Genomic DNA, 56,025 nt, shown 5'->3' on the forward strand with positions numbered 1-56,025 from the left:
AGACTCAGGCTGGCCTTCATGGCCGCCAGCGGTGCCATGCCGCGCAGCACCAGCAGGTACTCGCTGAATGCCAGGGTCACCATCAGGTAGATGCCCGGCAGGAAGTACAGCGACAGGCCCAACAGAATCATCACCGTGTTGAGCGCGGTCAGCAGGGCGAAGCGCGGCCACAGGCTCGCGGCCATCGCCAGCATTTCGCGGTTGCGCGGCGACTCACCGCGGCTACGGGCGTCGAGAAACAGGATCAGCGCGGCGGTGTACAGCGGGTACACCAGCAGGCCGACGATCACACTGATGCCGGGGAAGCTGTCCGGCTCGGTGGAATGGTCGACCACTTGTTGCAGCAGCGCCTCGAGGATCACCAGCGGCAGGCACAGCTGCACGATCTGGCCTAGATTGCGCTTGAAGAAATACAGGGAGTCACGCAGTACATCTAACGGATTCATTGGTCGGTATCGCAGGTCATAAGCAGTGACACACTGTAACCGATGATGTGCCGGCCTGAGCAAACGTAAACGTTCGGTAAAGGCCATTGAAACATCTTGTTTCAGCCTCCATTAAGGTCGGGCACCTTATCCTCACGGGAGATGGGCAACGATTTTCCCCGGCAATCTACGAGGTCGCCATGAACAGCGAAGAACAAACCCTGATCGATGGACTGTTTTCCCGGCTGCAACAGGCCGAAACGAACGCAGCCCCGCGTGATGCCCTGGCCGAGGCGCGGATCAAGGAGCACCTGACGCGCCAACCTGCGGCCGGTTATTTCATGACCCAGGCGATTCTGGTGCAAGAGGCGGCGATCAAGAGCCTCGACGAACAGAACAAGCAACTGACCCAGCAGATCCAGCAACTCCAGGTCGAGCTGCAACAGGCACGGTCGCAAGCGGCTGCCCCGGCGCCGAGCAGCGGTGGGTTTCTGTCCAGCATCTTCGGCGGCAGCGCCCGTGAGCCTCAACCGGCACCGACCCAGAGTGCACCGCCCTCCAGCGGCGGCTGGCGCGAACCGGGCCGTTCGTCGTTCGGTGCACCACCGCCGCAGAATTATCCACAGCAGAACTTCGGCGCTGCACCGCCCAACTATCCACAGCAAGGTTATGCACAACCGGCCCCGGCAGCTGCCGGCAGCAGCTTCCTCGGCGGCGCACTGAAAACCGCGGCGGGCGTCGCGGGTGGCGTGATGCTGGCACAAGGCATCAGCAGTCTGTTCCATCACAATCAGCAGCCGGAAGAAATCGTCGAAGTGATCAAGGAGCAGCCGGCTCAGGTCAACGATCAGGGCAACAACAACTGGGGCGATGACCAGCGCATGGCCGGCAACGATTCCTACGGCAACGATCAGGGCGGCTTCAGCAACGCCGACTACAATGATGACGATTCATCGTTCTTTGGCGGCGACGACGACTCCTTCGTCTGACCCACCATTCGTCCGGAGCGCAGCTGCGCTCCGGGTCGATTATTCGCGGAACAATCCTTGAGGCTGGCATACTGGGCAACTTTTCAGGCCCGGTGCCTGATCCCGCGTGCGCGCCAAGAGGATTCCCGGTGAAAAAAATCGCCGTGTTCGCCGACGTCCAAAACCTCTATTACACCGTGCGTCAGGCCTATGGTTGCCACTTCAACTATGCCGCGCTGTGGGCTGACATCAGCAAACAGGGCGAGATTGTCGAAGCCTATGCCTACGCCATCGATCGCGGAGACAGCAAGCAGCAGCAGTTCCAGCAGATCCTGCGCAACCTCGGCTTCACCGTGAAGCTCAAGCCCTACATCCAGCGCAGCGACGGCTCGGCCAAGGGCGACTGGGACGTGGGCATCACCCTCGATATCATGGACGCCGCCGACCATGTCGATGAAGTCGTCCTGGCTTCCGGCGACGGTGATTTCGACATGCTGCTCGAACGCATCATCAGCAAGCACGGCGTGCAGGCGGTGGCTTACGGCGTACCGGGCCTGACCGCCAATTCGCTGATCCGCGCCGCCAGTCGTTATGTGCCGATCGAAGGCGCGTTGCTGCTCAAGAATTGATCTTTACGGAGTTGAAACAGGTTTGGAACGCATCGCAGTCATCGACTTTGAAACCACCGGGATCTCCCCGAGCAGCAGTTGCCGGGCCACGGAAATTGCCGTAGTGATCCTTGAGCAGGGGCGCATCGTCGAGCGTTACCAGAGCCTGATGAACGCCGGGGTTCGTGTGCCGGCCTTCATCGAACAATTGACTGGCATCAGCAATGCCATGCTGCGCACTGCGCCCTCGGCCGAGCAGGTGATGAACGAGGTCAACGAGTTTGTCGGCACCACACCCTTGCTGGCGCACAACGCCGCGTTCGACCAGAAGTTCTGGGACTTTGAACTGGGGCGCATCAAACGCACGCGCCTTCAGAATTTTGCCTGTTCGCTGCTGCTGGCCCGGCGCCTGATGCCGGCGGCGCCGAACCATAAACTCGGTACGCTGACCACCTTCGCCAACCTGCCGAACACCGGCAAGGCTCACCGGGCCATGGCCGACGCCGAGATGGCGGCCAACCTGACCTCGCACCTGGCCGAAGAGTTGCGCCAGAAGCACGGCTTGCGCGAGCTATCCCATGACTTGCTGTGCAAGCTGCAGAAAGTCCCGGCGGCGAAAGTCGGTGAACACCTCAAGCGCTATCGCGGCTTCTGAAATTCCGCAAATCCCCCCTGTAGGAGCGAGCTCGCTCGCGATGGACCCAGGAGCGACGCTGGGTATCAGGTCTCCCGCGTTATCGTTGGCGACCATCGTCGGAACGCCGCCCGGAACATGCTCGCTCCTACAGGTTGGGGGGGGCGCATCTCACCCGACAACTGAAAAGTGTACCGGCGCTATAAACGGATTTTGTAACTTATTTTCCGCCCCGGGCCTTTCTAGAATGCCCATTCAATTGTCTTGCCTGCGAGCCTCACCATGCCTGGCCTTCGTCGTTTTCCCTTACCGTTGATCGCTGCCTTTTTCGCGCTGTACGTGATCTGGGGCTCGACCTACCTGGTGATTCGCATCGGCGTCGAATACTGGCCGCCGTTGCTGCTCGCAGGCATCCGTTTCGTCATTGCCGGGTCGTTGATGTACGGCTTCTTGCGTTGGCGTGGGGCGCCGGCGCCGACCTGGGCGCAATGGAAGGCCGCCGGGATCATCGGCATCCTCTTGCTGGCCTGCGGCAATGGCGCGGTCAGCGTGGCAGAACACACCGGTGTGGCTTCGGGGGTTGCGGCCCTGGCCGTGGCGACTGTGCCGCTGTTTACCTTGCTTTGCGGCTATTTCTGGGGTGCGCGCAATACCCGTCTCGAATGGGCTGGTGTGGCGCTGGGCATGATCGGCATCGTTATGCTCAACCTCGGTTCCAACCTGCAGTCGAGCCCGTTGGGTGCGGCCCTGCTGATCTTTGCAGCAGCCACCTGGGCCTTCGGTTCGGTGTGGAGCAAGCATCTGCCGTTGCCCCAGGGCGCCATGGCCAGTGCCGTGGAAATGTTGGTGGGGGGGGTGGTGTTGTTGATCGGCAGCGCAGTCAGCGGCGAACACCTGGACAAGGTTCCGCCGATGGAAGGTTGGGTGGCCCTGGCCTACCTGACCGTGTTCGGTTCGATCATCGCCTTCAACGCCTACATGTACCTGCTCAAGCACGTGCGCCCGGCCGCTGCGACAAGCTATGCCTACGTCAACCCGGCGGTGGCGGTGTTGCTCGGTATCGTGTTTGTCGGCGAGAGCATTGGTATCGAAGAAGCGCTGGCGATGCTGGTGATCATCAGCGCCGTGGTGTTGATCGGCCTGCCGCAATGGCGGCGCAAGCCGCAACTGCCACTGGCGAGCGTCGTGCCGAAGGTCGCGCCGACAGAATCCCGTGTGAATTAGGGTAAACTGCGCGGCATTGCACGCTAGATTTGCACAACCCGCGCTGAATTTTCCTACGGTATTCCCATGACTTTCGCCACCCTTGGCCTGATCGAACCCTTGCTACGCTCCCTTGAGACGCTCGGCTACCAGACCCCGACGCCGGTTCAGGCCCAGGCCATTCCCGCCGTTCTGGCCGGCCGTGACCTGATGGCCGCGGCGCAGACCGGCACCGGCAAGACCGCCGGTTTTGCCTTGCCGCTGCTGCAACTGCTGGCCATGGAAGGGCCGAAAGTGGCTGCCAACTCGGTACGCGCGTTGATCCTGGTACCGACCCGCGAACTGGCCGAGCAGGTCCACGAAGCCGTGCGCCAGTACGCGGAAAACCTGCCATTGCGCACTTACGCGGTGTACGGCGGCGTCAGCATCAACCCGCAAATGATGAAGCTGCGCAGCGGTGTCGACCTGCTGGTAGCGACCCCGGGCCGCTTGCTCGACCTGTTCCGCCAGAATGCGCTGAAGTTCAACCAGCTGCAGACGCTGGTGCTGGACGAAGCTGATCGCATGCTCGACCTGGGTTTTTCCGAGGAGCTGGCGAACATTTATCGCGCACTGCCGAAGAAGCGTCAGACGCTGCTGTTCTCGGCGACCTTCTCCGATGACATCCGCCTGCTGGCCGGGCAGATGCTCAACGATCCGCTGAGCATTGAAGTCAGCCCGCGCAACGTCGCGGCCAACACCGTCAAGCAGTGGATCGTGACGGTCGACAAGAAGCGCAAGCCGGAACTGTTCGTGCACCTGATGCGCAAGGGCAAGTGGAAGCAGGTGCTGGTATTCGCCAAGACCCGCAACGGTGTGGATGCGCTGGTGGAAAAACTGCAGGGCCTGGGCATCAACGCCGACGGCATCCACGGCGACAAGCCGCAAGCGACGCGTCAGCGGGCGCTGGACCGTTTCAAGGCCAGTGAAGTACAGATCCTGGTCGCGACCGACGTGGCTGCCCGTGGCCTGGACATCGAAGACTTGCCGCTGGTGGTCAACTTCGACCTGCCGATCGTCGCCGAAGACTACATCCACCGTATCGGTCGTACCGGCCGCGCGGGCTCGACCGGTGAGGCGATCTCGCTGGTGTGTGCCGATGAAGTGAACCTGTTGTCGGCCATCGAGATGCTCACCCGTCAGACCCTCAAGCGCCAGAACGAACCGGACTTCGAACCCGAGCACCGCGTGCCGGACACCGATGCCAGTGGCCAGGTGATCAAGAAGCCGAAGAAACCGAAGAAGCCCAAGGCTTCCGGTGGCGGAGGCAAGCGTAACCTGGGCAAGTGGGTCGACAGCGGTGAAGTCGCTCCGGCTGAACCATCGATCAAGCCGGTGCGTAAAGTACCGGTGTTCAATACCGGGCCGCGCAAGCGCAAGCCTTGATGTGCTGAGGCGTTTGTTAAGCCTTCTTCGCGAGCAAGCTCGCTCCCACAATGATCACATTCGTTCTGTGGGAGCGAGCTTGCTCGCGAAGGGCGCGCCTCGGTCGTCAGTCTTTACTCCGCAACCACTCCAGCGCGCCAAAACCTGCCGCCCGCCCACTGGCGAAACACGCCGTCAGCAAATAGCCGCCCGTCGGTGCCTCCCAATCAAGCATTTCCCCCGCACAGAACACCCCCGGCATCGCCTTGAGCATGAGTTGCTCATCCATCGCTTCAAACTTCACACCACCGGCACTACTGATCGCCTCATCCAGCGGACGGGTCTTTACCAAGGTCAGGGGCAGTGCCTTGATGGCTCGGGCCAACAGTGCTGGATCAGCAAAGGTTGCCGCGTCAGTCAATTCACGCAACAGCGCCGCTTTCACCCCATCGATCCCGACCTGGCTGTGCAGATGTTTGGCCATGGAGCGTGAACCGCGTGGTTTGCTCAGTGCGGCCTGCAATTTATCCACAGGTCGGCCGGGCAACAGATCGATATGCACCGTGGCTGCGCCGTGTGCGTTGATCGCCTCACGGATCGGCGCCGACAGCGCGTAAATCAGACTGCCCTCAATCCCGGTCGCGGTGATCACGCATTCACCCAGTCGCGGCACATCATCATTGAGTCCGATAGCGATGTTTTTCAGCGGCGCCCCGGCGAATTTGCTGACCATCAATTCGCTCCAGGCCTGCACCTCGAAGCCGCAATTACTCGGTTGCAACGGCGCAAGTTCTACACCGCGCTGCTCCAGCGCCAGCATCCATGCGCCATCCGAGCCGAGGCGCGCCCAACTGCCGCCGCCGAGGGCGAGCAGGGTGGCGTCCGGTTGAAGGGTCTTTTCGCCTTCCGGGCTGTCGATGCGCAAGGCGCCGTGCTCATCCCAACCGAGCCAGCGATGGCGAGTGTGGATAACTACGCCACTGTCGCGCAGGCGCTTGAGCCAGGCGCGCAGTAGCGGGGCGGCTTTCATGTCGGTGGGGAACACCCGGCCGGAACTGCCGACAAAAGTGTCGATGCCCAGGCCATGAATCCATTCGCACAGCGCCTCGGCACCGAAGCTGCGCAGCAGCGGGGCGATCTGCGGCGCGCGCTCGGCATAGCGCGATAGAAACGCCGGGTAGGCTTCGGAATGGGTGATGTTCATGCCGCCGACCCCGGCCAGCAGGAATTTTCGCCCCACCGACGGCATGCCGTCATACAGGTCGACCTTGATCGCGGCCTGGCTCAACACTTCGGCTGCCATCAGTCCGGCGGGGCCGCCGCCGATGATGGCGACGCGGGAAGGGGAGGAGGTCGAAGGCTGGGTCATGGGATGCGCTGGGGTCTGGCGGGATAAGCCGCCCATTCTAGCAGCACCATTCCCCGTGGGAGCGAACTTGGTCCGGGCGGCGTTCCGACGATGATGGCGGCACATTCAGTGCTTGCAGATCTGATACACCGCCATCGCGAGCAGGCTCGCTCCTACAGGTGACTTTTTGCCACGACAGATGGCTGGTCAAAAAATGATCGCCGCTCTACAGGCTATACACAGTAAGACCTGTAGCCCCTTTCACTCAGGTTATCCACAGGCAGTTCCACAGGCATTGTGGGTAAAGCATCCACAGCTCAGTGACAGCCTGATGACGTCCAGACGCGCTGCGCGCTGTGATGGAGGATGCCGTGGCGGCGGGCGAGGGCCTTGCGGTCCTTGCTGTAGCCGCCGCCGATCACGCCGACCACCGGGATGTCGCGGCCCAGGCAGTGGCGCATGACGCTTTCGTCGCGTGCGGCGACGCCCTGGTCGGTGAGTTTCAGGTAACCGAGGGCGTCGTCCTTGTGCACATCGACGCCGGCGTCGTACAGCACCAGGTCTGGCTGGTAGAGCGGCAGCAGGTAATTGAGCGCATCGTCGACCACTTTCAGGTAATCGGTGTCGCCCATGCCGTTGGGCAGCGGAATGTCCCAGTCACTTTCGGCCTTGCGCGCGGGAAAGTTCTTTTCGCAGTGCAGGGAGACGGTCACCGCTTCAGGGGTGTTGTGCAGAATTCGTGCAGTGCCGTCGCCCTGGTGCACGTCGCAATCGAAGATCAACACACGATTGACCCGACCGCTTTCCAGCAGGAAATGGCTGATCACCGCCAGGTCATTGAAGATGCAGAACCCGGCCGGGTAATCGTAATGCGCGTGGTGAGTGCCGCCGGCCAGGTGGCAGGCCAGGCCGTGTTCGAGCGCCTGCTCGGCCGCCAGCAACGAACCGCCAACCGCTCGCACCGTGCGGCGGGCCAGGGCCTCGCTCCAGGGCAGGCCCAGGCGGCGCTGGTCTTCCCGGGACAGATCGCCACTCATATAACGTTCGATATACGAAGGGTCATGGGCGAGGGCGAGAATATCGTTTGGGCACAGCTGCGGGCGCAGCAGGTCGGCGTCGCGGGTCAGGCCGCTGTCCACCAGGTGATCGCGTAACAGGCGAAACTTGTCCATCGGGAAGCGGTGATCCGCCGGAAACTCGGGGCTGTAGTCTTCGTGATAAATCAGCGGCAGCGGCATGGTCATTTCGTGCAGGAATGAGAGACGAATCCTACCAGCGTTGTAGACTGGCCACATTGAAATGGAGGGGCGGAGCACGATGGAGCCAATACTGGAACTCGAAAGCGCGCGACTGCTGTTGCGGCAGTGGCGCGATGAAGATTTGCCGGAATTTGCGGCGATGTGTGCCGATCCCCAGGTGATGCGTTATTTTCCGGCCACCTTGAGTCGTCTGGAAAGTGCGTCATCAATCGGGCGAATCCGTGGACATTTCGCCGAGCATGGTTTCGGCTTGTGGGCGCTGCAACGCAAGGACACCGGCCAGTTCATCGGTTTTACCGGGCTCAATGTGGTCGGTTTCGACGCGCCGTTCACCCCGGCGACGGAAATCGGCTGGCGCCTGGCCCGCGAGCATTGGGGGCAGGGTTATGCCAGCGAGGCGGCCTGGACCGCTCTGCGCTGCGGCTTTGACCGTTTGTCCCTGGACGAAGTCGTTGCCTTCACCACGCTGGCCAATCTGCCTTCAGAGAAAGTCATGCAGGCCATCGGCATGCACCACGATCCGGCGGACGACTTTGATCACCCGCGCCTCGATGCCGATCACCCTTTGCGTCGGCACCTGCTGTACCGCATCAGCCGCGAGCAATGGCTGCAAACCTTGCATGGATAAGCGGGCACGGACGTTTACAATGGCGTCATGGTGGCCTTGGCCACCAACCGAATCGACCGTTGCAGCCCAGACTGTGCGGCAATGTTTTGCGTGAGGAGAGTCTGAATGAGCCAAGTGTTGGAAGATCTGGTCGATTTGCTGACCCTGGAGCCGATCGAAGAGAACCTGTTCCGTGGCCGCAGCCAGGACCTGGGTTTTCGTCAGCTGTTCGGCGGTCAGGTGCTCGGCCAGTCGTTGTCGGCGGCCAGTCAGACCGTAGAAGAAGCGCGTCACGTGCATTCCATGCACGGTTATTTCCTGCGTCCGGGTGATGCCGGTCTGCCAGTGGTCTATCAGGTTGACCGAGTGCGCGATGGTGGCAGTTTCAGCACGCGCCGGGTCACGGCGATCCAGAAGGGTCACCCGATCTTCACTTGCAGTGCGTCGTTCCAGTACGACGAAAAGGGTTTCGAGCACCAGACCGAAATGCCCCAGGTGGTCGGCCCGGAAAACCTGCCATCGGAGCTGGAAATCACCCAGCAGCGTGCGCACCTGATTCCCGAAAAAATGCGCGAAAAACTGCTGTGCCCCAAGCCGATCGAATTTCGCCCGGTAACCGAGAAAGATCCCTACAACCCGCTGCCCTCCGATCCGGTCAAGTACGTCTGGTTCCGTGCCGATGGCGCGCTGGCAGATTCGCCGGCACTGCACAAATACCTGCTGGCCTATGCCTCGGATTTCGGTCTGCTGGTCACCTCGATGCAGCCCCACGGCAAGTCGGTCTGGCACAAGGACATGCAGGTCGCCAGCCTCGACCACGCGTTGTGGTTCCACCAGGATCTGCGTGCCGATGATTGGTTGCTGTATGCCATGGACAGTCCTTGGGCCGGCAATTCCCGCGGGTTCTCCCGTGGCAGCGTATTCAACCGCGCCGGGCAACTGGTGGCCTCGGTCACCCAGGAAGGTTTGATCCGCCATCGCAAGGATTGGGCATGAGCCTGGCCGATGTGCGTCACTGGGTGTTCGACATGGACGGCACCCTGACCGTGGCCGTGCACGATTTCGCGGCGATCCGTGTGGCGCTGGCGATTCCCCCCGAAGACGACATCCTCACGCACCTCGCTGCGCTGCCGGCCGATGAGGCCGCAGCCAAGCATGCGTGGTTGCTCGAGCATGAACGGGACCTGGCGCTGGGTTCGCAACCGGCCGTGGGTGCGGTGGAGCTGGTGCGTGATCTGGCCGGGCGCGGCTATCGCCTGGGCATTCTGACGCGCAATGCCCGGGAGCTGGCGCATGTAACGCTGGAGGCCATCGGTCTTGCCGACTGTTTTGCGCTGGAAGATGTACTGGGTCGCGATGATGCACCGCCCAAACCGCATCCGGGCGGATTGCTGAAACTGGCCGAGGCCTGGAAGGTGCCGGCGAGCGAGATGGTGATGGTCGGTGATTACCGTTTTGATCTGGACTGCGGCCGGGCGGCCGGTGCGCGAACGGTGCTGGTGAATCTGCCGGATAATCCATGGCCGGAACTGACCGATTGGCACGCCGCTGATTGCGTAGCGCTGCGCCGAATGTTGTCGGCTTGATGCCCTGATCGCTTGCAAGCCAGCTCCCACAGGGATCACGGTAGGTCGCAACATCTGTGAGCGCCACTGAACCTGTGGGAGTGAGCTTGGTCCGGGCGGCGTTCCGACGAAGAGGCCCGACCAGGCAAACCCTAAGGCCCGAACAACGCCTTCTGCCCCTCCGGCGACGTCAGCATCCCATCGCCGTTATGGCCCACTCCGGGCACCTCGACCAATTGCTGACTCAACCCGGCCGGAGCCAGCCGCTTGAGGTAATCAAAGTAGTTGTGCCCTCGCGCCAGGCGATAGGGCCCTTGTGCCTCTGCCTCACAGCTCTTGTCCAGCGCCGGATGATTCGGATCGATGTCCTGCTGGCCCAACAAATAAACGATGTCACGCTTAAGGTAATTTTCCTGCAATTGCGCAGGCGTTTGTCCTTCAGCGTAGGCGGGTAAATCCGTCAGCCCATACTTCCAGCGATTGAAGTTCGGGCAGGTGGCGTGGCTGAACGCCACCGGGCGACGTTCATCAAAGTAGGCATAGGAAGACGGGTTGGCGATCACGTAGCGCACCGGCACGCCAGCAGCCTGAAGGGCCGGCTGATCATGGCCGAGCATCGCGTAACGCTGCACCACCTGCGCACCGCCGGAGTGCCCGGCAATGACGATCTGCTTCACATCGGGAAATTGCTGACGGTCGCCCAGGCGCGCGATGATTTCGTCCAGCGCCTGGTAGGCACTCAAATGAAAGGGTGCTGTGGATTCACCGCCGGCCATCCAGTCATTGCCCTGCCAGCGCAACACCGTATCGGCCACAGGATGGATCGCGACGTCGTCTTCATTGAGAAACTGCGGCGCGATCACCAGGGTCGTTTGGGATTGCCCGGCCAGTTCGGCCGCTTGTTCAGCGCTGCGCAGATAGGTCTGGGCATTGCGCAGCCGGCCATGAATGATGATCAGCACGCGCTCGATTTTTGCCGGGGCCGGGCTGATGCCCACGGCCATTTCGCCTTCTTTCAACAACAGGCGCCCGGGGCTGAGTTCCTTGACTCCGTGTTCCGCCGCCTGGGCACTTGCACTGACGATCAATACTGCCAACAACCACTTCTTCATCTACAGGTTTTTCGCCGCAAAGGTATCGCACTGGCTTACCTGGCCTTGGGCGAAACCGGTTTTGAACCAGCGCACCCGTTGCGCCGACGTACCGTGGGTAAAGGAGTCCGGCACCACACGGCCCTGACCCTGTTGCTGCAAACGATCATCGCCAATGGCGTTCGCCGCGTTCAATGCTTCTTCGATATCACCCGGTTCCAGCCAGTTCAAACGCTTCTGCGCGTTGTTGGCCCAGACACCGGCCAGGCAATCGGCTTGCAGCTCCTGACGAACCAGCAAGCCGCCATCGCCCTCCATTTGCCGCCCTTGTTGGCGCGCCGCCTGAATTTTCGCCGAGACGCCGAGCAAGGTCTGCACATGGTGTCCGACTTCATGAGCGATCACGTAGGCCTGGGCGAAGTCGCCCGCGGCGGAGAAACGTTGTGACATCTCCTGAAAGAACGCCATGTCCAGGTAGACCTTCTGGTCTGCCGGGCAATAGAACGGGCCAGTTGCCGAGGTGGCCATGCCACAGGCCGAATTGACGCGGTTGCTGAACAGCACCAGGGTCGGATCTTTGTATTGGCGTCCGGCCTGTTGGAAGATCTGGCCCCAGGTGTCTTCGGTGTCGCCGAGGATCGAGCGGACGAACTCCGCACCTTCATCGTTGGCTGGCGGTGCCTTACGCGTCTGGTTGGAAGCGGGGGCCGAGGTCTGGCCCATCTGCCCGCTCAGTTGCCCGAGGATTTGCATGGGGTCCTGACCAGTGATCCAGCCGATGCCGACAATCAGCAGGATCGCCGTCAGGCTCAGGCCCTTACCGCCGCCGAAACGCATGCCACCGCCACCGCCGCCGACATCATCGCCACGGGCATCGACCACGTTGTCGCTGCGTCGGCCTTTTTTCCATAGCATGTGGGAATCCTCTGCTGTTCCGGGTGAAGAACCTTGCGATGAGTGTTGCTGCCAAGTAGGAGCGGCGCCAGTCCGGTCGTCAGACTGCGTGCTGTGCGGCGGGTTCCGGATTCTGTAACAATGGGTTTCACTTTTCGCATCACGCAAGCTTCATTTGGAATCTGCCATGGCCGGCCATCAGCTTGAACGCGACTTCCCTCTCCCGGGCGTATTGTCTTGACGGCGCCAGTCAGCACGCCGCTTTCCGGGGTCAATCAGCCCTTCAAAGGGATCTTGCTGATCATCGTCGCGACGTTCCTGTTTTCCAGTCACGACGCTTTGTCGAAATACCTGTCCGGGTTCTACCCGATCGTGATGGTGGTCTGGGCGCGCTATGCAGTGCACACGCTGCTGATGGCGGGGATCTTCCTGCCGCAGTCGGGGCTGCGGGTGTTGCGCACCAGGCGGCCAGTGTTGCAGCTGTTCAGAGCCCTGTGCCTGCTGGGTACCAGTCTGTTTTTCACCACTGGGTTGCAATACATTCCGCTGGCCGAAGCCACGGCGGTCAACTTTCTTGCGCCGGTGCTGGTGACGGCGCTGTCGGTGCCCTTGCTCAAAGAGCGGGTCACGCGCGGCCAGTGGATCGCGGTGATCTGTGGTTTCAGCGGTGTGCTGATCATCGTCCATCCCGGCGGTGATCTGTTCACTCCGGCGGTCTTGCTGCCGCTGACGTCGGCGTTGTTCTTCTGCTTCTACCAGTTGCTCACCCGCAAGCTCAGCGAAGTCGACAGCCCGACCACCAGTAACTTCTTTGCCGGGCTGTGCAACACCCTGGTGATGAGCGCGCTGGTGCCGTTCTACTGGCAGCTGCCGAGTTTGACCCATGGCGTGATGATGCTGGCGCTGGGCACCTGCGGCATGACTGCGCACCTGTTTCTGACCCAGGCATTTCGTCATGCGGCACCGGCGCTGCTGGCGCCGTTTGGTTACTGCCAGATCGTGTTTGCCGGTTTGCTCGGCTGGCTGCTGTTTGCCCACACGCCGACCCTGAGCACAGTGGTTGGCATTGTCGTGATCTGTTGCAGCGGGCTGGCTGCGGCGTGGCAGCAGAGCCGTCGCTGAAATAAGCTCAACGTTGAAAGAAACGCAAACCTGGTGTTTATCGAAGTTGTAGGAAAATCGTAATCAGGTGGAGAAAAGCGCGGCCTCGCAGTTTCTTTCAAGGTGTTACGCGCTCCATAATTGCCTGACTGTTCAGGGATTGACCACGATGACAATAACTTCAGAACTTACCGCTGTGCCCGACGAGACCTTTGCCGAGCCGCGCAAGAGTCGCAAGAACAACCCGGAAAAAACCCGCGAAAACATCCTGCAGGAGGCGCTCATCGAGTTCGTCCAACAGGGGCTTTCCGGTGCTCGCGTCGATGCCATTGCCGAGCGTATCCATACCTCCAAGCGCATGATCTATTACTACTTCGGCAGCAAGGAGCAGCTTTACGTCGAGGTGCTGGAAAAACTCTACGGCGACATTCGCAACACCGAAGATCGCCTGCATTTGGCCGAACTGGCGCCGGTGGCTGCCATCCGGCGCCTGGTGGAGTTCACCTTCGATCACCATGATCGCAACGTCGACTTCGTGCGCATCGTCAGCATCGAGAACATCCATAACGCCGAGTACGTAAAACGTTCCGACGCGATCAGGGCGATGAACACCACCATCCTCGACACCCTCGAGATGATTCTGCGCCGTGGCGTTGAAGAGGGGGTGTTCCGTGAGGGTTTGCAAGCGCGGGATGTACACTTGCTGATCAGCTCGTTCTGCTTCTTCCGTGTGTCGAACCGGCACACCTTTGGCGAGATCTTCCAGATCGACCTGCCGGATGAAACTGTCAAGGAACGGCATCGTCAAATGATTTGCGAGTCGGTGCTGCGTTACTTGCAGGCCTGACAGCGCTGCGCACTCAGCGTGGCAGGTGCTCGACCAGAAAGTCGATGAAGGCCCGCAGGCGCAGCGGTACATGGCGGCTTTGCGGGTAAAGCAGGGTGTAGGGCCGCGAGCGCCCGCCGTAGGGCTTGAGTACCTCGACCAGCGAACCATCGGCCAGTTCTTTCTCGACGATGAAGCGATAGGTCTGGAACAGCCCGGCGCCGTGTCTGGCCAGGGTCACGCCACCCAGCACGTCGTCGGAACACACCAGGTTACCCTCGGCGAGAATCTCCCGCTGCTCGCCAGCGTCATTGAACAACCAGGCAATGCGCCGGCCGTTGCTGGGCAACTCGTACTGAATGCACTCGTGGTTTTCCAAATCGTCGAGGGTCTGCGGCACGCCGGCCTTTTCCAGATACACAGGGCTGGCAATCATTACCAGCGCCGCATCTTCCAGATGCCGGGCAATCAGGCCCGAGTCCGGAATGGCCCGCACGCGGATCGCCATGTCGTAACCTTCGTCGACGAAATCGATGTTGCGATTACTGATGTGCGACTCGACCTTCACCGCCGGGTAACGCGCGCGAAACGCCGGCAGCAATGGCAGGACGCGATGGTGCGCGTAGGTGGTCGGAATGCTGATGCGCAGGGTGCCGGAAGGGATCTGCTGCTGGCCCATGACCTCGCGCTGGGCCTCGACCAGTTGGGCCAGGGCCTGGCGGCATTCCTCGTAATAGCGTTGGCCGCTGGCGGTCAGTTTCACACTGCGGGTGGTGCGGGCGAACAGGCGCACCCCCAGACGCTCTTCCATGCGCGAAACCGAACGGCTCACCGCCGCTGGCGTCACGCCCGCCACGAGCGCGGCGGCGGTGAAGCTGCCGGCTTCGGCAGCGAGGCAGAACAGCTCGATGCTGCCCAGCTGTAGGTCGTCGAATTGTCGCTGCATGATCAAGGGCACCGGGAATCGAATGAAGACGCGGCGTCAGTATCGATCAGTTGCCACTGAACGCACACAAAAAAGCCGTCCCGAGGACGGCTCTTTTGCATCTGGTCGGCGTAATCAACGCCGGGTCAGCATCACCCCGGACTCCATGTGATGAGTCCACGGGAACTGGTCGAACATTGCGCATCGCGTGATGCGATGGGTGTCGTGCAGTTGGGCGATGTTGGCCGCCAGGGTCTCCGGGTTGCAGGAGATGTACAGGATGTTGTCGAAGCGTCGAGTCAGCTCGCAGGTGTCCGGGTCCATGCCGGCACGCGGCGGGTCGACGAACACACTGCCGAACTCGTAGCTCTTCAGGTCGATGCCGTGCAGACGACGGAACGGCCGCACTTCGTTGAGGGCTTCGGTCAGTTCCTCGGCGGACAGACGCACCAGGGTGACGTTATCCACGGCGTTTTCACTGAGGTTGCTCAGCGCTGCGTTGACCGAGGTCTTGCTGATTTCCGTGGCCAGCACTTTGCGCACGCGGGTGGCGAGCGGCAGGGTGAAGTTACCGTTGCCGCAGTACAGCTCGAGCAGATCGTCGGTGCGATTGCCCAGAGCGTCGTAGGCCCAGTTGAGCATCTTCTGGTTCACCGTGCCGTTGGGCTGGGTGAACGCGCCTTCCGGCTGGCGATAGCTGAAGGTGCGACCGCCGACGTCCAGCTTCTCGACCACGTAATCGTGGCCAATGACTTCGCGTTTGCCCTTGGAGCGACCGATGATGCTGACATTGAGGTCGGCCGCCAGTTTTGACGCCGCCGCGTGCCAGTGCTCGTCCAGCGGACGGTGATAGCACAGGGTGATCATCGCATCGCCCGCGAGGGTGGTCAGGAATTCCACCTGGAACAACTTGTGGCTCAGGGCCGCACTGGCTTGCCACGCGGCCTTGAGCTGCGGCATCAACTGGTTGATGCGCAGGCTGGCAATCGGAAACTCTTCGATCAGGATCGGCGTGCGTTTGTCTTCCTGGGAAAACATCGCGTAATGACGTTCGCCGGCCTCACGCCACAGGCGGAACTCGGCGCGCAGGCGGAAGTTCTGCAACGGCGAATCGAAAACGCTCGGCTCCGGCGCATCGAACGGGGCCAGCAGGTCACGCAGGCGCGCGACCTTGTCTGAGAGCTGAACGGCGTAGGCCTGGGAATCGAATGTCATGCGTTGAACCAACCCAGCTTGATCACGAACAGAATCGACAGGATCACCAGCGCCGGGTTCAGCTCACGGCCACGACCGGACAGCAGCTTGATCACGGTCCAGGAAATGAAGCCGAAGGCGATGCCGTTGGCGATGGAGTAGGTGAACGGCATCGCCAGGGCGGTGACCACGACCGGTGCGGCCACGGTGATGTCTTCCCAATCTACTTCGGCCAGGCCAGAAGTCATCAGCACGGCGACGAACAGCAGGGCCGGTGCGGTGGCGAAGGCTGGAACGCTGGCCGCCAGTGGCGAGAAGAACAGCGCCAGCAGGAACAGGATCGCGACCACGATGGCTGTCAGGCCAGTACGGCCACCGGCGCTCACGCCGGCTGCGGATTCGATGTAGCTGGTGGTGGTCGAGGTGCCCAGCAGCGAGCCGGCCATGGCTGCGGTACTGTCAGCGATCAGGGCGCGGCCCATTTTCGGCATGTGGCCGTCCTTGCCCATCAACCCGGCGCGCTTGGCGACACCGATCAGGGTGCCGGAGTTGTCGAACAGGTCGACGAACAGGAAGGCGAAGATCACGCTGACCAGACCGATGTCCAGTGCGCCCTTGATGTCCAGTTGCATGAAGGTCGGGGCCAGCGACGGTGGTGCCGACATCACGCCGCCGAACGGGGTGAAACCCAGCACGATGGAGACGATGGTCACCGCCAGGATGCCGATCAGCACCGCGCCGCGCACGGCGAGGGCTTCAAGGCCGACGATCAGGGCAAAACCGATGGTGGCCAGGATCGGCGCCGGCTGTTTCAGGTCACCGAGGCCGACCATGGTCGCCGGGTTGCTGACCACGATACCCGCGTTGTGCAGGGCGATCAGCGCCAGGAACAGGCCGATACCGGCGGCAATCGCCGAGCGCAGCGGCAACGGGATGCTGTTGATGATCCATTCACGGATGCGGAAGATCGACAGCAGGAAGAAGCACACCGCCGAAATGAACACCGCCCCCAGCGCCACTTGCCAGGTGTGGCCCATGTGCAGGACCACGGTGTAGGTGAAGAAGGCGTTCAGGCCCATGCCCGGTGCCAGAGCAATCGGGTAGTTGGCGATCAGGCCCATGATCGTCGAGCCGATGGCGGCTGCCAGACAGGTGGCGACGAACACCGCACCCTTGTCCATGCCGGTCTCGCCGAGGATGCTCGGGTTGACGAACAGAATGTAGGCCATGGCCAGGAAGGTCGTGATGCCCGCAAGAATCTCGGTCCGCACGTTGGTGTTGTGTGCCTTGAGTTGAAACAGCCTTTCCAGCATGTCTGCTCCCCGTGGCGCGCCGGGCGCCGTGAATGTATCGACCTCAACAGCAAAGCACAGACCACAATAAGGTGTCTGGAAATTACTCTGGGTCGGAAAAAGCCGCGCATCATACCAGCAGCGTGGGCTTATGGCTGCTTATGGCGGTGATCGTCGTCGATGTTTTGCAACAAAGCCAAGTAAGCCATACTGCGCGCTGGTTTTTTGGGGTGAATGGGGTTTGCATGAAAAAGTGTCTGGTTGCCGTGCTGGGAGCCCTGGCAGCAGTGTTTCTGGGGGCGCAAACCGCCGTGGCGGCATCGGCGCCACCCTTGACGCAACTGAAAGTGCTCAAGGTTGCGTCGCCGTCCTGTGGTGTTGAAAACATCGAAGACGGGCAGACCCAGACCCGTTGCGATCATAGCGGACCGAACATCACTATTTACGTGCTGGAAGTCGGTTACGGCCGTGAGCCCCACGTCGATCTGGACGGTTTCGAGATCAACGGCACCCGCACGCCAGTCTGCGCCTTCAAGAACGGCAACCTGACCAGCTGCAATCCCGGGGACAAGACTGTTGGCTATTTGTACGCCTTCGACATGGCCGGCAAGCAGGAAGGGACCTTCAGCTTCAGCAACACCTCGATGAATGCGCCGAACAACACCCTGTCGACGCAGCTTTACATCAAGTAACCAGCGGGCTCGAACAAGCGCCAGATAAGCTGACTACGCTTAAGGGATCACTCCGTGGATCCTGACCAATGACCTTTCGAGCCCTGATTGCCCTCGCCGAGGGTATCGACGACCTGCAAACCGTGACCCTGATTGACGTACTGCGCCGTGCCCAGGTGGAAGTGGTGGTGGCGAGCGTGGAGGGGCGGCGCATGCTCACCTGCGCCCGCGGTACGCGCTTGACTTGCGATGCGATGCTGGTGGACGTGCTGGCGCAACCTTTCGACCTGATTGCCCTGGCCGGTGGCGATGTCGGCGCGCAGCACCTGGCGGCGCATCAACCGCTGCAACAACTGATCAAGGATCAATCAGCGGCCGGACGCCTGTTCGCCGGTATCGCCGAGGCGCCTGCCGTGGCGCTGCAAGCCTTTGGTGTATTACGGCAACGGCGCATGACTTGCCTGCCTTCGGCCAGCCACCAGCTGTCGGGTTGTACGTTTGTCGACCAGCCGGTGGTGGTCGATGGCAACTGCATCACCGCCCAGGGGTCTGCCGCCGCGCTGACCTTTGCCCTTACGCTGGTGGAACAGCTTTGCGGCAAGGCCTCGCGGGCGGCGGTGGCGGCGCAACTGTCGGTTTGACGAGGTCAGACCTTCGCCTCTTCCTTCGGTACATGCATCCGGTCGCGATTGGCCAGGGTCGGGAAAAGCTTGATCCAGACACCCGTCACCACCAGCGTGCCAATCCCGCCCATGACCACCGCCGGCACCGTACCGAACCAGTGCGCGGTCAGGCCTGATTCGAATTCGCCCAACTGGTTGGAAGCGCCGATGAACAGGCCGTTCACGGCGCTGACCCGGCCGCGCATTTCGTCCGGGGTTTCCAGTTGTACGAACGAGGCGCGGATCACCATGCTGATCATGTCGGCCGCACCCAGCACGACCAGCACCGCGAGGGAAAACCAGAACGAAGTCGACAGACCGAAGGCGATAGTGGCCACGCCGAAGATACCGACGGCGGTGAACATCACCCGTCCGACGTTGCGTTCCACGGCAAACCGCGCCAGGAACAGCGACATCAGCAGTGCGCCTACCGCCGGTGCCGAACGCAGCAGGCCCAGGCCCCAGGGGCCGGTCAGCAGGATGTCCTTGGCAAATACCGGCAACAGCGCCGTGGCCCCGCCCAGCAAAACGGCGAACAGATCGAGGGAAATGGCCCCGAGGATTTCCGGGCGGCTGCGGATGAAGCGAATCCCCGCCAGCAGCGAATCCAGTGTGGCCTTGCCTTTGTTCAGTGGCGTCTGGCGGGCCGGCAGGTTGAGCATCAGCGAGCAGGCAATCACGTACAGCAGCACGGTCGGGCCGTACACCCAGACACTGCCGAAGGCGTAAAGCAGACCACCGAGGGCCGGCGCGACGATGGTTGCCGACTGCTGCGCCGATTGCGCGGCGGCGACTGCACGAGGAAACAGCGCGGTGGGCACGATGCTGGGCAACAGCGCCTGGGTGGTTGGCATCTCGAAGGAGCGTGCAGCGCCAAGCAGGAAGGCCAGGATGAAGATCATTTCCCGGGTGACATGCCCGGTGGCGCCACCGATGGCCAGCGACAGGGCGATCAGTGCCTGCAGCGACTGGCAGATCGCAGCGACCCAGCGTCGGTCATAGCGATCGGCAACGTGCCCGGTGTGCAGCATGAACAGCACGCGCGGAGCAAACTCGACCAGGCCAACCAGGCCCAGGTCAAGCACGCTGCCGGTCAACTGGTAGAGGTTCCAGCCGATGGCCACCGTGAGCATCTGAAAGCCGCTGGCGGTAAAGATCCGGGCGAACCAGAACGCGAGGAAAGGGCGGTGGTGACGTAACAGCAAGGGCTCTTGGCTGGGCATCTGCGGGTAAATCTGGGAGAGGGGAATGGCGAGATTATCATCAAGCTGTAACAGGAAGTTGCCATGACAGAAAATTTAGATAGCTAGACACTCATCTCGCCAACGCTCGTTTCTCCCCGGCAGGAGCAAGCCTGCTCGCGATGGCGATATACCAGTCATTGAACTCATAGCCTGAAACACCGCCTCGCGAGCAGGCTCGCTCCTGCAGGGATATGTTTCTGCCTGTAACTCCAGCCATGAGGCAACTTGTCACGCGGCAAAAGACCACGCGGTTCATCCCCGAAATTGGGACTACTCTTTCAACGTTGATTGATCCAGATCAAAACCCCGAAAGGCGTTGATCCGGCGGCCATCTGGCCAGACTCCCTGCGTTGCGATGCGTGCAAAAAAAACAACAAACAGGATTCGCCACACTCCATATCCGTGGGGGCCGTGGGTGCAGGCTTCCAGCCAGCAGCCGTATTACCTGACAGAGGAAGACTTATGTTCGGTTTAGAGGCACTTGATCTCGCCCGAATTCAGTTCGCGTTCACCATCTCGTTCCACATCCTGTTTCCGGCCATCACCATCGGCCTGGCGAGCTACCTGGCGGTACTCGAAGGCCTGTGGCTGAAAACCCACAACGATACCTACCGTGACCTCTACCACTTCTGGTCGAAGATCTTTGCCGTCAACTTCGGCATGGGTGTGGTTTCCGGATTGGTCATGGCCTACCAGTTTGGTACCAACTGGAGCCGATTCTCCGACTTCGCCGGTTCCGTGACCGGCCCACTGTTGACCTATGAAGTGCTGACAGCCTTCTTCCTTGAAGCCGGATTCCTCGGCGTCATGCTGTTCGGCTGGAACAAGGTCGGGCGTGGCCTGCACTTTTTCTCCACGGTGATGGTGGCCATCGGCACTTTGATCTCGACGTTCTGGATTCTCGCCTCCAACAGCTGGATGCAGACCCCGCAGGGTTTCGAAATCGTCAACGGTCAGGTGATTCCCACCGACTGGCTGGCGATCATCTTCAACCCTTCATTCCCTTATCGCCTGATGCACATGGCCACGGCGGCCTTTGTCGCCACGGCATTCTTCGTCGGCTCCTCGGCGGCCTGGCACCTGTTGCGCGGCAAGGACAACCCGGCGATTCGCAAAATGCTTTCGATGGCCATGTGGATGGCCCTGATCGTCGCCCCGATCCAGGCGGTAATCGGTGACTTCCACGGTCTCAATACCCTTGAGCATCAACCGGCGAAAATCGCCGCGATCGAAGGTCACTGGGAAAACAAGGGCAACGAGGCAACGCCATTGATCCTGTTCGGCTGGCCGGACATGAAAGAAGAGCGGACCAAGTACGCCGTGGAAATTCCCTACCTGGGCAGCCTGATCCTGACCCACTCGCTGGACAAACAGGTGCCGGCGCTCAAGGAGTTCCCGCCTGAGGACCGGCCGAACTCGACCATCGTGTTCTGGTCGTTCCGGATCATGGTCGGCCTGGGTTTCCTGATGATCTTCACCGGCTTGTGGAGCCTGTGGCTGCGCAAGCGCGACACGCTGTATACCTCGCGGCCGTTCCTGTACCTGACATTGTGGATGGGGCCGTCCGGGCTGATCGCGATTCTGGCGGGCTGGTTCACCACTGAAATCGGCCGTCAGCCGTGGGTGGTCTACGGGCTGATGCGCACGGCGGATGCGTCCTCCAACCACAGCTTCATGCAAATGAGCATTACCCTGATCCTGTTCGTTGTGGTGTATTTCGCCCTGTTCGGTGCAGGTCTCGGCTACATGATGCGCCTGGTGCGCAAAGGGCCGAAAACCAATGAAGGTGCCGAGAGCAATCACGGCGGCCCTGGCCAGAAACGTACGCCGGCCCGTCCGCTGTCCGCCGCCGACGACGATGGCGCCGAGAGCGAAAGCGACCACAGCCTGACCAAGGAGATTTGAATCATGGGTATTGATCTTCCGCTGATCTGGGCCGTGATCATCATCTTCGGCATCATGATGTACGTGGTCATGGACGGTTTTGACCTGGGTATCGGCATTCTCTTCCCGTTCATACCGGGCAAGACCGATCGTGACGTGATGATGAACACGGTCGCCCCGGTCTGGGACGGCAACGAAACCTGGCTGGTGCTGGGGGGCGCGGCGCTGTTCGGCGCCTTCCCGCTGGCTTACTCGGTGGTGCTCTCGGCGTTGTACCTGCCGTTGATCCTGATGCTGGTCGGCTTGATTTTCCGTGGCGTGGCGTTCGAGTTCCGCTTCAAAGCCAAGGATGACAAGCGTCACCTGTGGGACAAGGCTTTTATCGGTGGCTCCATCACCGCGACCTTCTTTCAGGGGGTGGCTCTGGGGGCGTTCATCGATGGCTTGCCGGTGGTCAACCGGCAGTTCGCCGGTGGTTCACTGGATTGGCTGACACCTTTCACGATGTTCTGTGGTGCGGCACTGGTGGTGGCCTATGCGTTGCTCGGTTGCACCTGGCTGATCATGAAGACCGAAGGCAAGTTGCAGGAACAGATGCACGACCTGGCACGGCCCTTGGCCTTTGTGCTGCTGGCGGTGATCGGCATCGTCAGCATCTGGACGCCGATTGCCCATGCAGAAATCGCGGCACGCTGGTTCACAATGCCCAACCTGTTCTGGTTCATGCCGGTGCCGATCCTGGTCCTGGTGACCATGTACGGCCTGATTCGCGCGGTGGCACGTAATGCGCACTACACGCCGTTCCTGTTGACCCTGGTGCTGATTTTCCTCGGTTACAGCGGGTTGGGCATCAGCCTGTGGCCGAACATCATCCCTCCGTCGATCTCGATCTGGGACGCCGCCGCGCCGCCGCAAAGTCAGGGCTTCATGCTGGTGGGGACGCTGTTCATCATTCCGTTCATCCTGGGCTACACCTTCTGGAGCTACTACGTGTTCCGCGGCAAGGTCACCCACGAAGACGGCTACCACTAGGCCCTATTTCCCAAACCTGTGGGAGCGAGCTTGCTCGCGATGGCGTCCTGATAGACGCCATCAACCTGCACTGGAGGATCGAAAATGAACGGCAAACATTCCCTGCACGACATTGAGGAAGCCGAAAAAAAGCCGCTGTGGCAGCGGCTCGGCTGGTTGGCCATGATCTGGGTGGGCAGCGTGGGCGCGCTGTTCATTGTTGCCAGCATCATGCGCATGTTCATGAACGCCGCGGGCCTGACCACGCATTGATCATCCCGTCCCGCGTCGTTGGACGCGGTTTCAAACCCTCCTGACGGAGGGTTTTTTTTGCCCGTTACTTGCGCGCTTTGAGAATGACGAACTTCGGATTGGCGGCCACTTGTTCAACGCCACGGAACAACCGCGCCAGTTTGCTGTGATAACCCAGGTGGCGGTTGCCGACGATGTACAGCGCGCCGCCCACGACCAGCGCTTCCCGGGCCTGCTGGAACATGCGCCAGGCAAGGAAGTCGCCGACCACCTGTTGTTGGTGAAAGGGCGGATTGCACAGCACCACGTCCAGCGATTGTGCTTCCTGCCCGGCCAGGCCATCGCCGGCTCGAACGATCACGTCCCGCTCGCCCATCGCCGCTCGCCAGTTTTCGCTGGCCGATTGCACGGCCATGAAGGATTCATCCACCAGTGTGTAATGGGCTTCGGGGTTCTGCAAGGCGCTGGCGATCGCCAGCACGCCGTTGCCGCAACCGAGGTCGGCGACCCGGGCGGTACCGAGATTTTTCGGCAGATGTGGCAAAAATGCGCGAGTGCCGATGTCCAGGCCCTCGCGGCAAAAGACGTTGGCGTGGTTGAGCAACTCGATGGCCGGATCGTCGAGTGTGTAGCGTGTCGGATAGGGCGATGTTGCCGGGGCTTTGTCTTGTGCCGTGGCGATCAGCAATCGCGCCTTTTTCACCGCCAACGAGGCTTGCACAGGACCGATGTAGCGCTCCAGCAAATCACCGGCGGCCCGTGGCAGATGCTTGATCATGGCGCCGGCAATGACCTGGGCACCCGGCGCCAGTTGGCCTTGCAGGCGGATCAGTTGCTCTTCAAGTAGCGCCAGGGTTTTCGGTACGCGCACCAGCACCCGGTCAAAGGGGCCGACCGGCGGTTCACTGGCCGGCACAAAAGGGACCGCATCAAACGCCAGGCTGTTGCGCACCAGGTTTTTCTCCAGTCCCTGAAAAGCGAGGAAAGAGTCGCCGCTGCTGGTCACCTGAACTTTGCCTTCCAGGCTGGCCGCCAGGCCGCCAAAACTGTCATTGAGCACCAACACCCGGGTATCCGCGGCCAGTGGCTGTTCGGCCAGGTGATTGAGCAGGTACTCATCGGCCGCATCGAAAGCTTGCAGGGGTTCATTCTGTTGCTCGGGCTGGCGGATCAGGTCGAGGCTGGCGAAGGGTGTTTCGAGCAAAGGCATGGGGCGGGGCTCTGGGAGGTCAACGGGTGTCCGCTGCCCGGGGGCGTTGTAGCGGGCTGGGCCATCTGAGTGAACTGCGTCGCGACTGTCTACACGTCATCACTCGGGAGGTGGCGCAAATGTTACGTTTTTTTCGAAGGGATTACCCGCAGGTTTTCCGGGGTTCGAGGGTTTTCAGATGGTTCCGGACCTTGCTGCAGCGATCACTGCGGCAATTTTGTTGGTGACGCCGAGTTTTTCGATGGCCCTGTGCACATGAAAGTTGATGGTGCGCTCGCTCAAACTGAGGATCCTGGCGATTTCGTAGGCGGTTTTTCCGTCAGCTGACAGCTTCAACACTTCGACTTCTCGCCCTGACAATGCCGGGTGTTGCGGCCTTACGGGTTTCTTGGGCTGGTCGTGAGTCGCCAGAGCGTGCAGGTGCCGACAGATGAACACCGTGAAACCCAGGTTCTCGTACAGCTCGTAGGCTGAAATCGGGCAATGGCTTCGGGCCAGACTCAGGATGCTGCACAAACCTCTATCTTCGTCGTTGATGGTTTGTGACCAGCCATGTGACAGACCTTGTTGTTGCATCATTGTCCAGAGCCATGGCGTATCGAAAAAAAGCTCTTCGCTCCAGAGCAGCGGCAGTGCTGAATGATTGCAATGAGCTACTATTGGATCAAGGTGGCCGGTATTGTTTAGTTCATATTGCTTGTTCCACTCATGAGGGAAGTTGTTCAGATTGACAGCGTGATGACCCATATCATTGAGATTGGACGTAACTGAGAATGCGCAGAATTTGTATCCAAGGTTTCTGATGAAGTTAAGTGATATTCGGTAGGCTGTATTGATTTCCTGAGTATTTGCCAGTTGTCTCAATTGTGATTCTTTCCAGATTTCCATATTTATCCCCTGCTGCTTCGTCCGGGTGCAAACTTGGATCCGAGATCCAGCACGTCCCGAGTGTAGGATAATTCCTAGGAATCGGGTGCGACTTTTTTGTTCTTGCTAATAGCGATATTCGAGTTTGGAGTTATTAACTAATGGGTTATTAATAGTATTTTGTATGACATTTAATAACTTGAGTTTTTAAAGTTTTATGTTGATTAACAATCGCTAAGCCTGCAAAGCCACTACAAACCGTCAGTGGTTACCGGGCAGGCTTTGCGGGACACTATGACGGTCTCGTGAATGGAGCACCCCATGTCCGTCAGTGAAGAAAAATTTACCCGTCAGACGCTACTCGACGTTGAACCCTTGACGCCGAACCTGTTTACCCTGCGCGCGACCCGGGATCCGGGCTTTCGCTTTCGGGCGGGGCAATTTGCCCGGCTGGGCGTGGCCAAGGCCGATGGCAGCACGGTGTGGCGGGCTTATTCCATGGTGTCATCGCCTTTTGACGAGTTCCTGGAGTTCTTCTCCATTGTCGTTCCGGGGGGCGAGTTCACCAGCGAACTCAGTCGGCTGGGCGTGGGGGATACCTTGCTGGTCGACCGTCAGGCCTATGGTTATCTGACGCTGGACCGTTTTGTAGACGGCCGTGATCTCTGGTTGTTATCCACAGGCACGGGCATCGCGCCGTTTCTTTCGATACTCCAGGACTTCGAGGTCTGGGAAAAATTCGAGCGAATCATCCTGGTGTACAGCGTGCGCGAGGCTCGGGAGTTGGCTTACCAGGCATTGATTGCCGGGCTTGCAAAGCGTGAATACCTGGCCGAGTACGCACACAAGCTGCAGTTCATTGCCACCGTCACCCGCGAGCAGCATCCCGGTGCGTTGAACGGAAGGATCACCACCTTGATTGAAAACGGTGAGCTGGAGCGCGCAGCGGGTGTGGCGCTGACCCCTGAGCATTCACGCGTCATGCTGTGCGGCAATCCGCAGATGATCGATGACACGCGCAAACTGCTTAAACAACGTGAGATGCACTTGAGTCTGAGCCGCCGTCCGGGTCAGGTGGCTGTGGAAAACTTCTGGTAAAAAAACGGCGCCTCAAGGCGCCGATTTTTATCTGATGGAAACACTCAAGGCCTGTTGTTCTGGGCCTTGAGCAGGTCGCGGATTTCCCCCAGCAGCTCTTCTTCCTTGGTCGGCACTGGCGGTAGCGTCGGCGCTACCGCCTCTTCGCGCTTCAGGCGGTTGATGGCCTTGACGCCCATGAAGATAGCGAAGGCGACGATTACGAAGTCGATCATGCTCTGGATGAACTTGCCGTAGGCCAGCACCACGGCGGGGGCGTTGCCCTCGGCGGCCTTGAGCGTGATGGCCAGGTCACTGAAATCGACGCCGCCGATCAGCAGGCCGATGGGAGGCATCACCACATCGCCCACAAACGAGGTGACGATTTTGCCGAATGCCGCGCCGATGATGATGCCGACCGCCATGTCGACCACGTTGCCTTTGACCGCGAAGGCCTTGAACTCGCTGAGCACGCCCATAGGTGATTTCCTTGTTACAGATGAGGTTGATGATGGCAGTGTAAATCAGCAAACCGCATCCCGCTTGAAACAACGGCCGTCAGCGCTTGCCCTGCAGTCGACCTGGCCGGTGTGGAAAAGTTTACGCAGGAATAGCCAGCGCAGGGCGACGGGGGCGGAATGATCTTCCGTGTGGTGAAGCGCATGCCACCGGTCTTGCATTGGACAAAATGCTCAAATGTTCGAATGGGTTTGGAGAACGGTATAAGGGAATGGTTATGTTTCTCTAACGTTGTGTTCAATTTTTATTGTCTTGGATGATGGCGTATTGCTGTCGTTGTATCGTTTTTGTTTGATGCGATTGGTGATGTTTAATTAAGTGGGGTTGGTGGCTTTAAACAAATTGTTAAAAAGTGTGAAGGTTTAACACTGGTTCAGTTTGTTGTTCACACCTTGTACAGGTTTTTTTGATATTTACCCATGGGTTCGTAAAGAACATTGAAGATGTTGAGTTAAAAACTTGTACAGGTGTTGCCGTTTTTTAATATGCCAATTGGCATATCAAGAATAGGATTTCAATTGGCTCCTCGCGAATACAGATAGTGTTTAAAGCCTGTCGCTGCACTGATTCACTCCAGCTGAGCTATCATCGCGTCTTTTGCCGGGAGTTCCGATGGCCAAGGCCAAGCGCATGTACGGCTGCACCGAGTGCGGCTCAACGTTTCCCAAGTGGGCGGGCCAGTGCGGTGAGTGCGGCGCCTGGAATACCCTCACCGAAACCATGGTGGAAAGCGGCGGGGCGGCGGCGCCTACCGGTCGTACCGGGTGGGCTGGCCAGCAGGCGCAGATCAAGACGTTGGCGGAAGTCAGCGTTGAAGAAATTCCACGTTTTTCCACGGCCTCCAGCGAGCTGGATCGTGTCCTGGGCGGTGGTCTGGTCGATGGCTCTGTCGTGCTGATCGGTGGCGATCCTGGCATCGGCAAGTCGACCATCCTCCTGCAAACCTTGTGCAACCTGGCCAAGAGCATGCCGGCGCTCTATGTCACTGGCGAGGAGTCCCAGCAACAAGTGGCCATGCGCGCCCGACGACTGGGACTGCCCCAGGATCAGCTGCGGGTCATGACCGAAACCTGCATAGAAACCATCATTGCCACGGCGCGCCTGGAAAAGCCCAAGGTGATGGTGATCGACTCGATCCAGACGATATTCACCGAGCAGTTGCAATCGGCGCCGGGCGGCGTGTCCCAGGTGCGTGAAAGCGCGGCATTGCTGGTGCGTTATGCCAAGCAAAGTGGCACGGCGATTTTCCTGGTCGGCCACGTGACCAAGGAAGGCGCCCTGGCAGGTCCTCGCGTGCTGGAACACATGGTCGACACCGTGCTGTATTTCGAAGGCGAGTCCGATGGCCGTCTGCGCCTGCTGCGAGCGGTGAAAAACCGTTTTGGTGCGGTCAATGAGCTGGGTGTGTTCGGTATGACCGACAAGGGCCTGAAAGAGGTCTCCAACCCGTCGGCGATTTTTCTGACACGTGCTCAGGAAGAAGTCCCGGGCAGTGTGGTCATGGCCACGTGGGAAGGCACTCGGCCGATGCTCGTGGAAGTTCAGGCGCTGGTGGATGACAGCCATTTGGCCAATCCGCGTCGGGTCACCCTGGGGCTGGACCAGAACCGTCTGGCCATGTTGCTGGCGGTGCTGCACCGGCATGGTGGCATTCCAACTCACGATCAGGACGTGTTTCTCAACGTGGTTGGTGGTGTGAAGGTGTTGGAAACGGCGTCCGACCTGGCACTGATGGCCGCGGTGATGTCCAGTTTGCGCAACCGGCCGCTGCCTCATGACTTGCTGGTATTCGGCGAAGTCGGCCTTTCCGGTGAGGTGCGCCCGGTTCCGAGCGGCCAGGAGCGCTTGAAGGAGGCGGCCAAGCATGGCTTCAAGCGTGCCATCGTGCCCAAGGGCAACGCACCGAAGGAAGCTCCGGCCGGGTTGCAGATCATTGCGGTGACCCGCCTGGAACAAGCGCTTGATGCGTTGTTCGAGTGATTTGCAGTTGATGTGTGCGGGAGCGGGTGACCTCTAGACCTCGATCAGGGCGCCCAGCTCACGTTCGAGCTCGGCTTCATCGGCGAGGTTGAGTTCGATCAGCCGCCGAAGGCGCTGGATAGACTCCAGGCTGATGTGCAAGCACTCAAAGCCGAGCTGGCCACGATCTTCGTGGGTCAGTCTCGCATCCATGCTGATGTCGACATCCTCGCTCAGGTGAATGTCGATGGAATAATCCTTTTTCGCATCGCCCAGCCAGGGTTCGGGCCGTTCGATCAACAGGCCCTTGAGCGAAAGATCGATCAACTTCACCGGCCAGACGAATTCCCCCTGGCTCAGCTCGGTACGGGCATCGAACGCAATACGTTTGAAACGGCGACGTTCGGCAGGCTGCTCGCTCATGGTGCGATCCTCTGAAAGACAGGCTGACTATAGACCCTGATTGTTGAAGGCTGCCAGCGCGGGCAGGTGTCTAGACCAATGTCGGGGTATGGTCTTTGCCGTCAGGAGCGCTAAACTCGGGGTGGCTGTCTTTCTTGTCCACTCTGGCTGGAATCCTAAAATGAAAAATAATAATAGCCCGCTACGCCATCTGCCTTGGCTGGTGCTGGCAATCGTAGGTGCGTGCGCCCTGGGCGTAGTGGCATTGCGCCGAGGCGAGGCGATCAACGCCTTGTGGATCGTGGTCGCTGCCGTGGCCATTTATCTGGTCGCCTATCGCTACTACAGTCTGTTCATTGCTAACAATGTCATGCAGCTTGATGCGCGACGGGCCACCCCCGCAGTCATCAACAACGATGGTCTGGACTACGTGCCGACCAACAAACACATTCTTTTCGGTCACCACTTCGCAGCCATTGCTGGCGCGGGGCCGTTGGTCGGCCCGGTTTTGGCGGCGCAGATGGGCTACCTGCCCGGCACGCTGTGGCTGATTGCCGGCGTGGTGCTGGCCGGTGCCGTGCAGGACTTCATGGTCCTGTTCATGTCCACCCGCCGCAACGGCCGTTCCCTGGGCGACATGGTCCGCGAAGAAATGGGCCGCATCCCCGGGACCATCGCGCTGTTCGGTTGCTTCCTGATCATGATCATCATCCTCGCGGTGCTGGCACTGATCGTGGTCAAGGCCCTGGCCGAGAGCCCTTGGGGCATTTTCACGGTGATGGCGACCATTCCGATCGCTATGTTCATGGGCATCTATATGCGCTACATCCGCCCGGGCCGCATTGGCGAGATCTCGGTAATCGGCGTGTTGCTGCTGCTCGGTTCGATCTGGCTCGGCGGGCAGATTGCCGCGGATCCGGTGTGGGCCAAGGCCTTCAGCTTCACGGGTGTGCAGATCACCTGGATGCTGATCGGTTACGGTTTTGTCGCGGCGGTGTTGCCGGTGTGGCTGATCCTCGCCCCGCGTGATTACCTCTCTACTTTCCTGAAAATCGGCACCATCATTGCTCTGGCTATCGGCATCCTGGTGACCATGCCGGATCTGAAAATGCCGGCCCTGACCCAGTTCATCGACGGCACGGGCCCGGTGTGGAAGGGCGGCCTGTTCCCGTTCCTGTTCATCACCATTGCCTGTGGTGCAGTGTCCGGGTTCCATGCGCTGATCTCTTCCGGCACCACGCCGAAGTTACTCGATAACGAAACCAACGCCCGCTACATCGGTTACGGCGGCATGCTCATGGAGTCCTTCGTGGCGATCATGGCCATGGTCGCTGCGTCGGTGATCGAGCCGGGCGTGTACTTCGCCATGAACAGCCCGGCTGCCGTGGTCGGTGGTGACATCGTGGCTGTAGCACAAACCGTCAGCAGCTGGGGCTTTGCCATCACCCCGGAAGCGCTGCAAGCGGTGGCCCATGACATCGGTGAAACCACCATCCTCGCCCGTGCCGGTGGTGCGCCGACCCTGGCAGTCGGTATCGCGCAGATTCTGCACAGCGTGTTGCCAGGCGAGAACACCATGGCGTTCTGGTATCACTTTGCGATCCTGTTCGAAGCGCTGTTCATCCTGACCGCAGTCGACGCCGGTACCCGTGCCGGTCGTTTCATGCTGCAGGATCTGCTCGGCTCGTTCGTGCCGGCCCTGCGCCGCACAGAATCCTGGACTGCCAACCTGATCGCCACCGCCGGTTGTGTGGCGATGTGGGGCTGGTTGCTGTACCAGGGTGTAATCGACCCACTGGGTGGTATCAATACCTTGTGGCCACTGTTCGGTATCTCCAACCAGATGCTGGCGGGTATCGCCCTGATGCTCGGCACCGTGGTCCTGATCAAGATGAAGCGCCAGCGCTACATCTGGGTGACCTTGCTGCCCGCGGCCTGGTTGTTGATCTGCACGACGACAGCCGGTTTCATCAAGCTGTTCGACGCCAACCCGGCGATCGGCTTCCTGTCGCTGGCGAAAAAATACAGCGATGCCCTGGCCAACGGCCAGATCATTGCCCCGGCCAAGGACATCACGCAGATGCAGCACGTGATCTTCAACGCCTACACCAACGCGACGTTGACGGCGCTCTTCCTGTTCGTGGTGTTCAGTATCCTGTTCTACGCGCTCAAGGTCGGTATTTCCGCCTGGGGCAGCAAAGAGCGTACGGATAAAGAATCGCCATTCCAGGCCCTGCCGGACGCGTGAATCGAGGACTTGCACCATGTTCAATGACTTGAGTCGCCTCGGTAAATACCTCGGTCAGGCCGCGCGCCTGATGGTCGGCATGCCCGACTACGACAACTACGTCGAGCATATGCAGAGCAAGCACCCGGACAAACCGGTGATGAGCTACGAGATGTTCTTCCGTGAACGTCAGGAAGCCCGCTACGGTGGCAAGGGTGGGCCGAAGTGCTGCTGAGGCAGCACTCCGGTTGATGCAATCCCCTGTGGGAGCGGGCTTGCCCGCGAAAGCGGTCTGTCATTCAGCACTTATGTCGACTGACACGCCACCTTCGCGAGCAAGCCCGCTCCCACTTTTGTTTTGTGTTGTTTATTTATGTTGTGCAAAGAAGGAGATCCAGCGTGTCCTCTCCAATTCCCGTCACGATCCTTAGCGGCTTTCTTGGCGCCGGCAAGACCACCTTGCTGCGCCATCTACTCAAGGCCGAGCACGGCCTGAAAATCGCCGTGATCGAGAACGAATTCAGCGATGCCGGCATCGATACCCAACTGTTGGGCGACGAGCCGGTGCAAGTGATGACGCTGTCCAACGGCTGCGTCTGCTGCACCATTCACACCGACCTGACCAAGGCGCTTTATCTGTTGCTTGAGCGGCTGGACCAAGGCGACATCGCCTTTGACCGGCTGGTGATCGAATGCACCGGTCTCGCCGATCCGGCGCCGGTGGCGCAGACGTTCTTCATCGACGAAGAACTGCGTGAACGTTACATCCTTGACGGCATCATCACCCTGGTCGACGCGGCCCATGCCGACGTGCACCTGACCCAGACCATCGCCCAGGCGCAGGTCGGTTTCGCCGACCGCTTGCTGGTGAGCAAGCGGGACCTGGTGGATGAAGCGACCTTCACCGCGTTGAGCGGGCGCCTGACCCGCATCAATCGCCGTGCGCCGATCCGCGTGGTTGATCACGGCAGGATCGATCTGGCTGAGTTGCTCGATGTCCGCGGGTTCAATCTCAATGCCGATCTCGGTGGTGGCGTCAGCCTGCGGCCGGTGAGCCAGGCACCGTCCATCGACCGTATTTCCAGCCTGGTGCTGCGCACTGACAAACCGCTGGATATCGACCGGCTCAGCGAGTTCATGAACGAACTGCTGGAAGAGCATGGCAAGCAATTGCTGCGCTACAAAGGTGTGTTGAATATTGCGGGTGAGCCACGACGCATGGTGTTTCAGGGGGTGCTGAAGCTTTACGGTTTCGATTGGGACACCGAATGGACCGCTGACGAGGCGCGGGAAAGCGTGATCGTGTTTATTGGCGATGATTTGCCGGAAGAGAGAGTTCGTGAGGGGTTTGCTCGGGTAGGGAGGGATCCATTGTAGGAGCCGTTCCAGGCGTTGAGGCCTTCCCACACGATCAGTGCTTCGGCCAAGCTTGGCTGGCTGATACCCAACTATTCGGCGAGCTTACACCGACCCGACTGCATGTCATCGAGGCTCCATTGTTCCCTGGCCTACATGGTCCTGAGTTTTTCTACCGTTGAGTTGACGACGACTGGTGATCTCATCACCTTTTCCGCTTCGTAAGTCGTGCTTGCCAGGTAGCAGGCACGACAGTCATTCAAGGTTTTTTGCTGTCGCTTGAGCAACCGTTTTTCGCGGCTGGAGGGTATCGCCCCTCTGGCGTGAGTCAAGGAGTGGCGATCTTTCGTTTTCTGGATGCTACGTCTGATATCAATCTCAAGGTTATGCTTCAAAGGGAAACTTCATAAGGTGACTTGCAACGCGTTCAGCTATTGGCATGAGGTACTTTTCTTTCAAGAATGCTCAGAGCAAAAGTTATTTTTGAGCGCTCTTTCGTACGGGCAAGGTAAACATAAGGTGAGCCTTTAGCGGTTTCACCACCTACATATTTATCATCTTCAGTTACCAGCGAAACTGGTGTGTGAGTAGAAATGATTTTGCTTAGGGTTATTGGTTTTCCATGATGATCAAGAAGAGTGAAAGTCGTCGGGTTGTCTTCATCTGAATTCACTGCGCCCAATATGTTCCGCCAGCATTCACTTATAAGCTTGTTGTAATACGCTCCCGAATTTTTTATGGACAATACATAGCCATTGCCGGTGTACCGAAAATGCAGTTTCAGTGGGTGAGCCGAGCCGCCTTGCTGGGCAGGGCGAATGCCGAGCAGGTGAGAGTGATCAAAGGTTTGCGATGCACCAGTAAAAAATCCTCCGCTGAACAAGTGAATGGTCGCCAACGCTGGTTTTTCATGGAGTAGCTCAAGTAAGTTGATGTTGTGGTCGCGCATTCTAAGTGTCGCGATAAAAGAATTCTCAATAAGGTTGTTCATTTTGAAACCTGCTGTTTTGTGTAATGGATTGGATCTATGCAGGGTTCAGATTAAGTCTTGACGAAGGTGTTTTGGTATTGCGTGTATTGCGGGAAGTTAAAAGGTGTCTGCGCGGCGTTTTTTTACTGGTAATAACGGCTGTCGAAGGGTTGGATTTCATCATTTGTTTTTATCGTAAGCAAAAATAAACCGGCCATCTCTGGCCGGTTTATTTTAACTGCGGTCTAACGGGGCGGATTAAGCGCCGTACACCGGCAGCTTCTTGCAGATGGCTTTGACTTTCTCACGAACAGCGTCGATCACTGCTTCGTTGTTCAGGTCAGCCAGGATGTCGCAGATCCAGCCTGCCAGTTCCTTGCACTCTGCTTCCTTGAAGCCGCGAGTGGTCACGGCCGGGGTGCCGAAGCGCAGACCGGAAGTGACGAACGCGGAGCGTGGGTCGTTTGGCACCGAGTTCTTGTTCACGGTGATGAACGCTTTGCCCAGGGCGGCGTCGGCGTCTTTACCGGAGATTTCCTGCTTGATCAAAGACAGCAGGAACAGGTGGTTTTCAGTACCGCCGGAGACCACGTCGAAACCGCGTTCGATGAACACGCCAGCCATGGCTTTGGCGTTCTTCACCACTTGCTGCTGGTAAGTCTTGAACTCAGGCTGCAGGGCTTCCTTGAAGCAGATCGCCTTGGCAGCGATCACGTGCTCCAGCGGACCGCCCTGGGCGCCCGGGAATACGGCGGAGTTCAGCTTCTTCTCGATGTCGGCGTTGGCGCGAGCCAGGATCAGGCCGCCACGTGGACCGCGCAGGGTCTTGTGCGTGGTGGTGGTCACGACGTCAGCGAAAGGCACCGGGTTCGGGTAGACGCCAGCGGCGACCAGACCGGCCACGTGAGCCATGTCGACGAACAGGTAGGCACCGACCTTGTCGGCGATGGCGCGGAAGCGTGGGAAATCCAGAACCTGCGAGTAGGCAGAGAAACCGGCCACGATCATTTTTGGCTTGTGCTCAACCGCCAGGCGCTCGACTTCGTCGTAGTCGATCAGGCCGTTGGCGTCGATGCCGTACTGGATAGCGTTGTACAGCTTGCCGGAGGAGGAAACGCTGGCACCGTGGGTCAGGTGACCGCCGTGGGCCAGGCTCATGCCCAGGATAGTGTCACCGGCCGACAGCAGGGCCAGGTAAACGGCAGCGTTGGCCTGGGAGCCTGCGTGCGGCTGAACGTTGGCGTAATCAGCGCCGAACAGTTCCTTGGCACGATCGATAGCCAGTTGCTCAACGACGTCGACGTACTCGCAACCACCGTAGTAGCGCTTGCCCGGGTAGCCTTCGGCGTATTTGTTGGTTAGAACCGAGCCTTGAGCTTCCATCACCGCAGGGCTGGTGTAGTTTTCCGAAGCGATCAGCTCAATGTGCTCTTCCTGGCGCTGAGCTTCTTGCTCCATGGCGGCAAAGAGATCGGCGTCGTACTTGGCAATAGTCAAATCACGGCTGAACATGGCGGTCCTCAAGGATCGGGGGCGGAAAAGGGGGGCATTCTAACCCAATGGGTTTTAGATGGCATATGAAACGGCATCATGTCGTAGACAAGTGGCGTTCATGCGCCGCTCGGGAGGGTGGCAAGCCGCAGAAATTTCCACCTTCGCCGCTCTCAAGCGGACACTGCTTTTCGCGGCAGCCGAAGGTGGCTTTCTGTTGGCTTGCCTGGCAGCAGGCATTTAATGGGCTTCAATGGATGTCGAACTTTCACTGTCTGGGAGCCCTTGAGTGAAACTCAGATCTCACCCGGGTTGTTCAAGTAAGGAGCATTTCGCTCCAGTATTGTCAGTTCGAACTCCGCACTGCAGTGCTTGCCCGAAGTTGTAGTGAAAGTTGCGTGCTTTGGAAATTTTTTATAGGTTGCAGAATGAGTGTGGGGGATGGGGCTCGGTGCGCAGATGGAATTTTGAACGTAAAGTGTTGAGCCGTTGTTAGTTGTAATGTTAATGGTCTGCGTATTTGTATTCATATCATCCAGTGTAACCGTGCGGCCGTTTTTTTGAATATTAAAGCTGATGGTTGCGCTGCCAGCCACCTCGCCGACATTGATGTCGCCGTTATTTTCCTCTCGGACCAATCTTCCGAAATAGTCTCCTTCGGAGCGTATGTAAAGCACGTAATGTCCATGCTCGAACCTGAAATAGATTTGCGCGGCGGGCAGCGGCAGCCCTGCGACCAGCGCATCGGGAAAACCTTCACTCTCGGTTTGGATGATATTGACGGGGTTGCCATTTAATTTCAGTGTGCCAATAAACGACTTTTGACGATCAGTACTCATGGGTTAACCTTCATGTTTGGCTTTTGATTGCGCAGGTCCACTGGTTGGGCTGCGGTTGTATCGATGAGCCTAACATTTGTTTGAAGGTGATTGAGTTGCGTAGTTGTATCGATGTATATATGTTTGAAGGCTGTTTTTTTATTGGAGGGCGGGTTATTCAGGTGTTTGAATAATGTTGGCTGGAGTTGCTGCTCGAGGCGCTGGGAGCAATTAGTTGGCAGAGTTAATCAAGCACGAACAGCGCATCATTGCTGAACTGTTTCTCGAACAGACCCGCCTGCATCGGCCGGCCGAACAGGTAACCCTGCACCTCATCACAGCCATGTTCCCTGAGGAAATCCAGCTGCTCATGGGTTTCCACGCCTTCGGCGATCACCGCCAGATTCAGGCTGTGGGCCATGGCGATGATCGCCCGGGCGATCTGTGCATCCTGTTCGCCCGATGGCAATCCATCGACGAAAGTCCGGTCGATTTTCAACACATCGATCGGGAACTGCTTGAGGTAGTTGAGCGATGAGTAACCGGTGCCGAAGTCGTCGACCGCAATGCTCAGGCCGAGGTTTTTCAGGCCGTCGAGAATCTGCATCGCTTCGCTGACTTCGCGCATCAGGATACTTTCGGTCAGTTCCAGCTCCAGGCACGCCGGTGGCAGGCCGGTTTCCTTGAGAATGGTGGCAATCCGTGTGCCGAGCTGGCCGTCGGAGAACTGCCGTGCCGAGATGTTCACCGACACCTTGGGCACCCGCGCGCCGGCCTGACGCCAGGACTTGAGCTGACGGCAGGCCTCGCTGATCACCCAGTCACCGACGTCCACTACCAGACCGAGTTCTTCGAGCACCGGAATGAAATCCCCCGGTGGCACCAGTCCACGCCGTGGATGGCGCCAGCGCAACAGCGCTTCGGCACCGGTCAGTCGCTTGCCGTCGCCGCTGAACTGCGGCTGGTAATACAGAACGAATTCATTCTGTTCCAGGGCGTGGCGCAGGTCGCTTTCCAGCTCCAGACGCTCCAGAGCACTGGCGTTCATGTCCGCCTGATAGAACTGGAAGTTGTTCTTGCCGCGCTCCTTGGCGTGGTACATCGCAGTGTCGGCGTTTTTCATCAACTGGCTGAGTTCATTGCCGTCCTGTGGGCTCAGGGCAATGCCGATACTGGCTGTGACGAAGAATTCGCGGCCCTCAAGCACGAAGGGTTTCACCAGGCTGGCGAGAATCTGTTCGGCCACATGAATGGCACGGTTCAAGGCGATTTCCCGGTTGGCCCGCGGTTGCAGGAGCAGGGTGAATTCATCGCCGCCCATGCGTGCGACGGTGTCGTCATCGTCGACGCAGCCGAGCAGGCGCGTGGCCATTTCCTTGAGCATGCGGTCGCCGGCGGCATGACCGAGGGAGTCGTTGATCGGTTTGAAACGGTCAAGGTCGAGGAACATCAGCACCACCCACGACTTCTGCCGTTCGGCCGATTGCAGTGCCGTGTGCAGGCGATCCTGGAACAGCGTGCGGTTGGGCAGGTGCGTCAGGGCATCGTAGTAGGCGAGGCGATGAATGCGCTGCTCGCTGGCCTTGCGCTCGCTGATGTCGCTGAAGAAACACACATAGCTGGCCAGGTCGCCCTCATCGTCCAGTACCGCGGTGATACCGACCCAGGCCGGGTAGTGTTCGCCATTGCGGCGCTTGAGCCAGACTTCACCTTCCCAGGTGCTGTGCTGGCCCAATTGCTTGAGCACATAGCGCAGGTGCGCTTCCTGCTGTTCGTCGACGGTCAGCATGTTTGGCAACTGGTCGAGCACCTGCTCGACGGCATAGCCGCTGACCCGGCTGAACGCTTCGTTGGCCTGTACGATATAACCGGCCGGGTCGGTGATCAGGATCGCCGAGGTCGAGTGTTCGAATACGGTGGCGGCCATGCGCAAGTCTTTTTCTGCGCGACGTTGTTGGCTGATATCACGTCCGACGCCCAGCACACCCTCAAACGCACCGTGCTCGTCCCAGACCAGCACCAGACGCAACTCAATGGGAATCTTGCGGCCGTCGGCGCGCAGGCAATCGAACAGGAACAGCTGGGTCTGCACCTGGCTGCGCAGTTGCGCCAATTGTTCCGGGCGATCCAGCGCCTTGCTGACCCGGTCCATCAAGCTATAGATGCCGGTCAACTGCTGCGGGTTGGCGATGGTCGATTGCCAGCCGTTCTGGAAAATCCATTCGGCGTCGTAGCCCAGCACGGCCTGTACCGAGGGGCTGACGTAGTTGAGGGACAAACGGCTGTCGGTGGAGAAAATCACGTCGCTGATGCTTTCGGCGAGCATGCGGTAGCGTTGTTCGCTGTCGCGCAGGGATTCGCTAGCCTCGATCTGGTCGGTGATGTCCTTGGCCACGCCGATGATGCGCGTGACCTGGCCGTCCTTGTCCCGAGCCAGGGCCTGTTCGCGAATCTCGAAACGGCGCCATTGCCCATCGCGATGGCGGAAGCGCAATTGGCACTGCAGCAGTTGGCGGTAACCGGCCTGGCGCTGAGCCTGACGCGAGCGGTGGTAATAGTCGGCATCTTCCGGGTGCAAGAGGATTTCCCAGAAATACTCGCCCATCTGGTGCAGTTCGGTGCGGTTGTAGGCGAGCGTCTGCCCCAGATGGTGGTTGCTGAAGATCATGCGCTGGCTGAGCACGTCCTGCACGTACAGGTGGTCCGGCACCGTACGCACGACGTCCGACCAGAAGCCCTCGCGTTCCAGCAGGGACAACTCGACCAGCTTGCGGCTGGTGATGTCGGTGATGCTCAGGATCACGGCTTTGTAGTCTTCGGGGTTTTCCGGCAGGCGCAGCACCAGCCACAGGTGTTGGTCGCGGCCGTGGGCGTCCTGGAGCTTGATTTCACGTTCGAGCTGGTTCTGCCGGTTGAGCACGGCTTCGAGAATCGGCTCGCCGATGGCCGTGCCATCCTGTGGACTGCCCTCGATCAGCAGTTGCCAGGCCTGCGCGGCGGTAGCGACGTTCAGCAGTTGCAGCGCAACCTGGTTGACCTCGGTGATGCGCAGTTCCTGCAGTATTTGCCGACGCTGTTCCGGCAGGGCCAGCCATGCTCGCAATGCGTCGCTGTCGTGCAGTTGCGCCTTGTCGAAGAAGCCTTTGAGGCCGGACATGTCGAGTACGCACAAGGCGACGCCGGTGCCTTCGAAAATATCCTGATAGCGCCGACGCCCTTCATTCAGTTGGCGTTGACGGCGGCGCATGTTCAGCAACGCAATGAACGGCAACAGTGAGAGCGCCAGGCCCAGCAGGCATTTGCCGATGAACGCCGGAAGCAGCTCTTCGAGCACGCGCTGGCGGTCGAACAAGCCGCGCAACTGCCAATCGCTGCTGCTCAGCGGGACGGTCAGGACGCTGTTGGCGATATCGTCTTCGGTGAGGGTGCCCGGATTGATCGAGGGGCGTGCCTCATCGCGGCTGACGATCTGGTGGTTGATCCGGTTCTCTACCAGCCATAAAGGACGGTCACCGGCATCGCCTTGTTTGGTCAGCGAGGAGAAAAACGTCGGCGTGAGCCGCAGGGCCCAGTAGCCATGGGTACTACCACTGGATTGGTGCAGCAGCAAATGCACCACCGAGCCGTCACTGGCGTTGCTGAAATAGTGCGCCTGTGAATGACTGCGGCGAACCAGTTCGCTGAGGTAATCGGCATCGTCGCTGTTGTTCGCGCTGTCGCTGATGACTTTGCCGGAGGGGCTGAGCAACGCCAGGCTGCGCAGTTCCGGCAAGGACTGTTGCAATTTGCGCAGCAGCGTCTGCAGTTCGTCGGCGTCCTGCGGCTCTTCGACAATCGGTAGCAGATTGAGGGCGATCTGCGCGTTGAGCGCCATGTTCAGGCTGACCTGTGACGCCAGGTCGGCAGTGAAGTCGATGGTGTATTGCCGCTGGTTTTTCTGGGTTTCGCTCAGTTGATCGAGCAGTTGCCAGAACAGCAGCGCCAACAGCAACAAAACGAGGCCCGCCAGGGTGCCCTTCAAGGTCCCGCGCAGGGGCGAGCCGGGCGCCGTGGTCGGTGCACTGGTGGTCAGCGGCGGAGGGACATTGGACAAGCTGTAATCCTGCGGTTTGGCTGGACTGGCGCGACGTGCACTATAAGCCGGACGCCCAAAGGGCGGCTAGCATGCCCGGACTTGTGGCTAAGTGCCAGCCCCTGTCCGTCGGCTGGACTGCCATCTGTCATTAAGGTAGCTTTGCCGGTTACGCGGGAGCGTTCCAGCTCCTAGAATCAGGTTTTTTCAGCGCGCACGATTAATAGCCTCATGCAAACGGCGCGCGCAACCTGGCCCAGGCATCGCCTGCGCTCCAATCATTCATCAGTCACTGACCCTAGGTTCTCCATGGCTCAATACGTATTCACCATGCATCGGCTGGGCAAAGTTGTTCCGCCGAAGCGGGAAATCCTGAAAAACATCTCTCTTTCCTTCTTCCCGGGCGCCAAGATCGGCGTATTGGGTCTGAACGGTTCGGGTAAATCCACGCTGCTGAAAATCATGGCCGGCGTCGACACCGAGTTCGAGGGCGAAGCCCGTCCGATGCCGGACCTGAACATCGGTTATCTGCCGCAAGAGCCACAACTTGATCCGACCAAGACCGTGCGTGAAGTGGTCGAGGAAGCGGTCAGCGTGATCAAGGACGCCCAGGCACGCCTGGACGAGGTCTACGCCGCCTACGCCGATCCTGATGCCGACTTCGACAAACTGGCTGCCGAGCAGGCCAAGCTTGAAGCGATCCTGCAGGCCAGCGATGGCCATAACCTGGAGCGTCAACTGGAAGTCGCCGCCGACGCGCTGCGTCTGCCAGCCTGGGACGCCAAGGTCGAGCACCTGTCCGGTGGTGAGAAACGTCGTGTGGCCCTGTGCCGTCTGCTGCTGTCCGCCCCGGACATGCTGCTGCTCGACGAACCGACCAACCACCTGGACGCCGATTCCGTTGCCTGGCTGGAGCACTTCCTGCACGACTTCCCGGGCACTGTGGTCGCGATCACGCACGACCGTTACTTCCTCGACAACGTTGCGGGCTGGATCCTCGAACTCGACCGTGGTGCGGGCATTCCTTATGAAGGTAACTACTCGGGCTGGCTGGAAGCCAAGTCCGATCGTCTGGCCCAGGAATCCAAGCAGCAGTCGGCTCATGAAAAAGCCATGAAGGAAGAACTGGAGTGGGTGCGCAAAGGCGCCAAGGCTCGTCAGTCGAAATCCAAGGCACGTCTGCAACGCTTCGAAGAAATGCAATCGCAGGAATTCCAGAAGCGTTCGGAAACCAACGAGATCTACATCCCGGCCGGTCCGCGCCTGGGCGACAAGGTCATCGAATTCAAGAACGTCACCAAGGGCTACGGCGATCGCGTGTTGATCGACAACCTGTCGTTCTCCATGCCGAAGGGCGCCATCGTCGGCGTGATCGGTGGTAACGGTGCCGGTAAATCGACCCTGTTCCGCATGCTGATGGGCAAGGAAACGCCGGATTCGGGCAGCATCGAAGTCGGTGAAACCGTGCAACTGGCTTGCGTCGATCAGAGCCGCGAAGACCTGGACGGCAGCAAGACCGTGTTCCAGCAGATCTCCGATGGCTCCGACCAGATCCGCATCGGCAACTACGAGATCCCGTCGCGTACCTACGTCGGTCGCTTCAACTTCAAGGGTGGCGACCAGCAGAAGTTCGTCAAGGACCTGTCCGGTGGTGAGCGCGGTCGCTTGCACCTGGCCCTGACCCTGAAAGAGGGCGGCAACGTCCTGCTGCTCGACGAACCGTCCAACGACCTCGACGTTGAAACCCTGCGTTCCCTGGAAGAAGCCCTGCTGGACTTCCCGGGCGCCGCCATTGTGATCTCTCACGATCGCTGGTTCCTTGACCGTGTGGCTACTCACATCCTGGCGTACGAAGACGACTCGCAAGCGGTGTTCTTTGAAGGTAACTACACCGAATACGAAGCCGATCGCAAGAAGCGTCTCGGCGAAGCGGCTGCCCAGCCGCACCGTGTACGGCACAAGAAGCTGGCCTGATTTCGGGTTGGTTGCATAAAGAGCGGAGCCTTCGGGCTCCGTTTTTTTTTGCCTGTTTTTTCAGAAGTACCGATCTGAATTCATCGCTGGCCAGTCAGCGATGACGGTGTAACTGTTGGTGCATTACTGGGTTTTTGCTTCCCCATTGAGGTGCAAAAAATGCTCGGAAACAGGATTAATTTATATCCTGTGCACCATTTAATTTCATAAGTGCGACATTCTGCGCTGTTCTTGTGCGCGAATCGTTTGTTACAGTCCGGCTCAATCTCCGATAACGACAATCAATTTGCCGAGACTTTTACATGATCGAATCCGTCGAATCCTTCCTCGCTCGCCTGAAAAAACGCGACCCGGATCAACCTGAATTCCACCAGGCCGTGGAGGAAGTGCTGCGCAGTCTGTGGCCGTTCCTTGAAGCCAATCCGCACTACCTGACGTCCGGCATCCTGGAGCGCATCTGCGAGCCGGAGCGGGCGGTGGTGTTTCGCGTGTCGTGGGTCGATGATCAAGGCAAGGTCCAGGTCAATCGCGGGTTCCGCATCCAGATGAACAGCGCGATCGGCCCGTACAAGGGCGGCTTGCGCTTCCATCCGTCAGTGAACATGGGCGTGCTGAAATTCCTCGCCTTCGAGCAGACCTTCAAGAACTCCCTGACCTCGTTGCCCATGGGCGGCGGCAAGGGTGGCTCGGACTTCGATCCGAAGGGCAAGAGCGACGCGGAAGTCATGCGTTTCTGCCAGGCCTTCATGAGCGAGCTGTACCGCCACATCGGCGCGGATGTTGACGTGCCGGCCGGGGATATTGGCGTCGGCGCCCGTGAAATCGGCTTCCTGTTTGGCCAGTACAAACGCCTGAGCAACCAGTTCACCAGCGTTCTGACAGGTAAAGGGCCGAGCTACGGTGGCAGCCTGATTCGTCCTGAAGCCACCGGGTTTGGCTGTGTGTATTTCGCCGAGGAAATGCTCAAGCGCCGCGGCCTGACGGTCGAAGGCAAGCGCGTGGCGATCTCCGGCTCCGGCAACGTTGCTCAATATGCGGCGCGCAAGGTCATGGACCTGGGCGGCAAGGTGATTTCGCTGTCCGACTCCGAAGGCACGCTGTATTGCGAAAGCGGGCTGACCGAGGAGCAATGGCTAGCGGTGCTGGAGCTGAAAAACGTGCAGCGCGGGCGTATCCGTGAACTGGCGGAGCGCTTTGGCCTGGAATTCCGTGCCGGTCAATTGCCATGGTCGCTGGTTTGCGATATCGCATTGCCGTGTGCCACGCAAAACGAACTGGATGCCGAGGCTGCGCGTACCTTGCTGCGCAATGGCTGCCTGTGTGTGGCCGAAGGCGCGAACATGCCGACCACCCTTGAGGCGGTTGACCTGTTCGTCGAAGCGGGCATTCTGTTTGCACCGGGCAAGGCTTCGAATGCCGGTGGTGTCGCGGTCAGCGGCCTGGAAATGTCGCAGAACGCCATGCGCCTGCTGTGGACCGGCGGTGAGGTGGACAGCAAGCTTCACGCGATCATGCAGTCGATTCACCATGCCTGCGTGCATTACGGTGAAGAGAACGGCCGGGTCAATTATGTCAAAGGCGCGAACATTGCCGGCTTCGTCAAAGTTGCCGACGCGATGCTGGCACAGGGCGTGGTTTAAGCGGGCTCGATACGGATCACTTCAATCCGTTGATCCCCGGCAGGACGTAGCCAGAGTACTTCGTCGTTGAGTCGTGCCCCGAGCAATGCCCGACCCAGCGGCGAAGCAAAGTTGATCAGGCCATGGGCGACATCGGCCTGATCCTCGCCGACCAGCTGCACGCGGTGTTCGGTGCCTTGTTCATCCGCGTAAGTCACCCAACTGCCGATCTGGACTTTCTCGCCTGAGGTGGCCGAGGGCACCACTTGCGCGCTGCCCAGGCGCTGCTTGAAATAACGCAGATCACGTTCGAGGTCGGCCAGGCGCTGCTTGTCGGCCTGGTCGCCCTTGGCCGATTGTTCGGCATGCAGGGTCTGCAGTTCGAGAACCTTGGCCTGCAACTGGCTCAGGCCTTGGGGTGTGACGTAGTTGGGCTGCGCGCTGACCTGCCGCTCGACGGGCTGGTCGGCTTGTGCAGCGGCGTTATCTTCATTGACGAAGGCTCGGCTCATGGTTTTCTCCCGGTATAGGGTTTGGGCCATGGTTGCAGGTTATTGGTTTCACCGAGTGTCTGAAAACGACGCCTGGGCGACCCTTCCATTCAGTAGTGATACCACTTCATCTCCAGCATCACCTCGTTTTCCGCGGTCGCCAAATGACTGAACTCACGCTGGGCGCTCAACCGCAGTCCGAGGTTGCGCGACAGTTCCCACTGCTGATTCAGGCTCAGGCTGCGGCGCACCTCGCCATTGGTGAAGTAATCACCCTTGGCCTCCAGACTGAAGTTACCCAACGGGTTTTTCCACAGCACGCCGCTGTTGAAGCCGGCAGCAGGGGCGATAAACCCGGCGAAGTCGTTGTTGTGCTCGACCCGCACGGTGCCCAGGGCAAAACCAAGCACGTCGTCCGCCAGTTGCCAGGTGCCACCGCCGCCGCCATTGACGTGGCTGACCAGGGTCTGATCATCATGTTTGCCCGGCACCCGCTCCAGACCACCGGTGACCTGCCACGACAGCGGTTGCAGCAACTCGTTGCGCGGTGTCAGCGAGCGGATGGTCGCCAGATCCAGTTGTTGCACTTGCCAGTCGTTGCCCTCGTACTGGCGCAGTTTCAATTGCAGGATCTCGATTTGTGCGCCCAACGGGAAGCTTTCGCCATTGTCGTTGAGGTCGTGATAGGCCATGCGCAGGCCGTATTCGCCGAAAGCCTTGTCGCCCCGCGTGCCGACACCCAGTTGCCAGGTACGGGACTCGTGGCCGTTCTCCGGCAGGCCGGGTTGCGGGATGTCCAGCTCCGGCGCCGGGTTGCGGTTGATCGCCCGCAGCAGTTCGAAACTGCGCTGGGCCCGTTGCGGGTCGCGTTCCTGGCCGTTGGCGCGGTAGCGTTCCAGGCGATAGGCGGCATCGATGATCAACGCCTGGCGATCGCGGGGTTGCGATTTGAAGGCAGGGTCTTGCAACTGCTGCTGGTCGGCGCTGACCTTCAGTACCCATTGCTGCTCTTCAGGATTCAGCGGTTCGGCACGACTGAGCAGCTCGCGTTCCCGCGACGGGCGATAGACGATGGACTCTACCAGCCCGGCGTCTTTCACGGCCTTGACGGTATCGGTGGGGATGGCCGTGAGCGGGAATTGTTCGGTCAGGCGCAGGCCGGGCCGCGCCACTTGCAGCAGCTCCAGCAAGCGATAGGAGCAGTTTTCGTCGAAGAAGAAGTAGTCGAACTTGATCTGCTTGAGCTCCCAGACGTGCTCGACCATGCGCGCGGTTTCCTCCTGCGTCAGGTTCAGGCGGTATTCCCACAGGTCACGGTTTTCCAGGCTGCGGTATTCCGAGAGCTTCTCCTGATAGGGGACCATGGCGAACAGGCCCGGGTAGCCGCCCATCAAGCCTTTCCAGGCATACAGGATGCTGTTGTCCGAGCCTTCGATGTAGGCGCCGAAGTTGATCGCGTAGCTGAGCAGGGAAGTCTTGTCGCTCTTTGCCTCTTTCTGATCGATGCGCAGCAGGGTATGGCCGAACATCGAGGACGGACTGTTCAGGTAAGCCGCGGGGAAGATCATCACCGTGCTGTCCGGTGACACGTCCTTGAACCATTGCTTGAACTCGGCGCAGTCGAGCGTCGGCAGGTCGCTCAGCTTGAGCTGCTCCTTCAGCCAGCGCGTACGCGACGGGTAAACGCACTGCGCATGCTGCTCGCCGGCGCTGGCAGGGGCATACAGCGCCTGCACGGTGGCGGCCAGTTCGTGGTCCGGGTGCTCGTTGCCATCGGCGGCCAGGAAAAACTTCCGGTCACTGACATAGCTGCGCCAGCCGCCGAGCTTGGCGGTTTCGTAATGACCCAGGGAAATCCAGAACGGATCGTTGGCCAGTTGCTGCAAGCGTTGAGGATCAATGTGCGGCGCGGCAGAGAGCGGGGCGCAGACACAGAGCGCCAGCCAGGCGAGGCGTTTGAGCATAGTGGCAACTTAATACGTGAGAAAAAGACCCAAAGAGGGGGAGGTCCAAAAAACAAAACCCGCTTCCCGGAAGAAGCGGGCGAGTCGAGCTTATGCCTGGGTGGCGTACTTGGCCAGACGAGGATCGTTCTTCAGAACGGCCAGGGTGTTGGTGTGCACGTCTTCGGCGGTGACATCCGCCTTGCTGAAGATCTGCTGGAAATGCTCGTGAGTGACGGCGGCGAAATGCGCGCGATCTTCCGGCGCCACGCCCAGTACCACGGCATAGGTGGTCAGCGCCTCGCCCTGGCCTTTGGCCATGTCTTCGGACAGCTCGTTCATCATGCCATTCATGGCAAACCAGGACTTGCCGCCATAGGTCAGCGACGCGTTGGTCGAGCAACCGTTGGTGCCGGAGGTCATGCCGAAGGTGGCGTTGCCGGAGGTGCCGTTGGTGGTGGATGCGAGGAAGTGAGCCGGAGTACCACGCTGACCTTCGAACAGCATGTTGCCCCAACCGCAATCCGGGCCGCCTGGCGCTTGGGCCATGGCGTTGATGGATACAGCGGTGAAGAGAGTACCGAGAAGAATCCGTTTCATAGCTTTGTTCTCTTGTGTGCGTACCAATGGACGAGGGGTGCCAATGGGCCGGGCACAGCCCGGCCGCGCAGTTTGGAGTTTAGGCACGATCACGGGGTTCCGCGTTTTTTTGCAAAATAATCGTCATGAAACAGCGCTTTGGCGCCTGTCTGCCCGGGGATGGCCGATTGTCTATGCTCAGGCCTGCGGCGCTCCTTGCCAGTCAGGCATGGGCAGCGCCAGAATGCTGCCATCTGCCCCGCCTGATTGTTAAGGAAGCCCGATGCCTGATCCTGTTGCTGCCAGCTTGCGTCTAGCGCCCGAAGCGCTGACCCGTCCGTTTTCCGCTGAACAGTTCAGCTTCTCTACCACCAATGATCTGGAGCCCTTTCGCGGTGTGCTTGGCCAGGAACGTGCGGTCGAAGCCTTGCAGTTCGGTGTGGCCATGCCACGCCCCGGTTATAACGTGTTCGTCATGGGCGAGCCCGGCACCGGCCGGTTTTCGTTCGTCAAACGCTACCTCAAGGCCGAAGGCAAGCGCCTGCAGACCCCGGCGGACTGGGTCTACGTCAACAACTTCGATGAGCCGCGCGAGCCACGTGCCCTGGAATTGACCTCCGGCACTGCCGGCCATTTCATCGGCGACATCAACGGCTTGATCGACAACCTGCTGGCGACTTTTCCGGCGGTGTTCGAGCATCCGTCCTACCAGCAGAAGAAAAGCGCCATCGACCGTGCCTTCAATCAGCGCTACGACAAGGCGCTGGATGTCATCGAGCGTCTGGCCCTGGAAAAGGAAGTGGCGCTCTACCGCGACGCGAGCAACATCGCCTTTACCCCGATGAGTGATGGCAAGGCGCTGGATGAGGCCGAGTTCGCCCAGTTGCCGGAAGCCGAGCGCGAGCGTTTTCACGAAGACATCTCCGCGCTGGAGGAACGTCTGAACGAAGAGCTCGCCAGCCTGCCGCAATGGAAGCGTGAGTCAAGCAACCAGCTGCGCAGCCTCAACGAAGAAACCATCACTCTGGCCTTGCAGCCGCTGTTGGCGCCGCTGTCGGAAAAGTACGCCGAGAACGCCGCCGTGTGCGGTTACCTGCAAGCCATGCAGGTGTATCTGCTCAAGACCGTGGTCGAGCAACTGGTGGACGACAGCAAGACAGACGCCGTCGCCCGCAAGTTGCTGGAGGAACAGTACGCACCGAGCCTGGTGGTCGGCCATTCGGCCAGCGGCGGCGCGCCGGTGGTGTTCGAGCCGCACCCGACCTACGAGAACCTGTTCGGGCGCATTGAATACAGCACCGACCAGGGCGCGCTGTACACCACCTACCGTCAACTTCGGCCAGGCGCTTTGCACCGGGCCAACGGCGGTTTCCTGATTCTTGAAGCCGATAAGATGCTCAGCGAGCCGTTCGTGTGGGACGCGCTCAAGCGAGCCCTGCAATCGCGCAAGCTGAAGATGGAATCACCGCTGGGCGAGATGGGCCGTTTTGCCACGGTCACCCTCACCCCGCAGCACATTCCGCTGCAGGTCAAAGTCATCATCATCGGCGCCCGCCAGCTCTATTACACGCTGCAGGACCTCGATCCGGACTTCCAGGAAATGTTCCGCGTCCTGGTGGATTTCGACGAAGACATCCCGATGGTCGACGAAAGCCTCGAGCAGTTCGCCCAGTTGCTGAAAACCCGCACCTCCGAAGAGGGCATGGCGCCGCTGACCGCGGATGCGGTGGCGCGCCTGGCAACCTACAGCGCCCGTCTCGCCGAGCACCAGGGACGCTTGTCAGCGCGGATCGGTGATCTGTTCCAGCTGGTCAGCGAGGCGGATTTCATCCGTCACCTGGCGGCGGATGAAATGACCGATGCCGGCCACATCGAGCGCGCGCTCAAGGCCAAGGCCACGCGCACCGGTCGGGTCTCAGCGCGGATTCTCGATGACATGCTTGCCGGGATCATCCTGATCGACACCGATGGCGCAGCGGTCGGCAAATGCAACGGCCTGACGGTGCTGGAAGTTGGCGATTCGGCCTTCGGTGTGCCGGCGCGGATTTCCGCGACCGTGTACCCGGGGGGCAGCGGTATCGTCGACATCGAACGAGAGGTCAACCTCGGCCAGCCGATTCACTCCAAAGGCGTGATGATCCTCACCGGTTATCTGGGCAGTCGCTACGCCCAGGAATTCCCCCTGGCCATTTCCGCGAGCATCGCCCTGGAGCAGTCCTACGGTTACGTCGACGGTGACAGTGCGTCGTTGGGTGAGGCGTGCACGCTCATCTCGGCCCTGTCGAAAACGCCGCTCAAGCAGTGTTTCGCGATCACCGGCTCGATCAACCAGTTCGGTGAAGTGCAGGCGGTGGGCGGGGTCAACGAGAAGATCGAAGGCTTCTTCCGGCTCTGTGAGGCTCGCGGGTTGACCGGCGAGCAGGGCGCGATCATTCCTCACGCCAACGTGGCGACGCTGATGCTCGACGAGAAAGTGCTGGCGGCGGTGCGTGCGGGGCAGTTCCATGTCTACGCGGTGCGTCAGGCTGACGAGGCCTTGAGCCTGCTGGTCGGCGAACCGGCCGGGGCACCGGACGAGAATGGCGAATTCCCTGAAGGCAGCGTGAACGCGCGAGTGGTGGAGCGCTTGCGGGTTATCGCGGAAATGATCAGCGAAGAGGACCTGAAAGAGGCCGAGAAGGAGTTGGCGCAAGAGGCGTTGGCGGAAACCAAGCCGGCCTGATTCTGCGTTGAAGGCATCCCCTGTGGGAGCCGGCTTGCTCGCGATGGCGTCCTTTCAGTCAACCAATTGGTTGCAGGTAAGTGCCTGATCGCGAGCAAGCTCGCTCCCGTATTTTTTCGCTGAAATGGCGGAAAGCGTCGTCGAAATGACGTCAATATTCACACAATGACCATTCGGCGCTTTCTGGTCTTGTCTGACCGCCGGTTCAGACTTTTCTTCTATTCTCAGCTCAAGGATATCGACAGCCATCACAGGATCGAAACAGCCCTCGTGTAAGGGCTGAACACCGGCTCTACCGAGGGTCGCCGCCATGTCGCGCAACCTTTGCCTCACCCGTCAATGTTTGGGTCTCGTGACCCGGATCGAGTGCGCTATCCGCCCGTTGGCGGGGGATAACGGCATGTGGACCTTGCTCTTCGCCGCCGGAATGGCCGGCGAACAGCCATCGGCCATCAAGGCGCAAGGCCCGTTTCACGGCCCGTTTGCGGCTGAAACCATTCTCGACACCATCGTTGAAAGCCTGACCCTGCACGGCTATGAACTGGCCGACGATCCGCAAATCTGGTGCCTGCACCTGCAAGCCCAGTTGCGGGAAATGAACGGTGGGCGCAGTCGTCACAGCGGTGGTTTCGAATTTCGCCCCGAGCATTGAGTCGCGCTATTGATCGAGGCGTGACGCGTCGGCCTTGTCGAGTTTGACCTCGAAACCATATTCCACGGTGGCGAGGTCTGTGCGCTGATAGGCTTCCAGGTGTGCCGGCTGACCATAGAAATAGTGCACGGCAAACAGCGCCGGGCCCTGTTCGGCCGCATCATGGCTGACCGATAGAATTTCTTTCAGGTAATTGCCATTGTCGTCTTTGGCGAAAAAGCGCCAGTCCTGGGCGGGAAACTCCTTCATCTCCACAATCAACGCATTGCCCTTGAGCTCAAGCCCTTTGGGCAGTTGCCGGGCGTCGAGGGTCTTCTTGTCGATGGTGGCCAGGAACAAGGGCATCGAGCCCACCGCGTAGGCCGGGGTTTCCGGAAACAGGTTCAGGTCGTAAGTGATGACGCCGTTCAAGGGGTCGATCTGGTAAGCCTCCGGCGGCAACTCGATCGGCTCGTCACGTTTGCCATGGTTGTCTTCGGTAAAGAAACTCACCGGACTCTCGCCGGGATTGAACGAGGTGCCCAGCAGCTCATCGTTGAAGCTGCGCAGGTGATTGAACTCGATGCGCGCGGCGCTGGGGTCGTCGACGGATTGACTGATGGTGACGTTTTTCTTCAGTTGATCCTCACTCAGGGTTGCGCCTTTGAGCCAGTTGGCGGCCTGGTCGTCATACACCACCACTGGCAGGTCCAATGGCTGGATGGCTTTTTCGGTGGTGTTGGGCTCGAAGCGGCGTACGGGCAGGTCGAGGTCCTTGCGGGTCACGGTGGCCGTTGAGAAGTCCAACAGGCTGACTTCGAGGGTGTCTATCGCGCCGTTGAAGTAGACCTTCGAGTAGCGGCGGGTCTGCTGTTTCTCGAAGGTGCGCTGTTCTTCGTCGATTTGTTTTTCGAATGGCTCCGTCCAGGTTTTTTGTTCCTGCATCTTCGCCAGCTGCTTTTGATAGAAGGCAATTTGCGCAGGCGTTTCATTGATCGAGCCTGCGCGCGTGATGAACTGTCCTGTGTGGTCTTTAGCCTGGACAATCAGCGGATTGAGCGGCGTTTCACTGACCTCTGCTGCCAGTGGCGCGCTGTTGTTGTATTCGATTTCAGCGTAGTTGTTGCCGAGCTTGAGCAGGGTGACGCTGAGGTTGTCATTGGTGCGGGTCTTGCCGACGTCCTGTTTGCTCAGGTCGAAACTGTAGAGACGGCGTGGCGCAATGACTTCGACTTTACCCTGCAGGCTCACCGGTTGTGGTTGACGCTTGCGGTCGATGTCGAGGCCCTCGATGAAGGGGTAGGCGACGGTCAGGTCATCGGGGTTGGTCAGGTTGGAACTCGACGGGCTCAATTGGATGCCAGGGTCGGTTTCCGACCATTCCGGCTGGAATGGAATCACCCGTTTGTTGCTCAAGGTCACCGATTGCCATTCCAGGCCGTGGGGAAACACAAACGCAGCCGGAACGCTGAAGGTGAAGGGGAAAACCGGTTGCAGGTCGGTCAGGTAATCGGAGCTGGAGTCCTTCTGCAGCACGAACAGGCCGTTGATGTAAGTGTCGACCAGGGCCTGGGGGGAGGGGTAATGCTTGAGCATGGCGAGGGCATCTTCGCCGTATTCGGTTTCCAGTGGTTTGCTATCGAGCTTGATCTGGGCGCGTTCAAGTAGCAGCAGTGAGCCGCCCAATTCGGAGACAGCATCCTTGAGCTTCGGGTCCTGGATCGCATCCAGTGACTTTTCGAACTGTGCCGTTTTTTCTTCGAGGCTGACCTCGCGTTTTTCATCGCTGGGTGAGCAGCCGCTTATCAGCAGCGCCAGGGCAATCCCGGCACTCATTAAAGGCAATCGCACATCCATTCCAATCTTCCTGTCCGATAAAACCGAGCGGTCATGCTTTGGACACTAGCAGAAAAACCTTGATACATAGACGCCGGTGGCGGGTTTCCCCAACGGTTTCTGGATGCTTCAGGGGATAGACAGGTGGCTGGTATACTCGGCGCCATTTTCAAGCCCACATGTGAGATTCAATGGAACGCTTTATCGAAAACGCAATGTACGCCTCGCGTTGGTTGCTGGCGCCGATCTACTTCGGTCTGTCCCTCGGCTTGCTGGCACTGGCGCTGAAATTCTTCCAGGAAGTCTTCCACGTTATCCCCAACGTGTTTTCGATGGCCGAGTCGGACCTGATTCTCGTGCTGCTGTCGCTGATCGACATGGCACTGGTCGGCGGATTGCTGGTGATGGTCATGATCTCCGGTTACGAGAACTTCGTATCGCAACTGGACATCGACGACAGCAAGGAAAAACTCAACTGGCTGGGCACCATGGATTCTTCGTCGTTGAAGATGAAAGTGGCTGCCTCTATCGTGGCAATCTCGTCCATTCACCTGCTGCGCATCTTCATGGACGCCAAGAATGTCGATCCGGAGCATCTGAAGTGGTACGTGATCATTCACATGACGTTCGTGGTGTCGGCCTTTGCCATGGGCTACCTGGATAAAGTCACCAAGCACTGATCAGTGCCGGTTGCCGTAACGCACCGCCCGTCTGTTGCAAAACAGACGGGCGGTGTCGTTTGTGGCTTGTGCTTTGACGCGCCGAGGCATATCCCTGTAGCGGAATAGTCTCGCCACCGTGTGAGGTGCGTCCATGAACCTGCAAGAACTGAATGCCTATGCCATCGCTGGCAAAGTCGATGAGCTGAACCTGATCTCCATGGAAGGGGGCATCTATCTACTGGAGGCACGGATGCACGGTGCGCCCTATCCGCTGAGCGACACCCACGGTCACATGATGAGCCTGCGCTCGGTCGAGCATGCTCGGGAAGTGCTGCGCTCGTTTCCCAAGCTGCACTTCAACCTGGTGCACACCGTGGTTCATGACGAGATGTGCGGGTTGGTGGCCGAAATCGAGCAACCCTTGAAGATGCCGATCACCTGACGCCCCTCATCAACGCGATGACAACTGTGCTAGTCTGCTGGCCCTTTTGGTTCCGGGCGCTCCGGGACGCGCTGTGCACGCACGGCCAGTTCCCGGGCCGTCCGCACAGCGGAGCAGTGTCATGTCCGAAGTAAATCTGTCCACCGACGAAACCCGCGTCAGCTACGGCATTGGCCGTCAGTTGGGCGACCAGCTGCGCGACAACCCGCCACCAGGCGTTAGCCTGGACGCGATCCTGGCCGGTCTGACCGACGCCTTCGCCGGCAAGCCTAGCCGCGTTGGCCAGGAAGAAATGTCCGCCAGCTTCAAGGTCATTCGCGAAATCATGCAAGCCGAAGCGGCCGCCAAGGCTGAAGCCGCTGCCGGTGCTGGCCTGGCTTTCCTGGCTGAAAACGCCAAGCGTGACGGCATCACCACTCTGGCTTCCGGCCTGCAGTTCGAAGTGCTGACCGCTGGCGAAGGCGCCAAGCCGACCCGTGAAGACACCGTGCGTACTCACTACCACGGCACCCTGATCGACGGCACCGTGTTCGACAGCTCCTACGATCGTGGCCAGCCAGCAGAATTCCCGGTGGGCGGCGTGATCGCCGGCTGGACCGAAGCCCTGCAACTGATGAATGCCGGCAGCAAATGGCGTCTGTACGTGCCGAGCGAACTGGCTTACGGCGCTCAAGGCGTTGGCAGCATCCCGCCGCACAGCGTACTGGTGTTCGACGTCGAGCTGCTTGACGTTCTGTAAGACTGTTTTCTACCTGTAGGAGCGAACCTCTTCGCGATGGACTTCAACGATAACGCGGGCATTCTGAATGAGCGCGGTGTCCTTGAGTTTTTCGCGAGCAGGTTCGCTCCTGCAGAGTTTTACGGTGTCGCTCATATTTCGATCTTGTGGTGCACATCGTGCGACGGGCGCAATGCTCGGGCGTAGCAGAACAGAAACAGATTTCTCACCACTTCCTTGAGCACCATCGGTTCGCTGGAACTCAAGCCATTGAGGTCCAGGTCTCCCTGGTCCTGCAGTTCGTGCAGCGCTTCCTCTTCCAGAACGGCACAGACTTCCCCGGTTTCCCGGTGCAGGATTCTCAGATAAGGGTGTGGGCGGTCCAGCCAGGCATCGATCAGATAAGTCATGGTTCTCATCTCCATTGAAGGGTTTGATGAGAATAATTCTTATTCATCAAATAGCAAAGGCCTATTGGCGGATTGGACTTTTTTCCGGGTAAAGATTGCGTAAGGTCAACGCAGCTGGCGCTTTGCTATTAGCCAGGGGAGGGGCCATCCCGCACGAAGCGCAGGATGGCTGACAGCAGATTCAGACTTTTCGGACGAACTCGGACTTGAGTTTCATCGGGCCGATGCCGTCGATCTTGCAGTCGATATCGTGATCGCCATCGCACAGGCGGATGTTTTTCACCTTGGTGCCGACCTTGACCACCAGGGAAGTGCCCTTGACCTTGAGGTCCTTGATCACGGTGATGGTGTCGCCGTCCTGCAGGACATTGCCGACCGAATCCTTCTTCACCGCGTCATCGGACGCCGTTTCCGATTCGCCGGCGGCGGACCACTCGTGGGCGCACTCCGGGCAGATCAGCTGCGCGCCGTCTTCATAGGTGTATTCGGAATTGCATTTTGGGCAGGGTGGCAACGTGCTCACTAAAGCTCCTTGAATTCAGGATCGCTAAAAAGCGCACATTGTATAGGGTTTTAGGCGTGGAGGGGGGAGTGCCGGAAACCCTGTGGCAGAGAGCAAGCTCGCTCCCACAGGGTTTTGCAGTCTTGTCAGTGCGTACGGGCGACCGCGAACTCGCTCAGCTCGACCAATGCGTCGCGGTATTCGCTGGCAGGCAGCGCTTCGAGGCACTTGATTGCGCGGGCCACGTAATCGCGAGCCAACTGCGCGGTGTACTCCAGCGAACCCGAGGCTTCCACGGCTTCGCGAATGCTTTCGAGGTCTTCGATCCCGCCTTTCTGAATGGCCTTGCGCACCAGGGCGGCCTGCTCCGGCGTGCCTTCGCGCATGGTGAAGATCAGCGGCAGCGTCGGTTTGCCTTCGGCCAGATCGTCGCCGACGTTCTTGCCCAGGGTCTCCGCATCGCCCTTGTAGTCCAGCAGGTCGTCGACCAGTTGGAAGGCCACACCCAGGTGATCACCGAATGTACGCAGGGCTTCGGCCTGTTCAGGCGTTGCCTCGCACAAGGCTGCCGCACTGTGGGTCGAGGCTTCGAAGAGCATCGCGGTCTTGCCGCGGATGACTTCCATGTAGGTTTCTTCGGTGGTGCTGGCGTCACGCACTTTCGACAATTGCAGCACTTCGCCTTCGGCGATGATGCGCGTGGCCTGCGAAAGGATCTTCATCACCGGCATGGAGCCCAGTTCGACCATCATTTCGAAAGACCGTGAGTACAGGAAGTCGCCCACCAGCACGCTGGGCGCGTTGCCCCACATGGCATTGGCGGTCGAGCGGCCACGACGCATGCCGGACATGTCGACCACGTCGTCATGCAGCAGGGTCGCGGTGTGCAGGAACTCGATGGTGGCTGCCAGCAGACGCAGTTCGTCGCCTTCGCGACCGAGTGCCTTGCCACACAGCAATACCAATAGAGGACGCAGGCGTTTGCCGCCGGCCGAGGTAATGTAGTCGCCGATTTTCGATACCAGCGGCACTCGGGAAGTCAGCTGCTTCTTGATGATGCCGTCGACGGCGCTAAAATCGTCCGCCACCGCGCGGTAGAAAGCTTGGGGTTGCATCAGAGACAGTTGCTCCAGAAGGGTTGCGCGGCATGCTAGGACCCACGCCAGCGGGTGTCAAGGCGCGATGGACGGCCCCTTGCAAGGCAAGCGTGGCTTGCGTACAATCGCGCACCCTGAACTTCCTGGGCAGCACCTGCCTTACGCAATTGCAAGCGGGCCTTCCAGCCCCATGCAGCCATGCCAGCCAATACCTCTTCTTATAAAGAGCTGGGTGAGCAGGATTATCGGAGAAATACCATGTCTTATGCAGTAATCGTTACTGGCGGCAAGCAGTACAAAGTCGCCCCAGGTGAATACCTGAAGATCGAAAAACTGGAAGTCGCTACCGGCGAATCCGTTACC

Annotated in this window: 53 protein-coding genes (2 of these 53 running past the window's edge); 28 read left to right on the forward strand and 25 right to left on the reverse strand. The window is 59.6% G+C overall.

The features are described from left to right. A protein-coding gene (locus EIY72_RS22960) for a YciC family protein (protein WP_093229977.1) crosses the window boundary here: on the reverse strand, nt 1-446 show its 5' portion. It extends 229 nt beyond the left edge of the window; the window shows 446 of its 675 coding nt (coding positions 1-446); it begins with the start codon at nt 444-446; its stop codon lies beyond the left edge, outside the window. 179 nt (nt 447-625) lie between these two features. Between EIY72_RS22960 and EIY72_RS22965 the strand changes: the two genes are divergently transcribed. The 5 genes from EIY72_RS22965 (at nt 626) to rhlE1 (ending at nt 5,263) form a co-directional block, all read left to right on the forward strand. After that, nucleotides 626-1,414, forward strand: a complete 789-nt coding sequence (locus EIY72_RS22965; RefSeq protein WP_093229980.1) for a DUF2076 domain-containing protein — start codon at nt 626-628, stop codon at nt 1,412-1,414. Nucleotides 1,415-1,542: 128 nt separating this feature from the next. Then, the gene (locus EIY72_RS22970; protein ID WP_007946629.1) at nt 1,543-2,022 is read left to right on the forward strand and encodes a LabA-like NYN domain-containing protein; all 480 of its coding nucleotides are present in this window, start codon (nt 1,543-1,545) and stop codon (nt 2,020-2,022) included. 22 nt (nt 2,023-2,044) lie between these two features. After that, nucleotides 2,045-2,656, forward strand: coding sequence for a 3'-5' exonuclease (locus tag EIY72_RS22975; RefSeq protein ID WP_093229983.1), 612 nt, complete (start codon nt 2,045-2,047; stop codon nt 2,654-2,656). A 261-nt stretch (nt 2,657-2,917) separates the two neighbouring features. Continuing rightward, nucleotides 2,918-3,859: a drug/metabolite exporter YedA gene (gene yedA, locus EIY72_RS22985; RefSeq protein ID WP_093229986.1), complete on the forward strand. Its 942-nt coding sequence runs from the start codon at nt 2,918-2,920 to the stop codon at nt 3,857-3,859. Nucleotides 3,860-3,925: 66 nt separating this feature from the next. Next, on the forward strand, nt 3,926-5,263 hold the full coding sequence (gene rhlE1, locus EIY72_RS22990) for an RNA helicase RhlE1 (RefSeq protein ID WP_093229989.1): 1,338 nt from the start codon (nt 3,926-3,928) through the stop codon (nt 5,261-5,263). 106 nt (nt 5,264-5,369) lie between these two features. On the opposite strand, the gene EIY72_RS22995 is transcribed toward rhlE1, so the two are convergent. Together EIY72_RS22995 and EIY72_RS23000 are read right to left on the reverse strand one after the other, a co-directional pair. Beyond that, complete coding sequence (locus EIY72_RS22995; protein ID WP_093230816.1) at nt 5,370-6,611, reverse strand: TIGR03862 family flavoprotein; 1,242 nt, start codon at nt 6,609-6,611, stop codon at nt 5,370-5,372. A 296-nt stretch (nt 6,612-6,907) separates the two neighbouring features. Next, on the reverse strand, nt 6,908-7,828 hold the full coding sequence (locus EIY72_RS23000; RefSeq protein WP_093229992.1) for a histone deacetylase family protein: 921 nt from the start codon (nt 7,826-7,828) through the stop codon (nt 6,908-6,910). A 79-nt stretch (nt 7,829-7,907) separates the two neighbouring features. On the opposite strand from EIY72_RS23000, the gene EIY72_RS23005 reads away from it, so the two are divergent. From EIY72_RS23005 to EIY72_RS23015, 3 genes are all read left to right on the forward strand, one after another. Then, nucleotides 7,908-8,477, forward strand: coding sequence for a GNAT family N-acetyltransferase (locus EIY72_RS23005; protein ID WP_093229995.1), 570 nt, complete (start codon nt 7,908-7,910; stop codon nt 8,475-8,477). A gap of 105 nt (nt 8,478-8,582) precedes the next feature. Further along, entirely contained in the window at nt 8,583-9,452 is an 870-nt protein-coding gene (gene tesB / locus EIY72_RS23010) for an acyl-CoA thioesterase II (protein ID WP_093229997.1), read from the forward strand. Beyond that, the gene (locus tag EIY72_RS23015; RefSeq protein WP_093229999.1) at nt 9,449-10,042 is read left to right on the forward strand and encodes an HAD family hydrolase; all 594 of its coding nucleotides are present in this window, start codon (nt 9,449-9,451) and stop codon (nt 10,040-10,042) included. The genes tesB and EIY72_RS23015 overlap by 4 nt, the downstream gene beginning before the upstream one ends. A 131-nt stretch (nt 10,043-10,173) precedes the next feature. Here the strand turns inward: EIY72_RS23015 and EIY72_RS23020 are convergent, their stop codons facing one another. After that, a complete protein-coding gene (locus EIY72_RS23020; protein ID WP_093230001.1) occupies nt 10,174-11,133 on the reverse strand; it encodes an alpha/beta fold hydrolase in 960 nt (319 codons plus the stop codon). Beyond that, on the reverse strand, nt 11,134-12,027 hold the full coding sequence (gene ypfJ, locus EIY72_RS23025) for a KPN_02809 family neutral zinc metallopeptidase (RefSeq protein WP_093230004.1): 894 nt from the start codon (nt 12,025-12,027) through the stop codon (nt 11,134-11,136). A 216-nt stretch (nt 12,028-12,243) separates the two neighbouring features. On the opposite strand from ypfJ, the gene EIY72_RS23030 reads away from it, so the two are divergent. After that, on the forward strand, nt 12,244-13,128 hold the full coding sequence (locus EIY72_RS23030; protein ID WP_093230007.1) for a DMT family transporter: 885 nt from the start codon (nt 12,244-12,246) through the stop codon (nt 13,126-13,128). Nucleotides 13,129-13,276: 148 nt separating this feature from the next. After that, complete coding sequence (locus tag EIY72_RS23035) at nt 13,277-13,954, forward strand: TetR/AcrR family transcriptional regulator (protein WP_093230009.1); 678 nt, start codon at nt 13,277-13,279, stop codon at nt 13,952-13,954. Nucleotides 13,955-13,967: 13 nt separating this feature from the next. Here EIY72_RS23035 and EIY72_RS23040 read toward each other — a convergent pair whose 3' ends face one another. From EIY72_RS23040 to EIY72_RS23050, 3 genes are all read right to left on the reverse strand, one after another. Continuing rightward, the gene (locus tag EIY72_RS23040; protein WP_093230012.1) at nt 13,968-14,879 is read right to left on the reverse strand and encodes a LysR family transcriptional regulator; all 912 of its coding nucleotides are present in this window, start codon (nt 14,877-14,879) and stop codon (nt 13,968-13,970) included. A gap of 114 nt (nt 14,880-14,993) precedes the next feature. Then, nucleotides 14,994-16,073, reverse strand: a complete 1,080-nt coding sequence (gene trmA, locus EIY72_RS23045) for a tRNA (uridine(54)-C5)-methyltransferase TrmA (protein ID WP_093230014.1) — start codon at nt 16,071-16,073, stop codon at nt 14,994-14,996. Then, nucleotides 16,070-17,365: an NCS2 family permease gene (locus EIY72_RS23050; RefSeq protein ID WP_093230017.1), complete on the reverse strand. Its 1,296-nt coding sequence runs from the start codon at nt 17,363-17,365 to the stop codon at nt 16,070-16,072. The genes trmA and EIY72_RS23050 overlap by 4 nt, the downstream gene beginning before the upstream one ends. Nucleotides 17,366-17,589: 224 nt before the next feature. On the opposite strand from EIY72_RS23050, the gene EIY72_RS23055 reads away from it, so the two are divergent. After that, complete coding sequence (locus EIY72_RS23055) at nt 17,590-18,036, forward strand: DUF4879 domain-containing protein (protein WP_093230819.1); 447 nt, start codon at nt 17,590-17,592, stop codon at nt 18,034-18,036. Between the two features lie 68 nt (nt 18,037-18,104). Continuing rightward, nucleotides 18,105-18,656 carry a DJ-1 family glyoxalase III gene (locus tag EIY72_RS23060; protein ID WP_093230019.1) on the forward strand — a complete coding sequence of 184 codons (552 nt, stop codon included), beginning with the start codon at nt 18,105-18,107 and terminating at the stop codon, nt 18,654-18,656. Between the two features lie 5 nt (nt 18,657-18,661). Here the strand turns inward: EIY72_RS23060 and EIY72_RS23065 are convergent, their stop codons facing one another. Continuing rightward, nucleotides 18,662-19,900, reverse strand: coding sequence for an MFS transporter (locus EIY72_RS23065; RefSeq protein ID WP_093230021.1), 1,239 nt, complete (start codon nt 19,898-19,900; stop codon nt 18,662-18,664). 483 nt (nt 19,901-20,383) lie between these two features. Between EIY72_RS23065 and EIY72_RS23070 the strand changes: the two genes are divergently transcribed. From EIY72_RS23070 to EIY72_RS23080, 3 genes are all read left to right on the forward strand, one after another. Next, entirely contained in the window at nt 20,384-21,826 is a 1,443-nt protein-coding gene (locus EIY72_RS23070) for a cytochrome ubiquinol oxidase subunit I (protein WP_093230023.1), read from the forward strand. A gap of 3 nt (nt 21,827-21,829) precedes the next feature. Next, on the forward strand, nt 21,830-22,837 hold the full coding sequence (cydB, locus tag EIY72_RS23075) for a cytochrome d ubiquinol oxidase subunit II (protein WP_093230025.1): 1,008 nt from the start codon (nt 21,830-21,832) through the stop codon (nt 22,835-22,837). Nucleotides 22,838-22,921: 84 nt separating this feature from the next. Further along, nucleotides 22,922-23,089 carry a DUF2474 domain-containing protein gene (locus EIY72_RS23080; RefSeq protein WP_093230027.1) on the forward strand — a complete coding sequence of 56 codons (168 nt, stop codon included), beginning with the start codon at nt 22,922-22,924 and terminating at the stop codon, nt 23,087-23,089. Nucleotides 23,090-23,153: 64 nt separating this feature from the next. On the opposite strand, the gene EIY72_RS23085 is transcribed toward EIY72_RS23080, so the two are convergent. Both EIY72_RS23085 and EIY72_RS23090 read right to left on the reverse strand, forming a co-directional pair. After that, on the reverse strand, nt 23,154-24,278 hold the full coding sequence (locus tag EIY72_RS23085; protein ID WP_093230030.1) for a methyltransferase: 1,125 nt from the start codon (nt 24,276-24,278) through the stop codon (nt 23,154-23,156). A 174-nt stretch (nt 24,279-24,452) separates the two neighbouring features. Next, a complete protein-coding gene (locus tag EIY72_RS23090; RefSeq protein WP_093230032.1) occupies nt 24,453-25,166 on the reverse strand; it encodes an autoinducer binding domain-containing protein in 714 nt (237 codons plus the stop codon). 300 nt (nt 25,167-25,466) lie between these two features. Here EIY72_RS23090 and EIY72_RS23095 point away from each other — a divergent pair, with 300 nt between their 5' ends. Continuing rightward, a complete protein-coding gene (locus EIY72_RS23095; RefSeq protein WP_093230034.1) occupies nt 25,467-26,243 on the forward strand; it encodes a ferredoxin--NADP reductase in 777 nt (258 codons plus the stop codon). A gap of 44 nt (nt 26,244-26,287) precedes the next feature. Here the strand turns inward: EIY72_RS23095 and mscL are convergent, their stop codons facing one another. Next, on the reverse strand, nt 26,288-26,701 hold the full coding sequence (gene mscL / locus EIY72_RS23100) for a large-conductance mechanosensitive channel protein MscL (protein WP_093230036.1): 414 nt from the start codon (nt 26,699-26,701) through the stop codon (nt 26,288-26,290). 652 nt (nt 26,702-27,353) lie between these two features. Here mscL and radA point away from each other — a divergent pair. Next, the gene (radA, locus tag EIY72_RS23105) at nt 27,354-28,721 is read left to right on the forward strand and encodes a DNA repair protein RadA (RefSeq protein ID WP_093230038.1); all 1,368 of its coding nucleotides are present in this window, start codon (nt 27,354-27,356) and stop codon (nt 28,719-28,721) included. A 33-nt stretch (nt 28,722-28,754) separates the two neighbouring features. Here radA and EIY72_RS23110 read toward each other — a convergent pair whose 3' ends face one another. Continuing rightward, nucleotides 28,755-29,123 (reverse strand): PilZ domain-containing protein, encoded by a 369-nt coding sequence (locus tag EIY72_RS23110; protein WP_093230040.1) that lies wholly within the window; start codon nt 29,121-29,123, stop codon nt 28,755-28,757. A 160-nt stretch (nt 29,124-29,283) separates the two neighbouring features. Between EIY72_RS23110 and EIY72_RS23115 the strand changes: the two genes are divergently transcribed. The 3 genes from EIY72_RS23115 to yjiA all read left to right on the forward strand — a co-directional run bounded on the left by EIY72_RS23115 (nt 29,284) and on the right by yjiA (nt 32,706). Further along, the gene (locus EIY72_RS23115) at nt 29,284-31,350 is read left to right on the forward strand and encodes a carbon starvation CstA family protein (RefSeq protein ID WP_093230042.1); all 2,067 of its coding nucleotides are present in this window, start codon (nt 29,284-29,286) and stop codon (nt 31,348-31,350) included. Between the two features lie 16 nt (nt 31,351-31,366). Next, nucleotides 31,367-31,564 (forward strand): YbdD/YjiX family protein, encoded by a 198-nt coding sequence (locus EIY72_RS23120; protein WP_008052036.1) that lies wholly within the window; start codon nt 31,367-31,369, stop codon nt 31,562-31,564. Between the two features lie 164 nt (nt 31,565-31,728). After that, nucleotides 31,729-32,706, forward strand: a complete 978-nt coding sequence (gene yjiA, locus EIY72_RS23125) for a GTPase (protein WP_093230044.1) — start codon at nt 31,729-31,731, stop codon at nt 32,704-32,706. 406 nt (nt 32,707-33,112) lie between these two features. Here yjiA and EIY72_RS23130 read toward each other — a convergent pair whose 3' ends face one another. The 4 genes from EIY72_RS23130 to EIY72_RS23145 form a co-directional block, all read right to left on the reverse strand. After that, entirely contained in the window at nt 33,113-33,676 is a 564-nt protein-coding gene (locus tag EIY72_RS23130) for a hypothetical protein (RefSeq protein WP_093230047.1), read from the reverse strand. 237 nt (nt 33,677-33,913) lie between these two features. Continuing rightward, nucleotides 33,914-35,167: a serine hydroxymethyltransferase gene (gene glyA / locus EIY72_RS23135; RefSeq protein WP_093230049.1), complete on the reverse strand. Its 1,254-nt coding sequence runs from the start codon at nt 35,165-35,167 to the stop codon at nt 33,914-33,916. Between the two features lie 275 nt (nt 35,168-35,442). Further along, nucleotides 35,443-35,985: a hypothetical protein gene (locus EIY72_RS23140; protein WP_093230051.1), complete on the reverse strand. Its 543-nt coding sequence runs from the start codon at nt 35,983-35,985 to the stop codon at nt 35,443-35,445. 223 nt (nt 35,986-36,208) lie between these two features. Then, nucleotides 36,209-40,057: a sensor domain-containing protein gene (locus EIY72_RS23145; protein WP_093230053.1), complete on the reverse strand. Its 3,849-nt coding sequence runs from the start codon at nt 40,055-40,057 to the stop codon at nt 36,209-36,211. Nucleotides 40,058-40,345: 288 nt separating this feature from the next. Between EIY72_RS23145 and ettA the strand changes: the two genes are divergently transcribed. Together ettA and gdhA are read left to right on the forward strand one after the other, a co-directional pair. After that, the gene (ettA, locus tag EIY72_RS23150; RefSeq protein WP_093230055.1) at nt 40,346-42,010 is read left to right on the forward strand and encodes an energy-dependent translational throttle protein EttA; all 1,665 of its coding nucleotides are present in this window, start codon (nt 40,346-40,348) and stop codon (nt 42,008-42,010) included. Between the two features lie 302 nt (nt 42,011-42,312). Then, the gene (gdhA, locus tag EIY72_RS23155; RefSeq protein WP_093230058.1) at nt 42,313-43,650 is read left to right on the forward strand and encodes an NADP-specific glutamate dehydrogenase; all 1,338 of its coding nucleotides are present in this window, start codon (nt 42,313-42,315) and stop codon (nt 43,648-43,650) included. On the opposite strand, the gene EIY72_RS23160 is transcribed toward gdhA, so the two are convergent. The 3 genes from EIY72_RS23160 to EIY72_RS23170 all read right to left on the reverse strand — a co-directional run bounded on the left by EIY72_RS23160 (nt 43,647) and on the right by EIY72_RS23170 (nt 46,663). Continuing rightward, nucleotides 43,647-44,141, reverse strand: a complete 495-nt coding sequence (locus EIY72_RS23160; protein ID WP_093230061.1) for a GreA/GreB family elongation factor — start codon at nt 44,139-44,141, stop codon at nt 43,647-43,649. The genes gdhA and EIY72_RS23160 overlap by 4 nt on opposite strands. 89 nt (nt 44,142-44,230) lie before the next feature. Continuing rightward, the gene (locus tag EIY72_RS23165) at nt 44,231-46,084 is read right to left on the reverse strand and encodes an Lnb N-terminal periplasmic domain-containing protein (RefSeq protein ID WP_093230062.1); all 1,854 of its coding nucleotides are present in this window, start codon (nt 46,082-46,084) and stop codon (nt 44,231-44,233) included. 90 nt (nt 46,085-46,174) lie between these two features. Next, nucleotides 46,175-46,663, reverse strand: a complete 489-nt coding sequence (locus EIY72_RS23170) for a DUF3015 domain-containing protein (protein ID WP_008058249.1) — start codon at nt 46,661-46,663, stop codon at nt 46,175-46,177. Nucleotides 46,664-46,925: 262 nt separating this feature from the next. Here EIY72_RS23170 and EIY72_RS23175 point away from each other — a divergent pair, with 262 nt between their 5' ends. After that, nucleotides 46,926-49,364, forward strand: a complete 2,439-nt coding sequence (locus EIY72_RS23175) for a Lon protease family protein (protein ID WP_093230065.1) — start codon at nt 46,926-46,928, stop codon at nt 49,362-49,364. A 54-nt stretch (nt 49,365-49,418) separates the two neighbouring features. Here the strand turns inward: EIY72_RS23175 and EIY72_RS23180 are convergent, their stop codons facing one another. After that, nucleotides 49,419-49,676 carry a hypothetical protein gene (locus EIY72_RS23180; protein WP_093230067.1) on the reverse strand — a complete coding sequence of 86 codons (258 nt, stop codon included), beginning with the start codon at nt 49,674-49,676 and terminating at the stop codon, nt 49,419-49,421. Between EIY72_RS23180 and EIY72_RS23185 the strand changes: the two genes are divergently transcribed. Beyond that, complete coding sequence (locus EIY72_RS23185; protein ID WP_093230069.1) at nt 49,675-50,016, forward strand: PA4575 family protein; 342 nt, start codon at nt 49,675-49,677, stop codon at nt 50,014-50,016. The genes EIY72_RS23180 and EIY72_RS23185 overlap by 2 nt on opposite strands. Before the next feature lie 6 nt (nt 50,017-50,022). On the opposite strand, the gene EIY72_RS23190 is transcribed toward EIY72_RS23185, so the two are convergent. Next, a complete protein-coding gene (locus EIY72_RS23190) occupies nt 50,023-51,852 on the reverse strand; it encodes a hypothetical protein (RefSeq protein WP_093230072.1) in 1,830 nt (609 codons plus the stop codon). Nucleotides 51,853-52,022: 170 nt separating this feature from the next. On the opposite strand from EIY72_RS23190, the gene EIY72_RS23195 reads away from it, so the two are divergent. The 3 genes from EIY72_RS23195 (at nt 52,023) to bamJ (ending at nt 53,674) form a co-directional block, all read left to right on the forward strand. After that, complete coding sequence (locus tag EIY72_RS23195) at nt 52,023-52,511, forward strand: TIGR00645 family protein (protein WP_075948384.1); 489 nt, start codon at nt 52,023-52,025, stop codon at nt 52,509-52,511. A gap of 133 nt (nt 52,512-52,644) precedes the next feature. Beyond that, nucleotides 52,645-52,935: a DUF6482 family protein gene (locus EIY72_RS23200; RefSeq protein WP_093230074.1), complete on the forward strand. Its 291-nt coding sequence runs from the start codon at nt 52,645-52,647 to the stop codon at nt 52,933-52,935. A 121-nt stretch (nt 52,936-53,056) separates the two neighbouring features. Then, nucleotides 53,057-53,674, forward strand: coding sequence for a BamJ family beta-barrel-assembly machinery protein (gene bamJ, locus EIY72_RS23205; protein ID WP_093230076.1), 618 nt, complete (start codon nt 53,057-53,059; stop codon nt 53,672-53,674). Nucleotides 53,675-53,805: 131 nt separating this feature from the next. Here bamJ and EIY72_RS23210 read toward each other — a convergent pair whose 3' ends face one another. The 3 genes from EIY72_RS23210 to EIY72_RS23220 all read right to left on the reverse strand — a co-directional run bounded on the left by EIY72_RS23210 (nt 53,806) and on the right by EIY72_RS23220 (nt 55,680). After that, complete coding sequence (locus EIY72_RS23210) at nt 53,806-54,063, reverse strand: PA4570 family protein (protein WP_093230078.1); 258 nt, start codon at nt 54,061-54,063, stop codon at nt 53,806-53,808. Between the two features lie 181 nt (nt 54,064-54,244). Further along, the gene (locus EIY72_RS23215; protein ID WP_093230080.1) at nt 54,245-54,586 is read right to left on the reverse strand and encodes a zinc ribbon domain-containing protein YjdM; all 342 of its coding nucleotides are present in this window, start codon (nt 54,584-54,586) and stop codon (nt 54,245-54,247) included. A gap of 125 nt (nt 54,587-54,711) precedes the next feature. Then, nucleotides 54,712-55,680, reverse strand: a complete 969-nt coding sequence (locus tag EIY72_RS23220; RefSeq protein ID WP_093230082.1) for a polyprenyl synthetase family protein — start codon at nt 55,678-55,680, stop codon at nt 54,712-54,714. Nucleotides 55,681-55,920: 240 nt separating this feature from the next. Here EIY72_RS23220 and rplU point away from each other — a divergent pair, with 240 nt between their 5' ends. Beyond that, a protein-coding gene (gene rplU, locus EIY72_RS23225) for a 50S ribosomal protein L21 (RefSeq protein WP_007950961.1) crosses the window boundary here: on the forward strand, nt 55,921-56,025 show its beginning. 210 nt of this gene lie beyond the right edge of the window; only the first 105 of its 315 coding nucleotides appear in the window; it begins with the start codon at nt 55,921-55,923; the stop codon falls past the right edge of the window.

The organism is Pseudomonas vancouverensis, from assembly GCF_004348895.1.
In the GTDB taxonomy this organism is placed as follows: Bacteria; Pseudomonadota; Gammaproteobacteria; order Pseudomonadales; family Pseudomonadaceae; genus Aquipseudomonas; species Aquipseudomonas vancouverensis.

What these genes read in the sequence shown, in the direction of transcription:
- EIY72_RS22965 (WP_093229980.1), top strand. Translation starts at nt 626, where the DNA reads ATGAACAGCGAAGAACAAACCCTGATCGATGGACTGTTTTCCCGGCTG.
- yedA (WP_093229986.1), top strand. Translation starts at nt 2,918, where the DNA reads ATGCCTGGCCTTCGTCGTTTTCCCTTACCGTTGATCGCTGCCTTTTTC.
- rhlE1 (WP_093229989.1), top strand. Translation starts at nt 3,926, where the DNA reads ATGACTTTCGCCACCCTTGGCCTGATCGAACCCTTGCTACGCTCCCTT.
- EIY72_RS22995 (WP_093230816.1), bottom strand. Translation starts at nt 6,611, where the DNA reads ATGACCCAGCCTTCGACCTCCTCCCCTTCCCGCGTCGCCATCATCGGC.
- EIY72_RS23000 (WP_093229992.1), bottom strand. Translation starts at nt 7,828, where the DNA reads ATGCCGCTGCCGCTGATTTATCACGAAGACTACAGCCCCGAGTTTCCG.
- EIY72_RS23005 (WP_093229995.1), top strand. Translation starts at nt 7,908, where the DNA reads ATGGAGCCAATACTGGAACTCGAAAGCGCGCGACTGCTGTTGCGGCAG.
- tesB (WP_093229997.1), top strand. Translation starts at nt 8,583, where the DNA reads ATGAGCCAAGTGTTGGAAGATCTGGTCGATTTGCTGACCCTGGAGCCG.
- EIY72_RS23015 (WP_093229999.1), top strand. Translation starts at nt 9,449, where the DNA reads ATGAGCCTGGCCGATGTGCGTCACTGGGTGTTCGACATGGACGGCACC.
- EIY72_RS23020 (WP_093230001.1), bottom strand. Translation starts at nt 11,133, where the DNA reads ATGAAGAAGTGGTTGTTGGCAGTATTGATCGTCAGTGCAAGTGCCCAG.
- ypfJ (WP_093230004.1), bottom strand. Translation starts at nt 12,027, where the DNA reads ATGCTATGGAAAAAAGGCCGACGCAGCGACAACGTGGTCGATGCCCGT.
- EIY72_RS23035 (WP_093230009.1), top strand. Translation starts at nt 13,277, where the DNA reads ATGACAATAACTTCAGAACTTACCGCTGTGCCCGACGAGACCTTTGCC.
- EIY72_RS23040 (WP_093230012.1), bottom strand. Translation starts at nt 14,879, where the DNA reads ATGCAGCGACAATTCGACGACCTACAGCTGGGCAGCATCGAGCTGTTC.
- trmA (WP_093230014.1), bottom strand. Translation starts at nt 16,073, where the DNA reads ATGACATTCGATTCCCAGGCCTACGCCGTTCAGCTCTCAGACAAGGTC.
- EIY72_RS23050 (WP_093230017.1), bottom strand. Translation starts at nt 17,365, where the DNA reads ATGCTGGAAAGGCTGTTTCAACTCAAGGCACACAACACCAACGTGCGG.
- EIY72_RS23055 (WP_093230819.1), top strand. Translation starts at nt 17,590, where the DNA reads ATGAAAAAGTGTCTGGTTGCCGTGCTGGGAGCCCTGGCAGCAGTGTTT.
- EIY72_RS23060 (WP_093230019.1), top strand. Translation starts at nt 18,105, where the DNA reads ATGACCTTTCGAGCCCTGATTGCCCTCGCCGAGGGTATCGACGACCTG.
- EIY72_RS23065 (WP_093230021.1), bottom strand. Translation starts at nt 19,900, where the DNA reads ATGCCCAGCCAAGAGCCCTTGCTGTTACGTCACCACCGCCCTTTCCTC.
- EIY72_RS23070 (WP_093230023.1), top strand. Translation starts at nt 20,384, where the DNA reads ATGTTCGGTTTAGAGGCACTTGATCTCGCCCGAATTCAGTTCGCGTTC.
- cydB (WP_093230025.1), top strand. Translation starts at nt 21,830, where the DNA reads ATGGGTATTGATCTTCCGCTGATCTGGGCCGTGATCATCATCTTCGGC.
- EIY72_RS23080 (WP_093230027.1), top strand. Translation starts at nt 22,922, where the DNA reads ATGAACGGCAAACATTCCCTGCACGACATTGAGGAAGCCGAAAAAAAG.
- EIY72_RS23085 (WP_093230030.1), bottom strand. Translation starts at nt 24,278, where the DNA reads ATGCCTTTGCTCGAAACACCCTTCGCCAGCCTCGACCTGATCCGCCAG.
- EIY72_RS23090 (WP_093230032.1), bottom strand. Translation starts at nt 25,166, where the DNA reads ATGGAAATCTGGAAAGAATCACAATTGAGACAACTGGCAAATACTCAG.
- EIY72_RS23095 (WP_093230034.1), top strand. Translation starts at nt 25,467, where the DNA reads ATGTCCGTCAGTGAAGAAAAATTTACCCGTCAGACGCTACTCGACGTT.
- mscL (WP_093230036.1), bottom strand. Translation starts at nt 26,701, where the DNA reads ATGGGCGTGCTCAGCGAGTTCAAGGCCTTCGCGGTCAAAGGCAACGTG.
- radA (WP_093230038.1), top strand. Translation starts at nt 27,354, where the DNA reads ATGGCCAAGGCCAAGCGCATGTACGGCTGCACCGAGTGCGGCTCAACG.
- EIY72_RS23110 (WP_093230040.1), bottom strand. Translation starts at nt 29,123, where the DNA reads ATGAGCGAGCAGCCTGCCGAACGTCGCCGTTTCAAACGTATTGCGTTC.
- EIY72_RS23115 (WP_093230042.1), top strand. Translation starts at nt 29,284, where the DNA reads ATGAAAAATAATAATAGCCCGCTACGCCATCTGCCTTGGCTGGTGCTG.
- EIY72_RS23120 (WP_008052036.1), top strand. Translation starts at nt 31,367, where the DNA reads ATGTTCAATGACTTGAGTCGCCTCGGTAAATACCTCGGTCAGGCCGCG.
- EIY72_RS23130 (WP_093230047.1), bottom strand. Translation starts at nt 33,676, where the DNA reads ATGAACAACCTTATTGAGAATTCTTTTATCGCGACACTTAGAATGCGC.
- glyA (WP_093230049.1), bottom strand. Translation starts at nt 35,167, where the DNA reads ATGTTCAGCCGTGATTTGACTATTGCCAAGTACGACGCCGATCTCTTT.
- EIY72_RS23140 (WP_093230051.1), bottom strand. Translation starts at nt 35,985, where the DNA reads ATGAGTACTGATCGTCAAAAGTCGTTTATTGGCACACTGAAATTAAAT.
- ettA (WP_093230055.1), top strand. Translation starts at nt 40,346, where the DNA reads ATGGCTCAATACGTATTCACCATGCATCGGCTGGGCAAAGTTGTTCCG.
- gdhA (WP_093230058.1), top strand. Translation starts at nt 42,313, where the DNA reads ATGATCGAATCCGTCGAATCCTTCCTCGCTCGCCTGAAAAAACGCGAC.
- EIY72_RS23160 (WP_093230061.1), bottom strand. Translation starts at nt 44,141, where the DNA reads ATGAGCCGAGCCTTCGTCAATGAAGATAACGCCGCTGCACAAGCCGAC.
- EIY72_RS23165 (WP_093230062.1), bottom strand. Translation starts at nt 46,084, where the DNA reads ATGCTCAAACGCCTCGCCTGGCTGGCGCTCTGTGTCTGCGCCCCGCTC.
- EIY72_RS23170 (WP_008058249.1), bottom strand. Translation starts at nt 46,663, where the DNA reads ATGAAACGGATTCTTCTCGGTACTCTCTTCACCGCTGTATCCATCAAC.
- EIY72_RS23175 (WP_093230065.1), top strand. Translation starts at nt 46,926, where the DNA reads ATGCCTGATCCTGTTGCTGCCAGCTTGCGTCTAGCGCCCGAAGCGCTG.
- EIY72_RS23185 (WP_093230069.1), top strand. Translation starts at nt 49,675, where the DNA reads ATGTCGCGCAACCTTTGCCTCACCCGTCAATGTTTGGGTCTCGTGACC.
- EIY72_RS23180 (WP_093230067.1), bottom strand. Translation starts at nt 49,676, where the DNA reads ATGGCGGCGACCCTCGGTAGAGCCGGTGTTCAGCCCTTACACGAGGGC.
- EIY72_RS23190 (WP_093230072.1), bottom strand. Translation starts at nt 51,852, where the DNA reads ATGGATGTGCGATTGCCTTTAATGAGTGCCGGGATTGCCCTGGCGCTG.
- EIY72_RS23195 (WP_075948384.1), top strand. Translation starts at nt 52,023, where the DNA reads ATGGAACGCTTTATCGAAAACGCAATGTACGCCTCGCGTTGGTTGCTG.
- EIY72_RS23200 (WP_093230074.1), top strand. Translation starts at nt 52,645, where the DNA reads ATGAACCTGCAAGAACTGAATGCCTATGCCATCGCTGGCAAAGTCGAT.
- bamJ (WP_093230076.1), top strand. Translation starts at nt 53,057, where the DNA reads ATGTCCGAAGTAAATCTGTCCACCGACGAAACCCGCGTCAGCTACGGC.
- EIY72_RS23210 (WP_093230078.1), bottom strand. Translation starts at nt 54,063, where the DNA reads ATGACTTATCTGATCGATGCCTGGCTGGACCGCCCACACCCTTATCTG.
- EIY72_RS23220 (WP_093230082.1), bottom strand. Translation starts at nt 55,680, where the DNA reads ATGCAACCCCAAGCTTTCTACCGCGCGGTGGCGGACGATTTTAGCGCC.